The sequence below is a fragment of the Stenotrophomonas sp. Bg11-02 genome (assembly GCF_002836635.1).
Classification (GTDB): domain Bacteria; phylum Pseudomonadota; class Gammaproteobacteria; order Xanthomonadales; family Xanthomonadaceae; genus Stenotrophomonas; species Stenotrophomonas lacuserhaii.
The window spans coordinates 1-56684 of sequence record NZ_PJAY01000061.1; the positions used below are offsets into that span (position 1 = coordinate 1).

General features: G+C 67.3%; 48 protein-coding genes, 1 pseudogene and 1 riboswitch. Of the genes and pseudogenes, 25 read left to right on the forward strand and 24 right to left on the reverse strand.

The features are described 5' to 3' along the window. Positions 1 to 196 precede the first annotated feature (196 nt). Positions 197 to 2314 (reverse strand): M13 family metallopeptidase, encoded by a 2118-nt coding sequence (locus tag CXG43_RS11860; protein WP_101100135.1) that lies wholly within the window; start codon positions 2312 to 2314, stop codon positions 197 to 199. A gap of 305 nt (positions 2315 to 2619) precedes the next feature. On the opposite strand from CXG43_RS11860, the gene CXG43_RS11865 reads away from it, so the two are divergent. From CXG43_RS11865 to CXG43_RS11875, 3 genes are all read left to right on the forward strand, one after another. After that, a complete protein-coding gene (locus tag CXG43_RS11865; protein WP_101100136.1) occupies positions 2620 to 5577 on the forward strand; it encodes an EAL domain-containing protein in 2958 nt (985 codons plus the stop codon). A 191-nt stretch (positions 5578 to 5768) separates the two neighbouring features. Beyond that, on the forward strand, positions 5769 to 6578 hold the full coding sequence (locus CXG43_RS11870) for a class III extradiol ring-cleavage dioxygenase (protein WP_101100266.1): 810 nt from the start codon (positions 5769 to 5771) through the stop codon (positions 6576 to 6578). Positions 6579 to 6693: 115 nt separating this feature from the next. Then, positions 6694 to 8340: a Na+/H+ antiporter gene (locus tag CXG43_RS11875; RefSeq protein ID WP_101100137.1), complete on the forward strand. Its 1647-nt coding sequence runs from the start codon at positions 6694 to 6696 to the stop codon at positions 8338 to 8340. A 108-nt stretch (positions 8341 to 8448) separates the two neighbouring features. Here the strand turns inward: CXG43_RS11875 and CXG43_RS11880 are convergent, their stop codons facing one another. After that, complete coding sequence (locus CXG43_RS11880; protein ID WP_042612769.1) at positions 8449 to 8700, reverse strand: DUF3297 family protein; 252 nt, start codon at positions 8698 to 8700, stop codon at positions 8449 to 8451. 147 nt (positions 8701 to 8847) lie between these two features. Between CXG43_RS11880 and CXG43_RS11885 the strand changes: the two genes are divergently transcribed. After that, positions 8848 to 9390: a hypothetical protein gene (locus tag CXG43_RS11885; RefSeq protein ID WP_042612770.1), complete on the forward strand. Its 543-nt coding sequence runs from the start codon at positions 8848 to 8850 to the stop codon at positions 9388 to 9390. A gap of 21 nt (positions 9391 to 9411) precedes the next feature. Here the strand turns inward: CXG43_RS11885 and CXG43_RS11890 are convergent, their stop codons facing one another. The 7 genes from CXG43_RS11890 to CXG43_RS11920 all read right to left on the reverse strand — a co-directional run bounded on the left by CXG43_RS11890 (position 9412) and on the right by CXG43_RS11920 (position 14335). Then, complete coding sequence (locus CXG43_RS11890) at positions 9412 to 9690, reverse strand: DUF4031 domain-containing protein (protein ID WP_042612771.1); 279 nt, start codon at positions 9688 to 9690, stop codon at positions 9412 to 9414. Between the two features lie 17 nt (positions 9691 to 9707). Then, entirely contained in the window at positions 9708 to 10226 is a 519-nt protein-coding gene (locus CXG43_RS11895; RefSeq protein ID WP_101100138.1) for a hypothetical protein, read from the reverse strand. A gap of 63 nt (positions 10227 to 10289) precedes the next feature. Then, positions 10290 to 11252, reverse strand: a complete 963-nt coding sequence (gene motB / locus CXG43_RS11900; protein WP_101100139.1) for a flagellar motor protein MotB — start codon at positions 11250 to 11252, stop codon at positions 10290 to 10292. Positions 11253 to 11255: 3 nt separating this feature from the next. After that, positions 11256 to 12110, reverse strand: a complete 855-nt coding sequence (gene motA, locus CXG43_RS11905) for a flagellar motor stator protein MotA (RefSeq protein WP_101100140.1) — start codon at positions 12108 to 12110, stop codon at positions 11256 to 11258. 100 nt (positions 12111 to 12210) lie between these two features. Further along, entirely contained in the window at positions 12211 to 12678 is a 468-nt protein-coding gene (gene msrB / locus CXG43_RS11910) for a peptide-methionine (R)-S-oxide reductase MsrB (RefSeq protein ID WP_042612775.1), read from the reverse strand. A 160-nt stretch (positions 12679 to 12838) separates the two neighbouring features. Then, positions 12839 to 13210: a hypothetical protein gene (locus CXG43_RS19595; protein WP_157825044.1), complete on the reverse strand. Its 372-nt coding sequence runs from the start codon at positions 13208 to 13210 to the stop codon at positions 12839 to 12841. Positions 13211 to 13855: 645 nt separating this feature from the next. Next, complete coding sequence (locus CXG43_RS11920; RefSeq protein ID WP_042614952.1) at positions 13856 to 14335, reverse strand: winged helix-turn-helix transcriptional regulator; 480 nt, start codon at positions 14333 to 14335, stop codon at positions 13856 to 13858. Between the two features lie 149 nt (positions 14336 to 14484). Between CXG43_RS11920 and CXG43_RS11925 the strand changes: the two genes are divergently transcribed. Both CXG43_RS11925 and alr read left to right on the forward strand, forming a co-directional pair. After that, positions 14485 to 15771: a D-amino acid dehydrogenase gene (locus CXG43_RS11925; protein WP_101100141.1), complete on the forward strand. Its 1287-nt coding sequence runs from the start codon at positions 14485 to 14487 to the stop codon at positions 15769 to 15771. After that, entirely contained in the window at positions 15771 to 16847 is a 1077-nt protein-coding gene (alr, locus tag CXG43_RS11930) for an alanine racemase (RefSeq protein WP_101100142.1), read from the forward strand. Before CXG43_RS11925 ends, alr begins: the two co-directional genes overlap by 1 nt. Positions 16848 to 16929: 82 nt before the next feature. Here the strand turns inward: alr and CXG43_RS11935 are convergent, their stop codons facing one another. Next, positions 16930 to 17514 carry a DUF3016 domain-containing protein gene (locus CXG43_RS11935; protein WP_101100143.1) on the reverse strand — a complete coding sequence of 195 codons (585 nt, stop codon included), beginning with the start codon at positions 17512 to 17514 and terminating at the stop codon, positions 16930 to 16932. A 291-nt stretch (positions 17515 to 17805) separates the two neighbouring features. Between CXG43_RS11935 and CXG43_RS11940 the strand changes: the two genes are divergently transcribed. Beyond that, on the forward strand, positions 17806 to 19746 hold the full coding sequence (locus CXG43_RS11940) for an ATP-binding protein (protein WP_101100268.1): 1941 nt from the start codon (positions 17806 to 17808) through the stop codon (positions 19744 to 19746). A 45-nt stretch (positions 19747 to 19791) separates the two neighbouring features. Here the strand turns inward: CXG43_RS11940 and CXG43_RS11945 are convergent, their stop codons facing one another. Continuing rightward, entirely contained in the window at positions 19792 to 20055 is a 264-nt protein-coding gene (locus CXG43_RS11945; protein ID WP_042614947.1) for a hypothetical protein, read from the reverse strand. A 163-nt stretch (positions 20056 to 20218) separates the two neighbouring features. On the opposite strand from CXG43_RS11945, the gene CXG43_RS11950 reads away from it, so the two are divergent. From CXG43_RS11950 to CXG43_RS11960, 3 genes are read left to right on the forward strand one after another with little or no spacing between them, the layout of a single operon-like run. Further along, positions 20219 to 21277 carry a class I SAM-dependent methyltransferase gene (locus CXG43_RS11950; protein WP_101100144.1) on the forward strand — a complete coding sequence of 353 codons (1059 nt, stop codon included), beginning with the start codon at positions 20219 to 20221 and terminating at the stop codon, positions 21275 to 21277. Next, complete coding sequence (locus tag CXG43_RS11955) at positions 21274 to 21975, forward strand: pseudouridine synthase (RefSeq protein WP_042614945.1); 702 nt, start codon at positions 21274 to 21276, stop codon at positions 21973 to 21975. The genes CXG43_RS11950 and CXG43_RS11955 overlap by 4 nt, the downstream gene beginning before the upstream one ends. Beyond that, positions 21972 to 22652, forward strand: coding sequence for an HAD family phosphatase (locus CXG43_RS11960; RefSeq protein ID WP_101100145.1), 681 nt, complete (start codon positions 21972 to 21974; stop codon positions 22650 to 22652). The genes CXG43_RS11955 and CXG43_RS11960 overlap by 4 nt, the downstream gene beginning before the upstream one ends. Positions 22653 to 22749: 97 nt before the next feature. Here the strand turns inward: CXG43_RS11960 and fabB are convergent, their stop codons facing one another. Then, positions 22750 to 23961: a beta-ketoacyl-ACP synthase I gene (gene fabB, locus CXG43_RS11965; protein ID WP_101100146.1), complete on the reverse strand. Its 1212-nt coding sequence runs from the start codon at positions 23959 to 23961 to the stop codon at positions 22750 to 22752. Next, entirely contained in the window at positions 23961 to 24476 is a 516-nt protein-coding gene (gene fabA, locus CXG43_RS11970) for a 3-hydroxyacyl-[acyl-carrier-protein] dehydratase FabA (RefSeq protein WP_042614942.1), read from the reverse strand. The genes fabB and fabA overlap by 1 nt, the downstream gene beginning before the upstream one ends. 193 nt (positions 24477 to 24669) lie before the next feature. Here fabA and dinB point away from each other — a divergent pair, with 193 nt between their 5' ends. Next, entirely contained in the window at positions 24670 to 25755 is a 1086-nt protein-coding gene (gene dinB / locus CXG43_RS11975; RefSeq protein WP_101100269.1) for a DNA polymerase IV, read from the forward strand. A 35-nt stretch (positions 25756 to 25790) separates the two neighbouring features. Here the strand turns inward: dinB and CXG43_RS11980 are convergent, their stop codons facing one another. Beyond that, entirely contained in the window at positions 25791 to 26429 is a 639-nt protein-coding gene (locus tag CXG43_RS11980; protein WP_101100147.1) for an NAD(P)H-binding protein, read from the reverse strand. A gap of 99 nt (positions 26430 to 26528) precedes the next feature. Between CXG43_RS11980 and CXG43_RS11985 the strand changes: the two genes are divergently transcribed. Both CXG43_RS11985 and gph read left to right on the forward strand, forming a co-directional pair. Then, on the forward strand, positions 26529 to 27431 hold the full coding sequence (locus CXG43_RS11985; protein WP_101100270.1) for a LysR family transcriptional regulator: 903 nt from the start codon (positions 26529 to 26531) through the stop codon (positions 27429 to 27431). Positions 27432 to 27503: 72 nt separating this feature from the next. Further along, positions 27504 to 28175, forward strand: coding sequence for a phosphoglycolate phosphatase (gph, locus tag CXG43_RS11990; RefSeq protein WP_101100148.1), 672 nt, complete (start codon positions 27504 to 27506; stop codon positions 28173 to 28175). A gap of 128 nt (positions 28176 to 28303) precedes the next feature. Here the strand turns inward: gph and btuB are convergent, their stop codons facing one another. Next, positions 28304 to 30142, reverse strand: a complete 1839-nt coding sequence (gene btuB, locus CXG43_RS11995) for a TonB-dependent vitamin B12 receptor (protein ID WP_101100149.1) — start codon at positions 30140 to 30142, stop codon at positions 28304 to 28306. A 114-nt stretch (positions 30143 to 30256) separates the two neighbouring features. Continuing rightward, positions 30257 to 30477, reverse strand: a riboswitch (cobalamin riboswitch). A 165-nt stretch (positions 30478 to 30642) separates the two neighbouring features. On the opposite strand from btuB, the gene CXG43_RS12000 reads away from it, so the two are divergent. Next, entirely contained in the window at positions 30643 to 31230 is a 588-nt protein-coding gene (locus CXG43_RS12000; protein ID WP_101100150.1) for a histidine phosphatase family protein, read from the forward strand. A 169-nt stretch (positions 31231 to 31399) separates the two neighbouring features. On the opposite strand, the pseudogene CXG43_RS12005 reads toward CXG43_RS12000, so the two are convergent. From CXG43_RS12005 to msrB (CXG43_RS12030), 6 genes and pseudogenes are all read right to left on the reverse strand, one after another. Beyond that, positions 31400 to 31666: pseudogene (locus CXG43_RS12005) on the reverse strand (TfoX/Sxy family protein); the annotation flags it as partial. Continuing rightward, positions 31663 to 32145 carry a GAF domain-containing protein gene (locus CXG43_RS12010; RefSeq protein ID WP_101100152.1) on the reverse strand — a complete coding sequence of 161 codons (483 nt, stop codon included), beginning with the start codon at positions 32143 to 32145 and terminating at the stop codon, positions 31663 to 31665. The gene CXG43_RS12010 and the pseudogene CXG43_RS12005, both read right to left, overlap by 4 nt. Before the next feature lie 9 nt (positions 32146 to 32154). Next, entirely contained in the window at positions 32155 to 33600 is a 1446-nt protein-coding gene (locus tag CXG43_RS12015) for a PLP-dependent aminotransferase family protein (protein ID WP_101100153.1), read from the reverse strand. A 133-nt stretch (positions 33601 to 33733) separates the two neighbouring features. After that, on the reverse strand, positions 33734 to 34471 hold the full coding sequence (msrA, locus tag CXG43_RS12020) for a peptide-methionine (S)-S-oxide reductase MsrA (RefSeq protein WP_101100154.1): 738 nt from the start codon (positions 34469 to 34471) through the stop codon (positions 33734 to 33736). 9 nt (positions 34472 to 34480) lie between these two features. Then, a complete protein-coding gene (locus CXG43_RS12025; protein ID WP_101100271.1) occupies positions 34481 to 36244 on the reverse strand; it encodes a cytochrome c biogenesis protein DipZ in 1764 nt (587 codons plus the stop codon). Positions 36245 to 36272: 28 nt separating this feature from the next. Beyond that, entirely contained in the window at positions 36273 to 36830 is a 558-nt protein-coding gene (msrB, locus tag CXG43_RS12030; protein ID WP_101100272.1) for a peptide-methionine (R)-S-oxide reductase MsrB, read from the reverse strand. A gap of 140 nt (positions 36831 to 36970) precedes the next feature. On the opposite strand from msrB (CXG43_RS12030), the gene CXG43_RS12035 reads away from it, so the two are divergent. Beyond that, entirely contained in the window at positions 36971 to 37693 is a 723-nt protein-coding gene (locus CXG43_RS12035) for a response regulator transcription factor (protein ID WP_101100155.1), read from the forward strand. Further along, on the forward strand, positions 37690 to 39156 hold the full coding sequence (locus tag CXG43_RS12040) for a HAMP domain-containing sensor histidine kinase (protein ID WP_101100156.1): 1467 nt from the start codon (positions 37690 to 37692) through the stop codon (positions 39154 to 39156). Before CXG43_RS12035 ends, CXG43_RS12040 begins: the two co-directional genes overlap by 4 nt. 214 nt (positions 39157 to 39370) lie before the next feature. On the opposite strand, the gene queD is transcribed toward CXG43_RS12040, so the two are convergent. Next, positions 39371 to 39736 carry a 6-carboxytetrahydropterin synthase QueD gene (gene queD / locus CXG43_RS12045; RefSeq protein WP_101100157.1) on the reverse strand — a complete coding sequence of 122 codons (366 nt, stop codon included), beginning with the start codon at positions 39734 to 39736 and terminating at the stop codon, positions 39371 to 39373. A 179-nt stretch (positions 39737 to 39915) separates the two neighbouring features. Here queD and CXG43_RS12050 point away from each other — a divergent pair, with 179 nt between their 5' ends. From CXG43_RS12050 to CXG43_RS12070, 5 genes are all read left to right on the forward strand, one after another. Next, entirely contained in the window at positions 39916 to 42561 is a 2646-nt protein-coding gene (locus CXG43_RS12050) for a TonB-dependent receptor (RefSeq protein ID WP_101100158.1), read from the forward strand. A 98-nt stretch (positions 42562 to 42659) separates the two neighbouring features. After that, positions 42660 to 45254 carry a M14 family zinc carboxypeptidase gene (locus CXG43_RS12055; RefSeq protein ID WP_101100159.1) on the forward strand — a complete coding sequence of 865 codons (2595 nt, stop codon included), beginning with the start codon at positions 42660 to 42662 and terminating at the stop codon, positions 45252 to 45254. Positions 45255 to 45839: 585 nt separating this feature from the next. After that, positions 45840 to 46634: a DUF4198 domain-containing protein gene (locus CXG43_RS12060; protein ID WP_101100273.1), complete on the forward strand. Its 795-nt coding sequence runs from the start codon at positions 45840 to 45842 to the stop codon at positions 46632 to 46634. A 24-nt stretch (positions 46635 to 46658) separates the two neighbouring features. Beyond that, entirely contained in the window at positions 46659 to 47486 is an 828-nt protein-coding gene (locus tag CXG43_RS12065) for an EF-hand domain-containing protein (RefSeq protein WP_101100160.1), read from the forward strand. A 162-nt stretch (positions 47487 to 47648) separates the two neighbouring features. Further along, positions 47649 to 49958 carry a TonB-dependent hemoglobin/transferrin/lactoferrin family receptor gene (locus CXG43_RS12070; protein ID WP_101100161.1) on the forward strand — a complete coding sequence of 770 codons (2310 nt, stop codon included), beginning with the start codon at positions 47649 to 47651 and terminating at the stop codon, positions 49956 to 49958. Positions 49959 to 50119: 161 nt separating this feature from the next. Here CXG43_RS12070 and CXG43_RS12075 read toward each other — a convergent pair whose 3' ends face one another. Then, positions 50120 to 51526: a DEAD/DEAH box helicase gene (locus CXG43_RS12075; RefSeq protein ID WP_101100162.1), complete on the reverse strand. Its 1407-nt coding sequence runs from the start codon at positions 51524 to 51526 to the stop codon at positions 50120 to 50122. 603 nt (positions 51527 to 52129) lie between these two features. On the opposite strand from CXG43_RS12075, the gene CXG43_RS12080 reads away from it, so the two are divergent. Both CXG43_RS12080 and maiA read left to right on the forward strand, forming a co-directional pair. Beyond that, the gene (locus CXG43_RS12080) at positions 52130 to 53119 is read left to right on the forward strand and encodes a fumarylacetoacetate hydrolase family protein (protein ID WP_101100163.1); all 990 of its coding nucleotides are present in this window, start codon (positions 52130 to 52132) and stop codon (positions 53117 to 53119) included. After that, positions 53116 to 53802: a maleylacetoacetate isomerase gene (gene maiA / locus CXG43_RS12085; protein WP_232767767.1), complete on the forward strand. Its 687-nt coding sequence runs from the start codon at positions 53116 to 53118 to the stop codon at positions 53800 to 53802. Before CXG43_RS12080 ends, maiA begins: the two co-directional genes overlap by 4 nt. A gap of 79 nt (positions 53803 to 53881) precedes the next feature. Here the strand turns inward: maiA and CXG43_RS12090 are convergent, their stop codons facing one another. Beyond that, entirely contained in the window at positions 53882 to 55009 is a 1128-nt protein-coding gene (locus CXG43_RS12090) for a PilT/PilU family type 4a pilus ATPase (RefSeq protein WP_042613770.1), read from the reverse strand. A 125-nt stretch (positions 55010 to 55134) separates the two neighbouring features. Between CXG43_RS12090 and CXG43_RS12095 the strand changes: the two genes are divergently transcribed. Both CXG43_RS12095 and CXG43_RS12100 read left to right on the forward strand, forming a co-directional pair. Further along, positions 55135 to 55503 carry a DUF4398 domain-containing protein gene (locus tag CXG43_RS12095; RefSeq protein ID WP_101100164.1) on the forward strand — a complete coding sequence of 123 codons (369 nt, stop codon included), beginning with the start codon at positions 55135 to 55137 and terminating at the stop codon, positions 55501 to 55503. Then, entirely contained in the window at positions 55503 to 56387 is an 885-nt protein-coding gene (locus CXG43_RS12100) for a hypothetical protein (RefSeq protein ID WP_101100165.1), read from the forward strand. The genes CXG43_RS12095 and CXG43_RS12100 overlap by 1 nt, the downstream gene beginning before the upstream one ends. Positions 56388 to 56684: the final 297 nt, after the last annotated feature.

A 56684-nucleotide genomic window follows, 5' to 3' on the forward strand; every position in this document is an offset into this window, starting at 1 on the left:
ACGACAGAGGGGACGAAGACGCGTAAGAGCGTCGGCAGCGTCGGATGGATATAAGGGACAGGGTGTTGAAGGTGTGGCCTGGGGGAGGGCGTGACGACTGACAGTCGTCACCCACCAGGCCGGATCACCCACCAGCCTGGATCACCCACCAGCCCGGATCACCCACCAGCCCGGATCACCCACGCAGGCCTGCTGCTTACCAGACCTTGACGCGCTTTTCCGGTGCCAGGTACAGCTTCTGGCCTTCCTTGACCTCGAAGGCGGGATACCACGCATCCAGGTTGCGCACGGTCAGCGCACGGAACTGCCCCGGCGCGTGCACGTCGGTCAGCAGGGAATTGCGCAGTGCCTGTTCGCGGCTCTTGCTGCGCCATGCCTGGGCAAAGCCGAGGAAGAAGCGCTGGTCCGGGGTGAAGCCTTCCAGCGTTTCGCCCGGCTTGCCCTGCAGCGACAGCTGGTAGGCATCGTAGGCGGTGCCGAGGCCGGCCACGTCGGCGATGTTCTCGCCCAGCGACAGGCGCCCGTTGACGTGCACGCCGGGGAACGGCTCGTAGCTGCTGAACTGTGCCGCCAGCGCGTCGCCGGCCGCGTTGAACTTCTCCAGGTCCTGCGGCGTCCACCAGTTGTGCAGGCGGCCGGTTTCATCGAACAGTGCGCCGGCGTTGTCGAAGCCGTGGCTGATTTCATGGCCGATCACCGCACCGATGGCGCCGTAGTTCACTGCATCGTCGGCCGCACCGTCGAAGAACGGCGGCTGCAGGATGGCGGCCGGGAACACCAGGCGGTTTTCCAGTGGCACGTTCATCGCATTGATGGTCTGCGGCAGCATCGCCCACTCGCCGTGGTCCGGCGCCTTGCCCAGCTTGGCCAGATTGCGCTGGTATTCGAACTGCTCGGCGCGCTGCGCGTTGCCGAGCGGATCATCGCGCTTGATCTCCAGGCCGCTGTAGTCACGCCAGCTGTCCGGGTAGCCCATGCCGACCTTGAGCCCGGCGACCTTGGCCTTGGCGCTGGCCTTGGTCTGCGGAGACATCCAGTCCAGTGCATCGATACGCTTGCCGAAGGCGGCGATGATGTTCCTCGCCATCTCGTCGGCACGTTCCTTGGTCTTCGCATCGAAGTGCTTTTCCACGTAACGCTTGCCGATGGCCTCGCCGATGGCATGGTTGGCATCGTCCACCGCGCGCTTCCAGCGATCGCTCTGCTGCGGGGTGCCGCTCAGCGCGGTGCCATGGAAGGCGAAGCGCGCATCGGCGAACTTCTTCGGCAGGTAAGGGGCTGCGCGGTCAAGCGCGTGGAAGGTCATGTAGTCCTTCCAGGCCTCCAGCGGCTCGGTGGCGACCAACCGCGACAGGCCGGCCACAGCCTTCGGCTGCCACACGATGAAGTCCTGCTGCTGCGACAGTCCGGACGCTTCGAGGAACGCAGCCCAATCCATGCCGGGTGCCTTGGCGCTGAAGTCTTCGCGGCTCCACGGATTGGCACCCTTGGCCACGTCGTTGGTTTCTTCCTGGGTGGCGTGCGCCTTGGCGATCTTGGTTTCCAGGGCGACGATGCGCTGCGCCTTGGCACCTGCATCGGCAACGCCGGCCAGGGTCAGTACCTGGCCGATGTATTCCTGGTACTGCCGGCGCAGCTCGGCCATGCGGCCATCGCCGAGGTAGAAGTCACGGTCCGGCAGGCCCAGGCCGCCCTGCACCAGGTAGGGCGCGGTGCGTGCCGGCTGCAGCAGGTCCACCGATACCCACAGGCCGAACAGGCGGTCGGTATAGAAATTGGTGGCATTGAGCAGGTCCACGTCGGCGCGCACGTCGGCACCCAGCGCCCGCGCCAGGGCGGCCTTGTCGGCCAGTGCGTCGATCGCCTGCAGCTGCGGCTGCACCGGCGCCAGCCCGCGCTGTTCAATCCCGGCTTCGTCCATGAAGGCGGCGTAGTAATCGCCGATCAGCTTGTCTTCGCCGCTGGCCTGGGCGTTGTTGGCGGCGCCTTCCAGGATGGCGCGGGTGTCGGCCTGGGTCTTCTCGGCGATCACGTTGAAGCTGCCGAAGCGCGAACGGTCGGCCGGGATTTCGGTGTTCTTGACCCAGGTGCCGTTGGCGAAATCAAAGAAGTTGTCGCCGGCGGCGATGCTGCGGTCCATGCCGTCGGCGTCGAAACCGAAGCTGCCCAGCTGCGGCCTGGGCGCCTGCTCGGCCGCTGCCTGCTGTTGCGCAGCGGGCGCGCTGGGCGGGGTGTCGCCGCTGCACGCAGCCAGCGAAAGGGACAGGCTGGCGGTGATCGCCAGCAGCAGGGGAGCGCGACGCAACGTAGGCATGAAGTACTCGGGCGACGGGAAACCGCCAGTCTAATCCCTGCTGGTGGGCCTGGTTGCAACGTCAACCGTACCGAAACCGGGCGCGGCGTGTGCCGGACCTGGCTGAACAGGCGCGGGCACTCTTCCTGTCGTCATCGGCCTGATGCATGCTGCACGACGGGGCCGGGAGGAAGCGCGTTCGACGTGGTACCCCCGGAGAGTGGACAGCACGGTCAAGAAAGCCGATCCGCGGCCGCTTAGGTCTGGATCACAGGAAAACGTTAGCGAATGAGAGCACCAGGCCACCACAGCCGACGTTGCCATCGATGGCCGCACTGAGCCGCATGCTGGTTCGGCCGCAGCGTGCCCTGTTGTGGGGTGGAATGCTGCTCGGCCTGCTGTTCGCCGCCGGACTGGCGACGATGCTGGCCAGTGACTTCCAGCGCAGGCAGGACGTTGCCCAGCGCCAGAGCCGCACCTTGGCCGTGGGCAGCCAGCGCCTGCTGTGGCTGGAAATGCGCAACCTGGAACGGGCGATGCAGGGCGTCGGCGCAGACGCAGCGCAACTGTTCCGCAGCGTGCCCGGACAAGCACCGGAGCTGCTGGACCAGAACATCGCCGGCGTGCTGCACCGGCATGCCGAGCTGGACAGCATCGTGGTGGTGGACCAGCACGGCCGCGCGCTGACCAGCGGCGTCGGCGACCTGCAGCTGCCGCTGTGGGTGGACGGGCAACGGCGTGGCAGTGGTAGTGACCTGTACCTGGGGCCGCCGCAGCGACGCGACGGCTTGAACTGGGTGCTGCCGTTGGCCCTGCAGCTGGAACAGGACCGCTGGCTGCTGGTGCGCCTGCATACCAGTGAGCTGCAGCGGATCATCGGCGGGCTGGATATCGGCACGCGCGGGGTGGTGTCGATCAGCGATGTGGAAGGCCATGTGCTGGCGCGCTCACCGATGGACGGCAACGTGGTGGGGCAGCGCTTCGGGCTGGCCCACCGCGAGGCGCTGGGCAGTGACGCGGTGCGTTCGCTGGGCGTGGAAACCAGCCCGGTCGACGGGGTGGCACGCATATCGGCGATGAGCACGCTGCATCAGTATCCGCTTGCGGTGTATGCCGGGCTGGGCCATCGCGAAGTGCTGGCCGCATGGTGGCCTTATGTGTACGCCTCGGTGGCGATGTTCCTGCTGTACTGCGGGCTGCTGGCCGGCCTGGTGTGGGGCGTCGGCCGCGCAGCGCGGCGCCAGCATGTGCTGGCCGAGGAACTGCGCACCGGCCACGCCGAGCTGCTGCTGGCCCATCAGGTGGGCCATGTCTGCACCTGGCACGTGGATGAAGATGCCTGCCAGCTGCACTGGTCGCCGCTGGCTCGGGAGATCTTCGGCGTTGACGTCGATGCGCTGCCGTTGTCCGAGTTCTTCCAGCGCGTGCACCGCGAAGACGGCGTGCGCATGCAGGCGGCATTCGACCGGGCATTCGCCGGTGATGCGGTGCTGGACGAGGTGTTCCGCATCGTGCTGCCGGGCGGCGACGTGCGCTGGGTGTCCGCACGCGGTCGGCGGGTGATGATCGGCGATCGCCAGCGTCGGATGATCGGTGCGATGACCGACATCAGCGAACGCTACCTGGCACGCGAGCGCGCCGACCAGGCCGAACGCCAGTTCCGCCTGCTATTCGACCGCAATCCGGCGCCGTTCTGGGTGTTCGACCCGGATACGCTGCGCTTCCTGGAGGTCAACCAGGCCGCGGTCAGCCAATACGGCTATGCGCGCGAAGAATTCCTGGCGATGAGCATCCTGGACATCCGGCCGCGCGAAGGCTGGGAAGAGATCCGCAGGGCGATCGCTGAAGCCCGCATCGGCGAGGTGCAGGACGCGAAAATCCGCCTGCACCAGCGCAAGGACGGCACCGTGTTCGAGGTGCGGGCGCATCTTTCGCGGCTGGATTTCGATGGACGCGCGGCCTGTCTGGTGCTGGCTGAAGACGTGAGCGAGCGGCTGGCCTACGAGCGCGAGCTGGCCTACCACGCCAGCCACCATCCGCAGACCGGCCTGCTCAATACGCGGGCGTTGGCCGAAGCGCTGGACGAGTGCGGCGAAGGCTACACGGTGGCCTTCATCCAGTTGCGTGGGCTGCGGCTGATCTCCGATGCGTTGGGCAATGACATCGGTGATGCGGTGCTGCAGGCGATGGCCACGCGGCTGGGCGGACTGGGCGCGCGGTTTGGCTGGTTGGCCTTCCAGCCGGCTGAAGACTTCGTGTTTGCCTTCAGCGATGCCCACGATGCGCAGAACGCGCTGGATGCGCTGGTGCAGATCGTGTCCGAGCCGGTGCGCGGGCAGGACTCGCTGCACCAGTTCGAGCCGAGCATCGGCGTGGCCGTGCACGCGCCGGGTGATGGGCTGCTGGCGGCGCAGGTGGTTGGCATGGCGGCGCAGGCCGCGCACAGCGCGCGCGCCGAAGGCGATGTGCTGGCGCGCTTCGACCCCAGCGTCAATGCACGCCTGGCCGAGCGGCTGCGACTGGCCGGCCGTATCCACAACGCCATCGATGCTGAATTCGAACTCTATTTCCAGCCGATCTGCCACGCCAGCGACGGTACGCCGGCCGCGCTGGAGGCGCTGCTGCGCTGGCCACAGGCCGATGGCAGCTTCATCCCGCCGGGCGATTTCATCCAGCTGTGCGAAGACACCGGGCTGATCCTGGCGCTGGGGCGGTGGGTGATCCGTGCTGCCGCGCAGGCCCAGCGGCAACTGGTGGATGCCGGCTGGGCCGACCTGCCGATCGCGGTGAACGTATCGGCGGTGCAGTTCTTCAATAGCGACCTGGTCGGCGAGTTCGGCCGCGCGATGGAGGAGTTCGGGCTGGCACGCGGTGCGTTGCAGGTCGAGCTCACCGAGAGCAGCCTGATGCGCAAGCCGGCCCAGGCGATGCAGACCATGCAGCGGTTGCACGAACAGGGCATCTGCGTGTCGCTGGATGACTTCGGCACCGGTTTTTCCAGCATGTCCTACCTGCAGCACCTGCCGCTGGACATCCTGAAGATCGACCGCAGCTTTGTCGCCGATGTGGAGATCAATCCGCGCAATGCCTCGATCTGCCGCGCGCTGTTGTCGCTGGGCCACAGCATGGGCCTGACCATCATCGCCGAAGGCGTGGAGACGCCGGGCCAGCTGCAGTGGCTGGCCGCGCACGGCTGTGACCAGGTGCAGGGCTACCTGCTTGGCCGGCCGGCGCCGCTGAAGACGGTGATCGAGCGGCTGGACGCGGTGGAAGTGGTTCTGTAGCGCCGGGCGATGCTCGGCCGAATGCCTGCACCGCGCGGAGCGCTCGCCGAGCATGGCTCGGCGCTACCGTTCGAAGCTGGCCGCAAAGGTGTCCATTGTTTCCGTTCCTGCAACAAACCGGCTCGGTGCAACGTATTTTTCGCGCGGGCCGCTGGCACTAAGCTTGAGCGATGTCCTATCAGGAGTCCGCCGTGCGCCGCCTGCCCAGCCTGTACATCTCGCATGGTTCGCCGATGACCGCGCTGCAGCCCGGACTGGTCGGACAGCGGCTGGCCGAACTGGCGGCCGATCTGCCACGCCCACGCGCCATCGTCATCGCCAGCGCGCACTGGCTGAGTACGCAACCGCTGGTGGGCGCGCATCCGCTGCCGCCGACGATCCATGATTTCGGCGGCTTCCCGGAGGCGCTGTATCGCCTGCAGTACCCGGCGCCGGGTGCGCCGGAGCTGGCGGCCCAGGTGCAGCAGCTGCTGCTGGATGCCGGCCTGCCGGCGCGCCTGGATCCCAGCCGCGGGCTGGATCACGGCGCCTGGGTGCCGTTGCGTTTCCTGTTCCCGGACGCTTCCATCCCGGTGGTGCCGCTGTCGCTGCAGCCGCAGCTGGGTCCGGCCCATCAGCTGGCGCTGGGCAGGGCGCTGGCACCGCTGCGCGAACAGGGCGTGCTGCTGGTGGGCTCGGGCAGCATCACCCACAACCTGCACGATTTCCGCCGTTACCAGGACGGCAAGGAAGCGCCCTACGTGCGGCCGTTCATCGGCTGGGTGGAGCAGCGCCTGGCCGCTGACGACGTGGATGCCCTGCTCGATTACCGGGCCCAGGCGCCGGGTGCCGTGCAGGCACATCCCAGCGATGAACATCTGCAGCCGCTGCACTTCGCCATCGGCGCGGCAGGGGAGGGCGGACTGGGGGCACGGCGCATCGATGCGGGCATCGATGCAGGCATGCTGGCGATGGATCTCTACCGCTTCGACGGGGCCGGCGGTTTGCTGTCGCCCCGCTGAGTCCGCTCGATGCAGGCGTGGGCCTGATCGCCGTGGTGTGCTAGTTTTTTCCGGTCACTGGCGCCTTGGCCGCATGGCCATCCTTCCCCCGTTGGCGCCGTCATCTGGATGATGCATGCACACCATTGAAGTGGTCCTGGCGATGCTGGTCGCCGTCGTGGCCAGCGGTTACCTGGTCCGCGTACTGCCGTTTTCGTTGCCGTTGCCGCTGGTGCAGATCGCGCTGGGCGCGGTGATCGCCGGTGTATTCAACCGCGGGCACGCGCTCGACCCGGACATGTTCTTCCTGCTGTTCCTGCCGCCGCTGCTGTTCCTGGACGGTTGGCGCATCCCCAAGCAGGGGCTGTTCCGCGACAAGGGCGCCATCCTGGAACTGGCCTTCGGGCTGGTGGTTTTCACCGTGATCGGCGCCGGCCTGCTGATCCACTGGATGATCCCGGTGATGCCGCTGGCGGTGTGCTTCGCGCTGGCGGCGATCATTTCACCGACCGATCCGGTGGCGGTGGGCGCGATCGCGTCGAAGGCGCCGATCCCCAAGCGGCTGATGCACATCCTGGAAGGCGAATCGCTGCTCAACGATGCCTCCGGCCTGGTCTGCTTCCGCTTCGCGGTGGCTGCGGTGATGACCGGTTCGTTCTCGCTGGCCACCGCCTCGATGACCTTCCTGTGGGTGGCTGCGGCCGGGCTGGCGGTCGGCGTGGCGGTGACCCTGGGGGTGTCGACCTTCCAGCGTTGGCTGTGGCGCCGCTTCGGCGAGGAGCCGGGCGCGGCGATGCTGGTCAACCTGCTGATTCCCTTCGCGGCCTATCTGCTGGCTGAAGAGGTCAACGCATCGGGCATTCTCGCGGCAGTGGCGGCGGGCATCACGATGAGCTATGTGGAGCTGACCGGCCGCGTGTCCGGCAGCATGCGCGTGCAGCGTTCGGCGGTGTGGAACATGCTGCAGTTCAGCTTCAACGGCATCATGTTCGTGTTGCTGGGTGAACAGCTGCCGGGCATCGTGGAGCGTGCCGTGGCCACGATGAGCGAGAGCGGCCACCAGAGTCCGTGGTGGCTGGCGGTGTACGTGATCGTGATCAACCTGGCGCTGATCCTGCTGCGCCTGCTGTGGGTATGGCTGTCGCTGCGCTGGAACCTGCTGCGCGCGCGGCGTCGCGGCGACGAGCAGCGCCAGGCGCCCAACTGGCGCATCGTGGTGGCGACCTCGGTAGCCGGCGTGCGCGGGGCGATTACCCTGGCCGGCGTGCTGACCCTGCCGTTGTTCCTGCCCAGCGGCGATCCATTCCCGGCGCGTGACCTGGTGATCTTCCTGGCCGCGGCGGTGATCCTGTTCTCGCTGGTGGGCGCCAGCGTGGCCTTGCCGCAGTTGTTGAAAGGCCTGCAGTTGCCGGCCGATTCGGGCGAGCGCAAGGAAGAGGACGTAGCGCGCAAGCTGGCATCCAAGGCGGCGCTGGCCGGGGTGGAGCGGATGCGCCAGCAGCTGGTGCAGAACCAGACCACCGACAACGTGCAGCTGTACAACGATGCGGCATCACGGGTGAGCCTGCTGTACCAGCGCAACCTGGAAAAAGAGCATGGCCCGGATGCGGATCCGGAAAAGGTCAGGCGGATGGAACGCGGCTACCGCCAGCTGCGCGGCGCCGGGCTGAACGCCGAACGCGAGGAGCTGTTCCGGCTGACCCGTCGCGGACTGATCTCCGATGAGATATCACGCAAGCTGATCCGCAACCTGGACCTGCTGGAATCGCGGCAGAGGGAGTGAGGGGCATGCTGGCGGTAGCGCCGAGCCATGCTCGGCGGCTCTTGCCGCGGTGCCTGACACAGCCCGCCGAGCATGGCTCGGCGCTACCGCAGGCCCGTCCAGCAGGCCTCAGGCCTGCGGCTTCAGGTCGAGGTAGCGCACTTCGACACTGCCCTTGATCTTCAGCGTCATCGGGTTGCCGCGACGGTCGCGCGCCTTGCCCGCCTGCACGCGGATCCAGCCTTCGCTGACCGAATATTCTTCGACATCGGTGCGCTCGACATCATTGAAGCGCACGCCGACGCCGCGCTCCAGCGCCTGCGCATCGTGGTGGGGGCTGGCCGGGTTGATGGCCAGGTGGTCGGGAGGCGTATCGCTCATTTCAGCTTCACTGTGACGGCCACCAAGGCCGGCTTCATGGGGTGAAGGATACCTGTACGCGGCGCGCGACCCAACGCCGATGCTTCCGGCGGCGGCCGCAAGGCCTCAGAATGCGTGCCACAGCACCGTACCCGCAGGACCACGACCATGCCCGACAACAGCGATTATTTCGACTTCGAAGAAGACGCCCACGACTACGACGAGGACGATTTCGAGGCGCGTGCATGGAACCTGCTGGTGCTGATCAATCCCGGCGACGAAGAGCTGGCGCTGGCCCAGTTCAACCGCTGGCGCGAGCTGCTGGCCGAACAGGGCGAGCCGTTGGAGCCGGACAGCGACTGGATCCCGCCGTTGTTCACCGCGATCGGCTGGCAGAGCGGCTTCGAGGTGGAACGCGATGACCTGGAATCGCTGATGTCGGCGGTCAACGAGCTGTCGGCGCGCTTCAACCTGCAGGTGGACTGGGGCGGCGACCTGGACGACGAAGACTTCAGCATCGGGCTGGATGGCGTGCAGCTGATGTCCACCGCCTTCGACCGCCTGCGCGAGAACAATTACACGCTGTGGAGCGTGGATGCCGGCAGCGACGGCTTCACCGGCTGGATGGCGCTGACCCGCGACGACGACGCGATGCTGGCGCTGTGTTCGCTGCTGAACGTTGAAGTGCGGCTGGGCAGCGATCCGTTCTGACCGGGCCGGATCCTGTGCTCGCTACTCGGGCTGGTACTGCGCGCGGGCGTTGGCGATCACCGCCTTGACCCGTTCGCGATCGGTATGCCGGGAAATCGGCTGCGCGCCGAGCGCGATCGCCTGTTCGCGAAGGGCCACGGTGACGTCGTAGTGCGCGCCGCTGGACTTGTTCTGGAACGCGCGACGCGGGATGCCGAGCTGCGCCGCCATGGCATGCAGCTCGGCCAGGGTGTCGGCCATCAGGTGGGCCCAGCGCTGTCCGCGCCAGGCCTGTACTGCGTCGTCGACGTAGACCGTCACCGGGGTCCGGAGGCCCTTCAGGCCTTCGGCTTGTCGTCAGCGTCGGCGTCGGCTTCGGCTGTGGTTTCCGCTTCTGCGTCTGCCGGGGCCTCGGTGGCTGCCTCGGCGTCGGTGACGTCCTGTGCAGCCTCGCCTTCGGCGGCGTCTTCGGCATCGATGTTGTCGAACTCGGCGGCCAGCTGGTCCAGGTACGCATCGGCGTCCAGTTCCTTTTCGGCAGCCATGACCTTGATCAGCTCGCCCAGGCCTTCGGAGTACTGCAGGTCGACCTTGCGGCCTTCCTTGCCCTGCACGTTGGCCAGGTGCTTGAGCATGGCCAGCATCGGCATCGGATCATCCGCGTTGCCCATGGTCTGGCCGCCGATCGACAGCAGCCACTGGCGGCCCTGCAGGCCGATGGCCGCGACCACCTGGCCTTCTTCGTTGGTCAGCACGGCGTGGTTCTGCACCTGCTGCTGGTCGCTCAGGCGGGCGAAGGCGCGCTTGGGCTGCTGCTTCTTGCGCTTGTCGCGCTTGGCTTTGGAGAGCTTGGACATGGTGGGAGCCTGCAAAAAGGGAAGACCGCCATTGTAATGGCCCAGCGCAGGGCGCGCTTGGCGCTACGGCGCGGCGTCACCCACCACGGCCGGCACCTGCGCGGCCTGCACGTCCGGATCGGCCACTGCGGGCGACAACGCGACCGGGGAGCCGGCGCCTGCCAGCGCAGAAGCTTCGGCATCCCGGGTCATCACCACGATGCTGATGCGGCGGTTGATCGGGTTGGCCGGGTTGGTCTTGTCGAACAGCACCGAAGAGGCCAGCCCGACCACGCGGGTGACCTTGGCCTCATCCAGTCCGCCGTCCACCAGCGCGCGGCGGGCCGCGTTCGCGCGGTCGGCGCTGAGTTCCCAGTTGCCGTAGCCGTGCTGGGTGCTGTACGCGGCGGTGTCGGTGTGGCCGGTCAGGCTGATCCGGTTCGGCACGTGGTTCAGGTAGTTCGCCAGTTCGCGCAGGATCGTCTGCGTATACGGCTTCAGTGCCGCCCCGCCGAGGTCGAACATCGGCCGGTTCTGCTTGTCCACGATCTGCACGCGCAGCCCTTCCGGGGTCAGGTCGAGCAGCAGCTGGTCCTTGAACGGTTCCAGCGCCTGGCTCTTGCTGATGGCCTCGGTGAGTTCCTGCATCAGCGCTTCCAGCTGTTTCTTTTCCTGCTGGCGCGAGTCGGGGTCGACGGCCTTGGGAATGCTTTCCTGCTGGTTCTGGAAGGGATCGTTGCTGGTGCCACGGCTGACATCGGCCGCCCCGCCCAGCTTGATCATCGAGGTGCTGGCGCCACCCGGCCCGGCCATGCCCGGTGCCGGCGTACTGCTGGTGCCCGACAAGGGGCTGGGATTGCGGAAGTATTCTGAAATGGCGCCGCGCTCGGGCTTGCTGGTGGACGCCACCAGCCACAGCACCAGGAAGAAGGCCATCATCGCGGTGACGAAGTCGGCGTAGGCCACCTTCCACGAGCCGCCGTGGTGGGCGGCGTGGCCCTTCTTCTTGACCCGGCGGACGATGACGGTGGGCTTGGTCTCGCTCATGGCTTACTTGACCGTCTTGAGGTGCTGCTCGAATTCGGAGAACGCCGGGCGCACGTCGGACGGCAGCGTCTTGCGGGCGAATTCCAGCGCGATCTTCGGGTTGTAGCCGCGCAGGCAGGCCAGCAGAGCGGTCTTCACCGATTCGTAGATGCGGCTGTCCTGCTCGGCGCGCGCTTCCATTGCCGCGGCCATCGGGCCGACGAAGCCGTAGCCCAGCAGGATGCCGAGGAAGGTGCCGACCAGCGCGCCGGCCACGTGCGCGCCGACTTCTTCGATCGGGCCACCGATCGAACCCATGGTGATCACGATGCCCAGCACCGCCGCCACGATGCCGAAGCCAGGCAGGCCGTCGGCCACCTTGGTGATGACCTGCGACGGCGCCAGCGCTTCGGCATGGTGCTTGTCCAGCTCCAGCTCCAGCAGCGGTTCCAGTTCGTGCGGTTCGATGTTGCTGCCGATCATCAGGCGCAGGCAGTCGGTGATGAAGTCGACCAGGTGGTGGTCGGCCTGGACCTTGGGGTAGTTGGCGAAAATGGGACTTTCGCCGGGCTTCTCCACGTGGTCTTCCAACGACATGAAGCCTTCGCGGCGGGCCTTGTTGAGCAGCTCGTACACCAGGCTGAGGACGTCGATGTAGTCCTGCTGCTTGTAGCGCGGGCCCTTGAACACGGCCACGCTGGCCTTCAGGGTCTGCTTGACGGTCTTTGCCGGGGTGCCGACCAGGAACGCACCCACGGCGGCGCCACCAATGATCACCAGCTCGTAGGGCTGCCAGAGCGCGCCCAGTCGTCCGTGGGCGCCGAGATAACCACCGAGCACGCTGGCGATGACGACGAGGAAGCCGATGAGGATGAGCATGGACGCGACGCAGGGAGAGGGGGTATCTCCCTAACGGCGCGTTCACGCGGTTTCTGAAGAGGCAATATGTGAAATCCGTCGGCGGGCCTGCCGCCGCGGATCAGCCGGCGGGTTCGGCTTCGGCACCGCCCCGCTGCAGTGGATCGTCATAGGACGCGCCGTTCTCCGTGAACGAAAGTGAGACGGAGTTCAGGCAGTGGCGCTCGAAGGTGGGCGGCGGGCCGTCCGGGAAGACGTGGCCGAGGTGGCTGCCACAGCGGGCGCAGGTGATCTCGGTGCGGATCATGCCGTGGCTGATGTCGCGGATCTCGCGCACGTGTTCGGGGGCGAACGGGGCGAAGAAGCTGGGCCAGCCGGTGCCGGAATCGAACTTGGTGCTGGAGCGGAACAGTGGCAGGGCACACAGCCGGCAGCAGTAGACGCCATCGCGTTTGTTGTCGAGGAACACGCCGCAGAACGGCGCTTCGGTGCCGTGCTGGAGCAGCACGCGGGCTTCGTCGGGGCTGAGCGAGGATTCCAGTGCCTGGCGCTGCGCGTCGGTCGGGGGCGTGAGGTCGAAGGCGCTCATGCGGTATCTCCTGGGGGATGCCTGCGGAGATGGGGGCGTGGGGCCGGGCATGCAAGCGGGGTGGACAGCGCACGGAGTGCCTGCTGGCGGGGCGCGGCCGGTTGGCGGGGGCTTTGTTCATGGCAGGCACACGGGAGGCGGCGCACGCTGCGCTGAACTACTACCGGGGGGCTGCCATGAAGCGTTCATTGATCCTGCTGTCTGCGTTGCTGGTGCCGGCGCTGGCGTCGGCGCAGTTGGCGTCGCCGTCCAGCCCGACGGCGACCCGCAGTGCGACCACGGTGCGGCCGCCGCCACCGCCGCCGGCTCCACAGCCGCCGCGCGTGGTGCAGCCTTCGCCGCCGTCGCCGGTGCAGGCCCCACGACCGATTGCCAGCCCGCCGCCAGCGGCGGGGCCGATCCGCAGCACCGGGCCGGCGAAGGTGGTGGCGCCGCCGGCGAGCACGGCCCCGGCGAAGGTGTATGACCGCGACGGGCGGATCATTCCGGGGGTGAAGCCGGCGGGGCCGAACCGGGTGTTCGATTCGCGCACGGGGCGGTATCACGACAGCGTGCCGCAGGGTGCTGACGCCAGGATCAAGCCGTAGGGTTGGGTTTGTTTGTTTGTTTGTTTGCCGGGCTGCGCCCGGCATTTGCCTTTCAAGCCAGAGCCAACGTCAACGTCAAGAGCTGCAGGGCTGCTGCGTTGGCGGGGCGGGGTGGGTTCGTGGGAATCGCCGCAAGTACGTCCCTGTAGGCTCGCCATCCGCATCCATGCGGATGAGCGTTCCCACGAACCCACCCCGCCCCACCTTCGACAGGTCCATGGCGGCCATGGAACCTTCGGTAGCGCCGACCCATGGTCGGCGGCTTTGGGGGGAGGGATTTGATGGTTTCCGCCGACCATGGGTCGGCGCTACCAGAGCGCCCGTGTGGTGTCGGGTGGAGGGAGCCCCTGAGTCAGGGGCGGCCGCGAAGCGGCGGGGTGTGGGTGTCGGTGAGACGGGGCCCACGGTTTGCACAGCAAAGCGTGGGAGCGGCAGCGCGAATGCGATGACGTGTACCCGCGCCATGGATGGCGCGAAACGAGGCCCGCATGGATGCAGCTTCTGCCGTCCCCCGCACAGCCCCACCGCCCGGCCCAACCCAGCTGCGGCAACAAACAACACCCGCGAGGGGGCCTCACCCGTTCGACCGCTCAGTCCGGGATCGGCAGGCTCCAGGTCTCCTTGACCTCTTCCATCACGATGTAACTCTTGGATTCGCGCACGTGCGGCAGGGTCAGCAGGGTGCTGCCCAGCAGCTTGCGGTACGAAGCCATCTCACTGATGCGCGCCTTCAACAGATAGTCGAAATCGCCGGAGACCAGGTGACATTCCAGCACGTTGGGCAGCTTCAGCGCGGCGCGTCGGAACTCTTCGAAGATGTCGCCGGATTTGTAGGCCAGGCTGATTTCAACGAACACCAGCAGGCTCGCTTTCAGTGCGCTCGGATCCAGGTGGGCGTGGTAGCCGGTGACCACGCCTTCACGTTCCAGGCGGCGTACGCGCTCGGTGCATGGCGTGGTGGACAGGCCGACGCGTTCGCCCAGCTCGGTGAAGGAGATCCGGCCTTCGGCCTGCAGGATCCTCAGGATTTTCCTGTCAATTTTGTCCAGTTCGCGGGTGCGGGTGGCCACGGTGTCGCCCTGTGCAGATGGTTTTCAGTGAAATATGCTGCCCCGCTTTCATAAAACGCGCAAATTCGCTGGATCAGGCTGACTATACTTGTCTGATTATGGTCCCGGCGTGCTCCTGCGCAGGGAATTGATCGGGTTGGAGAGGTCTCATGCGCGTTCTCATCCTCGGCAGCGGCGTCATCGGCACCACCAGTGCCTGGTACCTGCGCCAGGCCGGTTTCGAAGTCACCGTGCTCGATCGCCAGCCGGGACCGGCACTGGAGACCAGTTTCGCCAATGCCGGGCAGCTGTCGTTCGGCTACACCTCGCCGTGGGCGGCGCCGGGCGTGCCGAAGAAGGCGATCGGCTGGCTGTTTGAAAAGCACCCGCCGCTGGCGATCCGTCCGGGCATGGACCTGGCCCAGTACCGCTGGCTGTGGCAGATGCTGCGCAACTGCACGCAGGAACGCTATGCGATCAACAAGGCGCGCATGGTGCGCATGTCCGAGTACAGCCGCGACTGCCTGAACCAGCTGCGTGCCGAGACCGGCATCGACTATGAAGGGCGTGACCTGGGCACCACCCAGTTGTTCCGTACCCAGCAGCAGCTGGACGCTTCGGCGCAGGACATCGAGGTACTGGCGCAGTATGGCGTGCCGTACGAAGTGCTGGACCGTGCCGGCATCATCGCCGCCGAACCCGCGCTGGCCCACGTTGACGGGCTGGTCGGCGCGCTGCGCCTGCCGCGCGACCAGACCGGTGACTGCCAGTTGTTCACCCGCCGGCTGGCCGCGATGGCGGCCGAGGCCGGCGTGGAGTTCCGCTACGACGTGGATATCGCCGGGATAGAGCACGAAGGTGACCGCATCACCGGCGTGCGCGTGGACGGCAAGCTGGAAACCGCGGATCACTACGTGGTGGCACTCGGCAGCTATTCGCCGGCGCTGGTGGCCCCGCTGGGACTGGACCTGCCGGTGTATCCGCTGAAGGGCTACTCACTGACCCTGCCGATCACCGACCCGGCGATGGCGCCCACCTCGACCATCCTGGACGAAAGCTACAAGGTGGCGGTCACCCGCTTCGACAACCGCATCCGGGTCGGTGGCATGGCCGAAGTGGCCGGCTTCGACCTGTCCCTGTCGCCGCGTCGCCGGCAGACGCTGGAGCTGGTGGTGCGTGACCTGTACCCGAAGGGCGGCGACCTGTCGCGAGCCGAGTTCTGGACCGGACTGCGCCCGGCAACCCCGGACGGCACGCCGGTGATCGGCGCCACGCCGTTGCGCAACCTGTTCCTCAACACCGGACACGGCACCCTGGGCTGGACCATGGCGTGCGGGTCCGGCCGTTACCTGGCCGATCTGATGAGCGCGCGCCAGCCGCAGATCAGCACCGAGGGCCTGGATATCTTCCGCTATGGCGGCAAGCGCGCTGCGGACGCGCACGCGGGGCGCCGCTGATGCGCCCTGCACGTGCGTTGATCGACCTGGATGCGCTGCGTAGCAACTACCGCCTCGCGCGCGAGCTGGGCGGTGGCAAGGCGTTGGCGGTGGTCAAGGCCGATGCCTACGGCCACGGTGCGGTGCGCTGCGCGCAGGCGCTGCAAAGCGAAGCCGATGGCTTCGCGGTGGCGACCATCGAAGAAGCGCTGGAACTGCGTGCGGCCGGTATTTCCGCCCCGATCCTGCTGCTGGAAGGCTTCTTTGAAGCCAGCGAGCTGCCGTTGATCGCCGAACACCGGTTGTGGACCGCCGTGGGTTCGCCGTGGCAGGTCGAGGCGCTTGCCGCCTTCGACAGTCCGCTGGCCCTGACGGTATGGCTGAAGCTGGACAGCGGGATGCATCGGCTCGGGCTGGACGTGGATGCCTTCCGTGCCGCACATGCACGCCTTTCCGCGCTGCCGCAGGTCGGTCGCATCGTCATGATGACCCACCTGGCGCGTGCCGATGAGCTGGACAGCGGACGCACCCACGAACAGGCGGCGGTGTTTGCAACGGCCACGGCCGGGCTGGCCGGCGAGACCAGCATCTGCAATTCGCCTGCGTTGCTGGGCTGGCCGGATGTGCGCAGTAATTGGGTGCGTCCGGGCCTGATGCTGTACGGCGCCAACCCGTTGGCGGTTGATTCCACGGTGACCGCGCGCCTGCGCCCGGTGATGAACATGCGTTCGAAGGTGATCGCCGAGCGCTGGATCGAAGCAGGCGAGCCGGTCGGCTACGGCGCACGCTTCGTGGCCAGCCAGCGAACCCGGGTGGGCGTGGTAGCGATGGGTTATGCCGACGGCTATCCGCAGTTCGCGCCGAACGGCACGCCGGTGGTGATCGACGACCAGCCGGGTGTGCTGATCGGCCGGGTGTCGATGGACATGCTGACCGTGGATCTCACCGCACTCCCGCAGGCGGGCGTGGGCAGCGAGGTGCAGCTGTGGGGTGGGCAGGCGCTGAGCCTGGCCGAGCTGGCGCCGCGTTGTGGGGTCAGCGCTTACCAGCTGCCGTGCGCGGTGAAGCGCGTGCGCCGGGAGTATGTTGAGGGGTGAGGGGAAGGGGAGAGCGTAACGACCAACGGTCGTCACCCTCATCACCCACCAGGCCTCGGCCGTCACCCACCCGCCTGGATCGTCATCCAGCGGATGGGGTGGCGGCGATCCGCTTGGCCAGGTCGCGGCGCACCCAGTCGTCGATCAGCTTCTTCTCGTAACGCAGTGGGTCACTGCTGCTCTGCATGCCGGTGCTGCCGTGCAGGAAGCCGGAATCGCGCAGCGCGGCTTCGCCCTGGTCCAGCACCCGGCCGCCCGCGTCCTTCAGTGCGTACTGCAGGGTGATACGCGGCGGGTAGATGTCGCGCATGATCCGGATATCGCTGGCACGCGGACCGTGCCACGGTTCGAAATCGCCTGCGCGCTTGATGTCGACGAAGGTGATGTCCAGCGTCTGGCCGGGCTGCAGGGTCTTCTCTGCGGTTTTGCGCGCGTACTCGGCCAATTGATGAACCCAGTTGCCGCGCTCGGCCTCGAAGCGGTTGGTGCTGTTGCGCAGCTCGGTGAAGGTTTTGGGGTCGTTCCACTGCACGCTGACCGGGCCGGACGCTTCAAGCGCGCGCGGCGCCTGCGGATCGGTCACGGTGCGCGGGGCGGCCAGTGCGGCACCGGCGGAAGTGGCGAGCAGGACTGCCAGCAGCAGGCTGCGTAGTGAAAGGCGGCTCATGGCAGGCTCCTGCGCCGTGTGGCAGCGCTGTAAGTGTGGCCCCCAGTGTGGTCCTGCCTGGCGCGCCGGACAAGCTGCACTCCAGCACGCCCGGGCATGCGCTTACGGGAAGTTCATCACGCCGGACATGACGCCCGGCGCTTGACGCTGCGAATACGCAGTCTGGACCATGCTGTATGTATTGCTACCCAGTGGCCCAAGCCCTTGTCCCCTGTGAATTCGACCCTGGAAGCCCTGCCCGCACACGCCGCCGCAGGTGGCGCAAGCCTGTACCAGCACGCGCTGGAGCGCATGCACGCGGGCTTCTGCGTGATCAAAGTCCTCTTCGACGAGCAGGACCATCCCGTTGACTATGTGTTCCTGGAAGTCAATCCGGCGTTCGAACGCCATACCGGGCTGGTGGATCCGATCGGGCGGCGGATGAGCGAGCTTGAACCCAACCACGAGAAGGACTGGTTCACCATCTACGGGCACGTAGCGCGTACCGGTGAGGCGACGCAGTTCGAACTGGAGGCCAAGGCGCTGGGCCGCGCCTATTCGGTCGATGCCGTGCGGGTGGGTGCCGAGGGCGATGACACGGTCGCGGTGCTGTTTTTCGATGTGAGCGCACGCAAACGGATGGAAGGCGAGCTGGGCGAAAGCGAGGCGCGCTTCAGTGCCCTGGCAGACGGCCTGCCGATGCCGGTCTGGGTGCTGGATGAGCAGGGTCACTCGCGTTTCGTCAACAGCGCCTTTACCGAGTTCTTCGGCGGTGATGAAAACCGCGTGCCGGAAGATGTCTGGCGCGGGCTGGTGCATCCCGATGATGCTTCGGTGTTCGAGCACGAACTGCGCGGCGCGTTGAGTGCGCAGCGCTCGATGAATGCCCTGGTGCGTGCCCGGCGCGCCGACGGCGAGTGGCGCTGGCTGGAAATGAACGCCCGGCCGCGTTTTTCGCGCAATGGGCACTTCGTCGGTTTGGCCGGCAGCAGCCCGGACGTGACCGAACGACGCGATATTGAATTGGCACGCGAAGAGCTGCTGCAGTCCGAGCGCACCGCGCGCGCCGCAGCGGAAAACACCGCGCGGCTGAAGGACGAATTCCTGGCCACCCTGTCCCACGAGCTGCGCACGCCGCTGACCACCATCCTGGGCTGGAGCGAGCTGCTGCTGCAGCGGGTGGAACCGGACAGTCCACTGCGCAAGGGCCTGGGCGTGATCGCCAGCAGCGCCAATGCGCAGAAGCGGCTGATATCGGACATGCTGGACCTGAGCAGCATGCTGCTGGGCAAGGTACAGCTGGAAGTGGAAGTGCTGGACCTTGCCGAGCAGCTGCGCCAGGCAATGGGCGCACAGGAGCTGGTCGCCGAGGGCAAGGCGCTGGACGTGACCGTGGACGTGCCGGACCGTCCGTGCCTGGTGCTGGGCGATGCCACCCGGATGCAGCAGGTGCTGTGGAACCTGCTGTCCAATGCGATCAAGTTCACCCCGGCCGAAGGCTCGATCATGCTGCGGCTGGAGGACCTGCCGGAGGGCTGGCAGGTGACGGTGCAGGACAGTGGCGATGGCATCGCACCGGAGTTCCTCAATCACCTGTTCGGCCGCTTCCGCCAGGCCGATGGCACCACCACCCGCCGCCATGGCGGGCTGGGGCTGGGCCTGGCCATCGTGCAGCAGCTGGTGGAACTGCACGGCGGCACCGTGGCGGCGGCCAGCGAAGGCCATGGCTGCGGCGCGACCTTCACCGTGCGCCTGCCGCGCTACTCGCCCGACCAGGGCTCACGACCACTGCGAGAAGTGATCAGCGGCGGCCCGATCATCGAGCGCATCGTCGAACCGTACCCGCTGCGCGGCCTGCATCTGCTGGCGGTGGAAGACCAGGTGGAAGTCCTTGAGTACCTGCGTCGCATGCTGGAAGAGCAGGGTGCAGCGGTCACCTCGGCATCGTCTGCCGGCGAAGCGCTGGCGCTGCTGGACGAGAACCGGCACCAACGCTTCGACGTGCTGCTGACCGATATCGGCATGCCCGGAATGGACGGTTATGGACTCATCCGCACGCTGCGCGAGGACATGGGCGTGGACGCCGATGCGCTGCCCGCGGTGGCGGTAACCGCGCTTGCCCGCGCTGATGACCGGCGTCGCGCACTGGCATCGGGTTTCCAGGAGCATGTGGCCAAGCCGTATTCGGTGGCCCAGCTGGTGGCGGCGGTACGCCACGTGCAGGCCAGCGGCGAACGCACCGCCCTGCATTGACCTGGCTGAAGCAGTGAGCCGGGGACCGCCCGGCCCACGCATGAATCAGTGTTCGAACAAGGAAGCCTCGGCCTCGAAACGGCGCTCGTAGGCACGTTCATCGGCGACCCGGCTGACTTCCTCGTCCGTGATGTCCGGAGCCCCGTAGACCGCATAGGCCACGGTCCCATCGCGGGTCTTGCCGACCTGGTGCAGCCGGTAGCGGGAGTGGCCGCCACCGGTGTCCTCCGGGTAGTGCACCGGGGGCTGGCTGCCCTCCAGGTCCATTTCGCTGTTGTCGACCACGCCACCGACGAACAAGGCACGCATTCGATATCTCCAGAGCTGGGATGGGTCCTCTTACCCTGACCGCTGGGACGTTCGGGCGGCATCAAGGGGATGTTCGGTTTTCGCAAAGCGGTCCGGCACGGGGGCGGTGGCGCCGAGCCGGTACAATGGACGCCCCCTGAAGATCCCAAGGCTTACGTGCCCGATGGCCGCCCGCGACGACGCTCCCCTGCAGACCCTGTTCCTGCCGCTCTCCCAAGGCCTGCTGCGCTGGCCGGAAGGCCCGGTCGCCTTCCTGCGGGCGCGTGACGGCTGGCCGCTGCGCGAACAGGCGCAGGGCCGCGAAGTGGTCTGCGAGCAGAGCTTCGCCCCGTTCGCCAAGGCGCTGGAATCGGCCGGGCTGGAGGTGTCCGCCGAGCTGGGCGCTGACCAGGCGGGCCGTTTCGGGCTGGTGCTGGTGCTGCCGCCGCGCCAGCGCGACGAAGCCCGCGCACTGTTCGCCCGCGCCCTGCAGCTGGTGGCGCCGGGTGGCACCATCGTCGCCTGCCAGCACAACGACGAGGGCGCGCGCTCCGGCGAGGGCGACTTCAAGCAGCTCACCGGCCTGGGCGGCAGCCTGACCAAGAACCACTGCCGGGTGTACTGGAGCGCGCCGGCGCAGGGCCAGCACGATGTCGAACTGGCCAGCCGCTGGGCGAGCCTGGACGCCCCGCGCAGGATCCTCGGCGGACGCTTCACCAGCCGTCCGGGCGTGTTCGCGTGGGACCGCACCGACCCGGCATCGGTGCTGCTGGCGGAAAACCTGCCAGCCGACCTGGCCGGGCGTGCCGCCGACCTCGGCGCCGGTTACGGCTACCTGTCGCGTGAGCTGCTGGAGCGCTGCCCGAAGATCACCGCACTGGACCTGTACGAGGCCGAAGGCCGCGCGCTGGACCTGGCACGGGTCAACCTGGCCGAGCCGCCGCGTGCGCTGCCGCTGCAGTTCCTGTGGCAGGACGTGACCGCCGGGATCGAGCCCGGCTACGACGTGATCATCAGCAATCCGCCGTTCCATACCCCTTCGCGCGAGAACCGCCCGGACATCGGCCAGCGCTTCATCGCGGTGGCGGCGCAGGCGCTCAAGCGCGGCGGGCGCCTGTTCGTGGTGGCCAACCGCCACCTGCCGTACGAGAACGTGCTCAACGACAGCTTCGGCACGGTGCGGGTGCTGGCCGAACGCGATGGCTTCAAGCTGCTCGAGGCGGTGCGCGGAGGCAGCCGGTGAAGCTGGTCAAGCTGATCGCCAACCTGGGGTACGGCAGCCGCAAGCAGGTGCAGTGGATGTTCCGCGAAGGACGCATCACCGATGCCGATGGCGAGGTGCTGTATGCCGACGACCAGGTGGCCCATGAAGCGATCCGCGTCGATGGCGAGCCGCTGGATCCGCCGGTCGGGCTGACCATCGCGCTGTACAAGCCGCGCGGAGTGACCTGTTCGATCAAGGACAAGGGGCGGCTGGTCTACGACCTGCTGCCCTCGCGTTTCCGCGACCGCGACCCGGTGCTGTCCACGGTGGGCCGTCTGGACCGCGATACCAGCGGGCTGCTGCTGATGACCGATGACGGTGGCCTGCTGCACCGGATCATCTCGCCGAAGTCCAAGCTGCCCAAGGTGTACGAGGTGGAGCTGGCCGAGGACCTGCGCGGTGACGAGGTGGCGCTGTTCGCCAGTGGCACGCTGATGCTGGAATCGGAGAAGACGCCGCTCATGCCGGCCGAGCTGGACGTGCAGGGGCCGCGCAACGCGCGCCTGGTGCTGCATGAAGGCCGCTACCACCAGGTGCGGCGCATGTTCGCCGCGACCGGCAACCACGTCCAGGCCCTGCATCGCAGCGGCGTGGGTGGGCTGGGCCTGGAAGGACTGGAAGAAGGCCAGTGGCGCCAGTTGGCGGCTGCCGACCTGGAGACCCTGTTCGCACCGTGAGCACGATCCCTGCCTTGCCGTTCCGCCCGGATGCGGTGATCTTCGACATGGACGGGCTGATGATCGACAGCGAACGGGTGTCGATCGCGTGCTGGAGCGAGGCGGCGCTGACGCTGGAGATCGCGTTGCCGGAAGGCTTCTTCCTTCACATGGTTGGGCTGGGCGAGCGGGATTGCCTGCAGCTGCTGCAGCGTCACATCGACGACGGCGCGCGCATCGATGCGCTGCTGGCGCACTGCCACGCGCTGTACGACGCGCGCACGCATGACGGCCTGCCACTGCGTCCGGGCATCCTGGAACTGCTGGAACTGCTGAAGGAGCACCGTGTACCCCGCGCGGTGGCTACGTCGACGCGGCAGCCGCGCGCCAGCCGCAAGCTGGCGGCCAGCGGCCTGCTGCACTACTTCGACACGGTGGTGACCAGCAGCGACGTGCAGCATCCCAAGCCGGCGCCGGACATCTACCTGCTGGCCGCACAGCGGCTGGGCAAGGAGCCCACGCACTGCCTGGCACTGGAGGATTCACCGACCGGGACGCGTGCTGCCTTGGCCGCGGGCATGACCACCATCCAGATTCCCGACCTGGTGCATCCGGATGCGGCGGTGCGCGCGCTGGGGCATCGCATCGTGGAGTCGCTGCATGATGTGCGCGCGCTGCTGCTGCCGCTGTTGAGGTAGCGCCGAGTTCTGCTCGGCGAGCGCAGCGGCGAGGCTGACGGCCAGCGGCCGTCACCTACCGGGGCAAGAGCAACAGCATGACGGCCAGCAGCCGTCACTACATCATCCGGCCGAACACCAGCGCGGCGTTGGTGCCGCCGAAACCGAAGCTGTTGGACATCACCGTGTCCAGCTTCTGCTCGCGGCTTTCGCGCACGATCGGGAAGCCTTCCACCTTCGGATCCAGTTCGGTGATGTTGGCCGAACCGGCGATGAAGCCATCGCGCATCATCAGCAGGCAGTAGATCGCCTCATGCACGCTGGCAGCGCCCAGTGAATGGCCCGACAGCGCCTTGGTCGAGGACAGCGGCGGGATCGATTCGCCGAACACTTCGCGGATCGCGCCCAGTTCGGTGACATCGCCCAGCGGCGTGGAGGTGCCATGGGTGTTGAGGTAGTCCAGCGGACGGTCGACCTTTTCCATCGCCATCTTCATGCAGCGCACCGCGCCCTCGCCGGACGGGGCGACCATGTCGGCACCGTCGGAGGTCACGCCGTAGCCGATCAGCTCGGCGTGGATGGTGGCACCGCGCGCGATGGCGTGGTCGTAGTCTTCCAGTACCAGCATGCCGCCACCACCGGCGATGACGAAGCCGTCGCGGTCCTTGTCGTACGGACGCGAGGCGGTGGCCGGAGTCTCGTTGAAACTGGTCGACAGCGCGCCCATCGCATCGAACATCACGCTCATCGACCAGTGCAGGTCTTCACCGCCGCCGGCCAGCATGATGTCCTGTGCGCCGTGGCGGATCAGGTCGGCCGCCGCACCGATGCAATGCGCGGAGGTGGCGCAGGCCGCCGACAGCGAATAGCTCAGGCCCTTGATCTGGTAAGCGGTGGCCAGGCAGGCCGAGACCGTGCTGCACATCGTGCGCGGCACCATGTACGGGCCGACCTTGCGCACGCCACGGCTGCGCAGGATGTCAGCCGCTTCCACCTGCCATTCGCTGGAGCCACCGCCGGAACCGGCGATCAGGCCGGTACGCGGGTTGCTCACCTGTTCCGGGGTCAGCCCGGCATCGGCGATGGCATCGCGTGCGGCGATGTAGGCGAAGGCCGAAGCATCGCTCATGAAACGCTTCAGCTTGCGGTCGATCTGCGCATCCAGGTCCAGGTCGACGCGGCCGCCGACCTGGCTGCGCAGCCCGGCTTCGGCGTGGTCTGCCAGGTAGGTGATGCCGGCCTTGCCGGCGCGCAGGTTGGCCGACACCGTGTCCAGGTCGTTGCCCAGGCACGAGGTGATGCCCATTCCGGTAATGACGACGCGACGCATCAGAAGTTCTCGGTGGAGGTGAAAAGACCCACGCGCAGATCCTTGGCGACGTAGATTTCGCGGCCATCCACCAGCATGCGGGCGTCGGCCTGGGCCATCACCAGCTTGCGGTTGATGACGCGGGTGATGTCGATTTCATAGCTGACCAGCTTGGCGTCCGGCAACACCTGGCCGGTGAACTTCACATCGCCACAGCCCAGCGCACGGCCGCGGCCGGGTGCGCCCAGCCAGGTCAGGAAGAAGCCGGTGAGCTGCCACATCGCATCCAGGCCCAGGCAACCGGGCATCACCGGATCGCCGATGAAATGGCAGTTGAAGAACCACAGGTCCGGACGGATATCCAGTTCGGCGCGTACCATGCCCTTGCCATGCGGACCGGCGTCGTCGCGGATGTCGGTGATGCGGTCGAACATCAGCATCGGGTCGTTGGGCAGGCGCCCGGCGCTTGCGCCGAACAGTTCACCGCGGGCGCTGGCCAGCAGCTGGTCGCGGTCGAACGCGTGGAGACGAGTCATGGAAAGCACGATCCTGGAAGCGAAGAACGGAAGATCAAGCGCCCGAGGATGCATGACAGCACAGGTCGCGATCAAACTTTTCCACCGTACGCCCGCGTAGTGTCTGCCGCTGAAAACGCGCATCCTGTTGATGTGCAACGACCATACTTCGGCGTGTGGCCCACCCGGGCCGAATGCCTTCTTACCACCCATGATGAGGACTATGCGCAAGATCATCCACGTTGACATGGACGCCTTCTACGCGTCGGTGGAGCAACGCGACGATCCGTCCCTGCGCGGCCGGCCGGTGGTGGTGGCATGGCGTGGCGCGCGTTCGGTGGTGTGTGCGGCGTCCTACGAGGCGCGGGTGTTCGGCGTGCGTTCGGCGATGCCGGCGTTGCGTGCCGAGCGGCTGTGTCCGGATGCGGTGTTCGTGCCGCCGGACTTCGCACGCTACAAGGCCGTTTCCCGGCAGGTGCGCGAGATTTTCCTGCGCCATACCGACCTGGTGGAACCGTTGTCGCTGGACGAAGCGTACCTGGATGTCACCGTGCCGAAATCCGGGATCGCGCTGGCGACCGACATCGCGCGCGAAATCCGCGCGCAGATCCGCGATGAAACCGCGCTGACCGCCTCGGCGGGCATCGCGCCGAACAAGTTCCTGGCCAAGATCGCATCGGACTGGCGCAAGCCTGATGGCCAGTTCGTGGTGACCCCGCAGCGCGTGGATGCGTTCCTGCTGCCGCTGCCGGTGAAGAAGGTGCCGGGCGTGGGCAAGGTGATGGAAGGCAAGTTGGCGGCGCGTGGCATCGTGACCTGTGGTGACCTGCGCAGCTGGTCGCTGGCTGCGCTGGAAGAGGCCTTCGGCAGCTTCGGTCGCAGTCTGTACAACCGTGCCCGTGGTATCGACGAACGGCCGGTGGAGCCGGACCAGCAGGTGCAGTCGATTTCCTCCGAAGACACCTTCGCCGAGGATGTTCCACTGGACGCACTGGCGCCGGCGATCGCCCAGCTGGCGGAGAAAACCTGGAACGCCACGCGCAGGACCGACCGCACCGGGCACACGGTGGTGCTGAAACTGAAGACCTCGCAGTTCCGCATCCTCACCCGCAGCTACACGCCGGAACGCGCACCGGAATCGATGGAGGAACTGCGCGACATCGCCCTGGCGCTGCGCGAGCGCGTGGAGCTGCCGCCGGACACGCTGTACCGCTTGGTGGGCGTCGGCCTGGGCGGCTTCCGCGAGCGCGAACCGGTGCTGCAGGGCGACCTGTTCCAAAAAGGGGACGGAGGGAATTAAGCGAACTTAATTCCCTCCGTCCCCTTTTTTGGGTTTCAGTACGCGGCGGTGATGATCTGGCGCGGGTGGGCGTGGGTTTCCAGTTCTTCCACGAACGCGGCGGCGTAGTCGGCGTAGCTGATGCGGCTGTGGCCTTCGGCGTCAGCGAGGAAGGTGCGGGCCTGCACGCGATACTGCGCGCGCTCTTCGCCCGGGCCGATTTCCGCGGCCGGCGAGAAGAACGTCCAGTCGATGTCCTGCACGGCCTGGAGCTTCTTCAGCGCCTCGCGTGCGGCCAGTGCAAACGGCTTGTAAGCGGCCGGGAAATCCGGGGTATCCACCAGCTGCACCCCCGGTGCGACTTCCAGGCTGCCTGCACCGCCCACCACCACCAGGCGCGGCACGCCGGCCTGGCGCGCGGCTTGGAGCAGCTGCCCGGCAACCACCGCGATCTGGCCGATGTCATCGCCCGGGCGCGGACCGTAGGCACTGGCCAGCACATCGTGGCCGGCAATCACGGCCGCCAGCGCGGCACCGTCATCCAGCGGGGCGATGGCCAGCGCGGCGCCGTCCAGTTCGGCGGGCAGCTGTTTCTCACTGCGTACGATGGCGGTGACCTGATGGCCGTTGGCCAGCGCATGGCGGGCGATCTGGCGGCCGATGTTGCCGGTGGCACCGACAAGGGCGATCTTCATGGGGGGGCGTTCCGTAGCGGGGTGAGCGGTCACTGTAGGCGCCCGTACATGATCGAAAAACAGCGTATAACGATCATGTTTGTTGCATGGATCGAGCAGATGGACCGACTGACCGCCATCGATGTGTTCATTGAAGTCGCCGAGCGCGGCAGCCTGACCGCAGCTGCGGAGGCGCTGGACATGTCGCGGCCGATGGTCACCCGCTACCTTGCCGCGCTGGAGCAGTGGCTGGGTGCGCGCCTGCTGCACCGGACCACCCGCCGGGTCGGGCTGACCGGGCCGGGCGAGATCGCGCTGACGCGGTTCCAGCAGATGCGTGGCGTGCGCCAGGAGCTGGAAGACGAGCTGGCCAGCCAGGATCCCGAACCCCATGGCGTGCTGCGGGTGACGGCCAGCGTGTCGTTCGGCCAGCTGCACCTGGCCCCGGCCGTAGCCGACTACGTGAAGCGCTACAAGCAAGCGCGTATCGAACTGTTGATGGTGGACCGCATCGTCAACCTGGTGGAGGAGCGGATCGACCTGGCGGTTCGCATATCGCGGCAGATCGACCCGGCATTGATCGCGCGTCGGCTGGCCGATTGCCGTTCGGTGCTGTGCGCCGCGCCGGCCTACCTGCAGCGGCAGGGCACGCCGAGCAGCGCCGAACAGCTGGCCACGCACAACTGCCTGACCCACCATTACGTTGGAAAGGGCGTATGGCGCCTGCAGCGGGATGGACGCGAGGTGGCGGTCAGCGTGAGCGGCAACATCAGTGCCAACGATTCGTCGCTGCTGCTGGAGGCGGTGCGCAGTGGCACCGGCATCGCGATGCTGCCGGCCTACCAGGTGAATCCGCTGTTGGCCAGCGGTGAGCTGGTCGCATTGCTCGCCGATCATTCGCTGGAAGAAATGGGACTGCATGCGGTGTATGCCTCGCGTCGGCAGCAGTCCACCCTGCTGCGCAGCTTCGTCGATTTCCTGGTGGAACGGTTCTCCAGCCCGGCGTTTGCCGCGTACTGCTAGCCAGCCCCGGTCAATGAAGTGGCCGTGGGCGGCCGTTACACTGCAGGCTCCCCCGCATGACATGGCAGGCCTGTGAGCGACGTAGCGACGTACCCGTATCCGCTGGTGGTGTTCGACCTGGACGGCACGCTGGTGGACAGTGCCGGCGACATCGCCGAAGCATTGAACCGCACGCTGGAAGACTGGCAGCTGCCGCGGGTGGCCGAAGCCACCGTACTGACCTGGATCGGTGACGGCGTGCGTCGGCTGGTGGAGCAGGCGTTCACCGCGGCAGGCAGCACGATCGACCTGGATCGGGTGATGCCGGGCTTCATGGTGCACTACCGCGAGTGCCTGCTGCGCAGCCCGCGGCTGTTCGATGGCGTCGCCGAGGCACTGCAGCAGCTGCAGGAACGTGGTGTGCCGATGGCGATCTGCACCAACAAGCCGAGTGCGCTGGTACAACCGCTGCTGGATCACCTGGGCATCGGTGATCGGTTCGCGCTGGTACTGGGCGGCGATTCGTTGCCGCAGCGCAAGCCCAGTGGCGAGCCGCTGCGGCATATCGCCGGCCACTTCGGTGCTGCGCCCGGCGAGTGCCTGATGGTGGGGGATTCGTTGACCGACTACCGCGCCGCGCTTGATGCCGGCATGCCGGTGGCGCTGGTTCGTTACGGCTATCCCCGCGGGCTGGACCTGCAGCACAACGCGGCGGTGGCGGTGGTCGACGACCTGCGCCAGTTGCCGGGCTTGCGCGCGGGCTGAGGGCCCGCTGCGCTCGCCGACCATGGGTACGCCGGTCGTCCTGACCGGCACCCCACGGGCCGTCGCAAGCGACGTTGGCAGCGGCTCCTGCCGCTGCCTTCGGCGCGACCGATGACGGGCCGTGCGCGTTACTTCGGCTGGTAACGCACGCTCAGCTGGTATTCGCGGCCTGGCTGGTTGTACCAGGCGACCGTTTCGTAGCGGCGGTCGAACAAGTTGGCGGCCCTTGCGAGCACCGACCAGTCATCGCTGAGCGCGTACTCCAACCGCAGGTCCAGGGTGCCATAGCCCGCGAGCTTCACCGTGTTGGCGGCATCGTCGTAGCGCTTGCCGGCGCCGAAGCCGGTCAGGCCGACGCGCAGGTCGCCGAAGCGGCGGTCCAGGTCGATGCGAGCGGTCTGCTGCGCACGTCGCGCCAGCCAGTTGTCGTACTGCGCACCGACGGTACGGTTGCGCGGTGCGGTGTAGCTCAGCTGTGCGTTGAGGTCGAAGCCGGCCAAGGTGGTGGCGCCGGTCAGCTCGGCGCCGCGGATGCGGGCCTTTTCCACCTGGGTCATGCCGAAGGTGGCCGCGTCGTAGGTGATCAGGTCATCCACGCGCGTCTCATACACATCCAGGCCCCAGCGCCAGCCCTGGCCCTGCTGCGCGATGCCGATGTTGCTGCTGCGTGCCTTTTCCGGATCCAGCGTGGCCACCCCGCTCCACGGGTCGTACAGATCGCTGAAGGTCGGCGCCTTGAACGCGGTGCCGTGGCTGGCGGTGAGCTTCCAGCCCGCGCCCAGTTCCAGACCCCAGGCCAGTGAACCGGTGGTGTGGTTGCCGAACTGCTGGTTGTCATCGTTGCGCACGCTGGCCTGCAGCTGGTGCCGGCCGAAGCGACCCTGGTACTGCACGAACACGCCGGTGTTGTCACGGCTGTCGACCAGGTAGCCGGCGCTGCTGCCATCCAGGCTGTCATCACTCCAGTCCACGCCGCCGCTCAGCAGCTGGTTGTCGGCCAGGCTGGCGTCGACCTGCAGCGAGGCGCTGTCGCGATGGGTCTGCGCGCTGCCAAACGCATCGAACGGTCCGCTGTTGTCCGATTCGTTGTCGCTGCGGCCGATACTGGCAGTCACCGCCAGGCGCTCGGACGGGGTGTAGCGGAGCTTGCCGCCGAGCACCTGCTGCAGCGTTTCAGAGTAGTTGTAGTAGCCGTCGTAGTGGTTCTCGCCTTCGGCGCGCAGGGCGCTGCCTTCCACGCTCCACTGTGGGTTGAAGGTGTAGCCACCACGCGCGCTCTTGGAAAGATTGCGGTAGCCATCGCGATCCGGCTCGTCCGCGCCACAGCCCTGGAAGGTCGCCGCCGAACCGCGGCACGCATCGATGCCATCGCTGTGCTGGTAGGCGATGTCCAGGCCGAACCAGCCACGCTCGGTACCGCCGCCGATGCCGCCACTGGCCTGGTGCAGGCCGTTGCTGCCGCCGCCCAGTTCCAGGTGCGGTGCGAAGCCGCCGCTGCCACGCCGGGTGAAGATCTGCACCACCCCGCCGATCGCATCGGCGCCGTACAGGCTGGACTGCGGGCCGCGCACGATCTCCACGCGTTCGATCTGCGCCAGTGGCAGGTCCTGCAGCATGGCCAGGCCGAAGTCACCGGTGTTGATGCGCACCCCATCGACCAGCACCACGGTGTGCGAGGAATTGGTGCCGCGCAGGAACAGCGACGTCTGCTTGCCGAGTCCGCCGGTGTTGGCCAGGTTGATGCCGGCGCGGCCGCGCAGCAGGTCCTGCAGCGAGGTGGCCTGGCTGGCCTGGATGGCGCTGCGGTCGATCACCTGCGCCGGGTTGAGGCTGTCGGCAAGCGCGATCGGGGTACGCGTGGCGGTGACCAGCACCTGGTCCAGCGCGGTGGCCGCGTCCTGTGCGCCAGCCATGCCAGGCAGTGCGGCCAGCACGGCCAGGGAGAGGATTCGGGACTGCAATGTCATGGGGTAACTCCAACTGCCGCGCACGCCCGCGCGGACAAAAAGGGAGCTGCAACGCGGGGACAGGGCGATGCGCACCGCGCAGGACGCGGTGGCCGTCGCCGATGCCCACCGCATCGCAACCTGGTGCTTCCGGGCCGGTCTCCGGGCTTGCCGTCGGTGGAGGTCCACCGGGCGGACGCCTTCCCATGCCCGGGGGCACAGTGGCGTGAGGTCCGCTTGTGACGTGCTTACCGTTGCGGGGGCAGCGCCGGAGTGGCATCACCTGGATGCGTCACCGGCTTCCCGTTTCAACCTGCCAGCCGACGCCGCAGGTCACCTTGAAGTGCGCGCAGTCTAAGCCATCGCGTGCGGTGATGCAGGCCGCGTGCGTCGGTGCACTAGAATGGCCCCTGTTTCGTTCCAGATCTGCCCATGACGTCCATGCCGTACTGCGTTGCCCCCTTGTCCCAAGGCCCGGGTGCCTGCCCGCTGATCCCGGACCGGTGCAGCGGGGCCAAGCGATGATCCTGGACCTGGTCCGCCACGCCAGCACCGGCCGCGACACCCACTTGGACGGTCGCACCGATCCGCCGCTGCTGCCCGGGGCGCACGATGCGCTGTGCGCGGCTTACCAAGGCCATGAGTGGGAACGGGTGATCAGCTCGCCACGCCTGCGCGCGCTGCATACCGCGGTCGCGCTGGCGGTGCCGCGCGGGCTGGACGTGCAGCCGGATGCAGAGTGGGAAGAACTCGATTTCGGCGACTGGGACGGCCTGGCGATCGAGGCCCTGCCGGAACAGGAACTGCTTGGTTTCCATCGCGATCCGCATGCGTTCGCCCCGCCGAATGGCGAAAGCTGGGGTTGCTTCGAGCGCCGCATCGCGCGCGCGCTGGACCGATTGTTCGATGAGGAAGAAGAGCAGGACGCGGCACCGACGCTGATCGTCAGCCATGGAGGGCCGCTGCGGATGGTGCTGTCGCAGGTGTGTGGCCTGCCGGTGGCACTGTGCTGGGCGCTGCGCATCGACCACGGCACGCGCCTGCGGCTGCGGGTGGAGCGCGGGGACGCGGGGCTGTGGGGCGAACTGCTGGAACTGCAGCAGCCCTGATGGGGGGCGCCGGCGCCGAAAGCGTGACGACCAACGGTCGTCACCCACCACGGCCAGCGGTCGTCACCCACCACGGCGAGCGGTCGTCACCCACCAGGATCAAAAGCCGTCAGTCGTTGTTGTCGTCGAAGCGATGTTCGCGTACCGGGCCGGAGGCAGGCCCCGGCGCTTTCAGCGGCTGCAGGGCGATGCGCGCTTCGTAATCCTGCACCAGCGCGCTGCGCTGGGCTTCGGTCAGGTCCTGCCAGTGGCAGTCCAGCAAGGCGCCTTCCAGCGAATACAGCAGGTTGAGGCTGGGCTTGAAGCCGGCCCTTCGCACCTTGACGAAGGCCCCCACCGAGCCGATGGCGAGCAGTTCTTCGCGGCTGCGCAGGCCGACCTGGCGCAGCCATGCCGCGCTTTTCGGGCCGATGTTGCGCAGCTGCAGGGTGCTCATCGCAGTGCGTCGATGAACACGGCGGCGATGGCTTCCAGGCCGGCCTGGTCGTCGGCATCGAAACGCGCCAGCAGCGGGCTGTCGAGGTCGAGCACGCCGATCAGGGCGCCATCCTTGACCAGCGGCACCACCAGTTCCGAACGCGAGGCCGAATCGCAGGCGATGTGGCCCGGGAAGGCGTCGACGTCGTCGATGCGCTGGGTCACGCGTTCGGTGGCGGCCGCACCGCACACGCCCTTGTGCAGGGGAATGCGCACGCAGGCGGGCAGGCCCTGGAACGGGCCGACCACCAGCTCGGTGCCGTCGAACAGGTAGAAGCCGGCCCAGTTGAGGTGGGGCACGGCATGGTAGATCAGCGCCGAGAGGTTGGCCGCGTTGGCGATGCGGTCGCTCTCGCCATGCACCAGGCCACGGGCCTGGTCCAGCAGCTGGGCGTATTGTTCCGGCTTGCTGCCGGTCAGCGAAGAAGTGGCGAACATGCCGCCAGTCTAGCAAGGCACGGCGGTGCTGGCGGCCAGTGCCGTGGCCAGCGCCCCGATCCTCGCAATGCCCGCCATGTAACGCGCATCCAGCTCCTGGCAGCAGGACAAGCGCAGGCAGTGGCGGTAGCGCGCGCCGCGCGAATAGATCTGGCCGGGCATGAACACGATGTCCTCGGCCAGTGCCTGTTCGAACAGCTCGCCGGTGTCCACGCCGGGAATCTCCAGCCACAGCAGGAAGCCACCGGTGGGTTCGGTCGCCCGCGTGCCGGGCGGGAAATGCTGGGCAACCAGCTGCCGCACCTTGCTGGTCTGCTCGCGGTACAGGCGGCGCATGCGGCGCAGGTGGTGCTCGTAGTTGCCGCCTTCCAGGAAGGCGGCGACCGCATCGCCGAGCAGCCTTGATTCGGCGCCGCTGGAATGGAACTTGAGCAGCGCGATGCGCTCGATGAAACGCCCGCCTTCCAGCCAGCCGACGCGGTAGTCCGGTGCCAAAGTCTTGGAAAAACCCGCGCACACCATTACCCAGCCATCGCGGTCGAAGGCCTTCAGCAGCGGCTCCAGCGGTTCACTGTGCTGCAGTTCGGCGTACACGATGTCTTCGATCACCGGCAGGCGGCGTGCATTGGCCAGTTCGGCCAGGCGCTGCTTGGCCGCCACCGGCATGGTGCAGCCCAGCGGGTTGTGCACCGTGGGCATCACCACCAGCGCGGCCAGTGCGGTAGTGTCAAGCAGCGCATCGAGTGCTTCCACGTCCAGGCCCCGCTGCGGGTGGGTGGGCAGTTCGATCGCCTGCAGGCTAAGGCTGGCCAACAGGGGGTAGAGGTTGAAATACGACGGCGCTTCGATGCCCACCGCATCGCCCGGTTCAGTCACCGCGCGCAGCGCCAGTTGCAGGGCCTCCATTGCCCCATGGGTGAGCGTGATCCGGCCGGGCACGGTGTGCAGGCCCATCCGCGGGCCGCGCTGCACGATCTGCCGGATCAGGGCCTGTGAACCGTCCGGGCGCGCATATGTTTCCACCGTGGCCAGGCTGCGGCGCAGCACCTGCGCGGTGGCCCGCTGCAGCTGCACGCCGGGATAGAAGGCGCGCCCGCGCGGGCCGGCGAAGGCCAGGTCCAGCACTTGTGGCCGCTGCTGGGCGGCAAGCACCCGCGCCAGCATCGCCGGCTGGCTCGGCGCAGTGGGCTCGGAGGGTGCATCACGCAGCGATCGAAGGGGAACCTGCAGGCGGGCGGCAACTTCGAAGCCGGACCGCGGCAGCGGCACCACCAGCCCGGCATCTTCGAGTTGCCGGTAGGCGCCGATCACGGTGTTCAGGCTGACCTTGCGCTGCTGCGCCATCTGCCGCAGCGAGGGCAGGCGCGCACCGCTGGGCAGGCGACCGGCGTGGATCGCCAAGGACAGCTCATCGGCCAGTTGCTGGTAGCGGGGCGGGACGGCCAGGGTGGCCATCTGTATCCAACCAAACAGGGGGAGCCTGCCACTGTAACCCTGTTTCCCTTCGCTCTACGATGCGCCTTGCTGGCATCAGCTCCGGCATTTCCCCCACGCACGCCCTTGATGGACGTGCGTTTTTTTTGCACGCTTACTTCATCGGCACCAGCACCGGATCGCGGCGGTACAGCTGCGGGAAACGCTGCTGCAGGGCCACCAGCTTGGGTGCGTCGTAGTAGCGGATGTAAGCGGCCTGCGGCTTCCGCTCCAGGTAATTCTGGTGGTACGCCTCAGCCGGGAAGAAGCGCTTGCCGCTGCCCAGCTCGGTCACCACCGGAGACGAGAACGAGGTGCCGATCTGGCCCACGTAGGCACGGTTGGCGGCCTGTTGTCGGGCATCGTCGCTGAAGATGGCGGATCGATACTGGGTGCCGTGGTCCGGCCCCTGGCGATTGAGCTGGGTCGGGTCGTGCGCCACCGAGAAGAACAACTGCAGCAGCTGGCCATAGCTGACCTGGCGCGGATCGTAGTCAACCCGTACCGCTTCAGCATGGCCGGTACGACCGCTGCTGATGGTCTCGTAGCGTGCCGTCGATGCGTCGCCGCCGATATAGCCGGAGACCGCGTTGCCCACGCCCTTGACGTGCTGGAACACGCCCTGCACGCCCCAGAAGCAGCCGCCAGCGAATACCACGCTGGCCTGCGTGCGCTCGTCCTTGAACGCCGCCGCTCCCGCCGGCGCGGGCAGGGCGCGGCTTTCTTCGGCGGCGCGCGCCGGCCCCATGCCGGCGCCGTTGGCCGGTCCTGCATCGACCGCGAACACCACCAGCGCCCCGACCACCAGCGCGGCCACTGCCGCGGCGATACCTTGTTCCAGTGAGAGTTTCATAAGACCTCCTCAGCCAAACGTAAACGCGTAGGCCTGGACACCCGGGTCCAGGAACTCGATCTCGAACAGGTGCTCGCCGATGTCCGTGCGCTGGCGCACCAGTTGGTACAGGCGATGCTCATCGACCACGCCGGTGCCGTCGGGCTGCACATCGCCACCGGCATCGGCGGCCTGCAGCGGCTTGCCATCCAGCAGCACGCGGAAGCGGATCGGCTTGCCGTCTGCCGCAGGCGCCAGCACCAGATGCAGGTCGCGGGCATGGAAGCGGAAGGCGATGCGTCCGCCTGCCGCCGCCAGCGTGGCCGACTCCTGGTCGACCGACCACCGGCCCTGCAGCGCCCACTGGTTCAACGCCCACTGCTGCGGAAGGTCGTAGTCGAACGCCTGATCTTTACGGAAGCCACCGGGTGAGGCGAAGTGCTCCGCACGCGCATGGCCGAGGTAGGTTTCCGGCGAACGCAGATTGCCCATGTCGGCCTGCTCGGCAACGCCTTGCAGGGTGGCGGCGGTGGGGTCGGCCGGTGGTGGCAGGTTGGTCTGGCCCGCTTCCTGCAGCAGCCGGCGGATCACCTGCTCGGAGTGCGCATAGTTGCCCTCGCCGAACTGGTGCGCGCGGATGCGGCCCTGCGCATCGACGAAATAGTGCGCTGGCCAGTAGCGGTTTTCGAACGCGCGCCAGATCGCATAGTCGTTGTCCAGCGCGACCGGATAGGTGACCTTGAGCTGCTCGACCGCACGCATCACGTTGCGTGGATTGCGCTCGAAGGCGAACTCCGGGGTGTGCACGCCGATCACCACCAGGCCGTGGTCGCGATAGCGCTCGGCCCATTCGTGCACGAACGGCATCGCGCGCAGGCAGTTGATGCAGGAGTAGGTCCAGAAGTCGATCAGCACCACCTTCCCGCGCAGTTGTTCGCGGGTCAGCGGCGGACTGTTGAGCCAGCCGGTGGTGCCTTCCAGGGCAGGCAGCTGGCCTTCGACCGGCAGCGGCACATCAGCGGCGGCCGCGCCGGTGCTGGTCATTGCCACACCGCCCGGCTGCGCGCCCGGGACGGCGTCCAGCAGGCCCTGTTCCAGCCGCGCCGTGCTGACCGCGGACAAGCGGGTGAGGACCCCCGTGTCCCAGCCCATTGCGATGGCGACCACCGCCAGCAGCGCCGCCACGCCGAGCACGCGGCGCAGCACGTTGCCCAGCCCCAGGCGTGCCTTCAGCGCATTGAAGACGCGGCCGCCCACCCACACCGCCAGCGCGAGCGCGGTGACCGCGCCCAGGGCATAGGCAAGCAGCAGGCTGCTGGTGCTGGCGCTGGCGCCGTTGAGCGCCGCTCCGGTCAGCACCAGGCCGAGGATCGGTCCGGCGCAGGGGGCCCACAGCAGGCCGGTGGCGATACCCACCAGCAGCGACGTACCGGCGCCACCACGGCCGGCATCGTCGGCGGCATCGGCACGCGCGCTGAGGCGGGCGCCGACGCGCTGGAACGGCGCCAGCAGGCGGTCGGCAAAGGCCGGCCACAGCAGCGCCAGGGCGAACACCGCCATGACCACCAGGGCGACCCAGCGGCCGATCTGGTTGGCCTGTGCCACCCACGCACTGCCTACGGCAGCCAGGCTGGCCACCACGGTGAAGGTGATCGCCATGCCCAGCAGCAGCGGCAGGGTACTGCGCAGGAACGAGCCGCCGGCACGCGCGAACACGAACGGCAGCACCGGCAGGATGCACGGACTGAGCAGGGTCAGCAGACCCCCCAGGTAAGCCAGCAGCAACAGCATCAGCGACGCTCCATCAACAAGGGAAAGGACATCAGACCGGAACCCGCCAGGCGCTGCCGGCATCGTTGGCATCGGTGCTGGCGGCAGGCTCGAAGGTCAGCGCGGCACCGTTCATGCAGTAGCGCAGTCCGGTCGGACGCGGGCCATCATTGAAGACATGACCCAGGTGCCCGCCACAGCGGCGGCAGTGGATTTCCACGCGGACCATGCCGAACAGGGTGTCGCGCTGTTCGCCGACGGCATCGTGCAGCGGCGCCCAGAAACTTGGCCATCCGGTGCCGCTGTCGAACTTGGTCGAGGAGGAAAACAATGGCAGCGCGCAGCCGGCGCAGTGGAAGGTGCCGCGGCGCTTCTCGCGGTCCAGTGGGCTGCTGCCCGCACGTTCGGTCGCCTGCTGGCGCAGCACGGCATACTGCGCCGGGGTCAGCTGCTGCTTCCATTGGGCGTCGCTGCGCATGATCTCGTAACGGCGGGCAGGCGCGGCTTCGGCGGCGGCCGGCGCGGCACGGCTGCAGGCGCCGATGCCCAGCACGCTGGCGGCAGCGGCCATGCCCCCCAGGCCAAGCAGGTGACGTCGGGACAGTGACATGGCCATCTCCAGCAGGGACGATGGGGCCATGCTGCGCCCCTGCGGATCAACGAATCCTCACAGAGAGTTCAATTTTCCGTGATACATCGGGGTCGGCCTGCGCTGACAATGCCCCCACGCTTCCTGATTGCGCTACCTCCATGACTGACGCCCAGCGTGTCCTGATCGTCGAAGACGACGTCCATATCGCCGACCTTCTGCGCCTGCACCTGGCCGACGAGGGCTATACGGTGGTGCATGCCGCCAGCGGCGATGACGGCATGCGGCTGCTGGAACAGGACGGTCCGTGGGATGCGCTGGTGCTGGACGTGATGCTGCCGGGCGTGGATGGCCTGCAGATCTGTCGCCGTGCGCGGGCGATGGCGCGCTACGTGCCGATCATCATCATCAGTGCGCGCGGCAGCGAGACCCAGCGCATCGTCGGGCTGGAACTGGGCGCCGATGACTACCTGGCCAAACCCTTCTCCATGCCCGAACTGGTGGCGCGCGTGCGCGCGTTGCTGCGGCGTGCCGAGGCGATGGCGCAGAGCGCGCGGCTGGACGCCGGGGTGATCGAGCTGGGCAGCCTGCGGCTGGATCCGCTGGCGCGCGTGGCGCTGCACGCCGGCAGGGAACTGGAGCTCACCCCGCGTGAGTTCGACCTGCTGTTGTTCTTCGCCCGCCACCCGGGGCAGGTGTTCGCACGCGCGGAGCTGCTGGACCAGGTGTGGGGCTATGGCCACGATGGCTACGAGCACACGGTCAACACCCACATCAACCGGCTGCGCAACAAGATCGAAGCAGACCCGGCCAACCCGAAGCAGATCCTCACGGTGTGGGGCCGCGGCTACAAGCTGGTCGGTGCCGCCGGAGGTGGTGCATGAGGTTGCGCCTGCGCCTGTGGCAGAAACTGGCGGCGGTGTTCGCCGCGCTGCTGGTGCTGTGCAGCCTGGCGCTGCTGGGCATGCAGATGCGGATGGCGCTGCGGCACGAGCAGGAAGTGGCGCAGCGGCTGTCGCTGGGGCTGGCCGGGCATATCGCCCAGCGCAGCGAGCTGATGGACCAGGCCGGGATGCGCGAGCCGGAAGTGCGCGCGCTGTTCGGCCAGTTGATGGCGGTCAACCCCAGCGTGGAGGTGTACCTGCTGGATGACCAGGGCCGCGTGCTCGGCCACGATGCGCCCAGTGGCCACCTGCATCGCGACCGGGTGGACGTGGCGCCGCTGCAGGCGCTGCTGGCCGGCGCGCCGCTGCCGATCCTTGGCGATGATCCGCGCAGCAGACACGGGCGCAAGGTGTTCAGCGTGGCGCCGCTGGTGGTGCAGGGCAGGTCGGCGGGTTATGTGTACGTGGTGCTGGTGGGCGAGCAGCGCCAGATGCTCGCCGACGACCTGGCCGCGAGCAGCCAGTGGCGGACCATGCTGTGGTCGGTGGCGCTGGTTGCGGTGCTGGGCATGCTGGCCGGCCTGGTGGCGTTCTACTGGGTGACCCGTCCGCTGCGGGAGCTGACCCGGCGCATCCAGTCCTTCGACATCGATGCGCCCACCGACCTGCCTTCGCTGCCCGCCCTGCGCGGGGATGAGCGCGACGAACTGCTGATCCTGGAGCATGCCCACGCACAGATGGCCCACCGGCTGGGCGAGCAGTGGCAGCAGCTGCGGCAGCAGGACCTGCAGCGTCGCGAGATGGTGGCAAATATTTCGCACGACCTGCGCACGCCGCTGGCATCGCTGCATGGGTACCTGGAAACACTGGCGATGAAGGAGGCGACATTGAGCGTGGAAGAGCGCCGCCGCTATCTTTCAATCGCGCTTTCGCAGAGTGCCAAGGTCGGCGGACTGGCACGCGCGCTGTTCGAGCTGGCGCGTCTGGAACACGGACAGGTGCAGCTGCAGTGGGAAGTGTTCGCCCTGCCGGAGTTGCTGCAGGACGTGCTGCAGAAATTCGAGTTGTCCGCCCAGGCAAAAGGCCAGCAGCTGGATGCCGGGTTCCCGCAGGGACTGCCGCTGGTGCGTGCCGATGTCGGGCTGGTGGAGCGGGTGCTGACCAACCTGATCGACAACGCGCTGCGGCACACGCCGCAGGGGGGACACGTGCACGTTGCGTTGGCGGCCGATGCGGACAACGTATGGGTCACGGTCAGTGATGATGGCCCGGGCGTCGATGCGGGGGTGCGCGGCACCTTGTTCCAGGCGCCTGCAGCGCTCGGGCCGCGGCGTGGCGAGAACGGTGGGCTCGGCCTGCTGATCGTGCAGCGCATCGTGCAGTTGCACGGCCGCCAGATCGCCCTGCTGGAGACCGCGCAGGGTGCGGCGTTCCGGTTCGCCCTGCCACGGGCACGGCCATAGGCAAAAAAAAAAGGACCCGACAGAGGGAGGGATCTGTCGGGTCCTGCGACTGCACGGGGGGAGGGACCCATGCAGTGTCCTGGCGGTCTGCGGCTCCGGAATCCGGTGATTCGCGACCTGTTGCAGTGCAGCATACGCCTTTCGTGCTGCATTGCAACAGGGGCTGGGGAATTTTCAGCCGCGATGAAAATCGCGTTCAGGATCAATCGCTTGCTCAGCGGCTGGCGGGGCCCCGATAGCGGCAGCCGGAGGTGCAGGTCTCGTGCACCGTGATTTCGCTCAGTTCCGGCAGCACCGGCTTCAGCTCCTGCCAGATCCACGTGGCGAGGTTCTCGCTGGTCGGATTTTCCAGGCCCGGGATGTCGTTGAGGTAGTGATGGTCCAGGCGGTCGTAGATCGGCTGGAACGCGGCTTTGACGTCGCCGAAATCCATGATCCAGCCGGTTTCCGCGCCGGGCTCGCCTTCCACCTTCAGCTCCACCCGGAACGAATGCCCGTGCAGGCGCGAGCACTTGTGGCCCGGGGGCACGTTCGGCAGCCGGTGGGCTGCCTCGATCATGAAGACTTTGAAGATTTCCATGCCGCGATTGTAGCGGCCCGGGGACGACAAAGCCGTTTCATGGGAAACAACTTACTTTCCATCGCGATGAAGCGATGTTAGCTTCTCTTATATCCGTATGAAGAGATGTTATTGGCTGTACCGCAGCCATTCATGTGCTACTGCGGAACTGTTACCACCACCCACCCCACGATTTCGACATGCCCCAGCACACCTTGCTCGTGGCGGCCCTTGCCGCCGCCCTGGCCGCGCCTTTGCCTGCCGCCGCCGAAACGTCCGCCGACACCGCTGCCAGTGGCGATGCCAGCACCCTGGCCGCCGTGCGTGTCACCGGCTCCAACATCAAACGCACCGACACCGAAACCGCCAATCCAGTGCAGGTGATCGGTCGCCAACAGCTTGAAGCGACCGGCAAGGCGTCGGTCGCCGACGTGCTGCGTTCGATCTCCGCCAATACCGGCAACGCCGCCAACGAGACCTCCAACAGCGGCTGGGCCTCCGGTTCGGCTGGCATCGGACTGCGCGGGTTATCGCAGAAGAACACGCTGGTGCTGCTCAACGGCCGTCGCCTGGCGAATTACGGCTTCCCGGCCAATGGGCTGTCGGATACCTTCGTCAACCTCAATGCGCTGCCGCTGGTCGCGGTGGAACGCATCGAAGTGCTGAAGGACGGCGCGTCAGCAGTCTACGGTTCGGATGCGGTGGCCGGCGTGGTCAACATCATCACCCGACAGAACTACCAGGGCGCGGAGATCGGTGGCAGCGTCGGCACCGCCGACCAGGGCGGGCTGGACGAGACCAAGCTGAAGTTCGTCGGTGGCCTGGGCGACCTGGAGACCGATGGCTACAACATCCTGGTCAGCCTGGAAGCCTACAACCGGGATCGCCTGGACCAGGACGAGCGTGACCTGACCCGGTCCGGCATCTACAGCGACCAGCCCGGCGGCCGCTGGAACGGCTGGTCGGCCAAGGGCGCACGTTACCTGGTCAACGGCGTGTCGGTGCCGATGCTGGACGCCAACGGGCAGTGCCCGGACGGCACCACCCGCGTGGCCAGTGCGCCGATCGACGGGCTGGCCGGCGACACCTGTGGTTTCAACCAGGCGCCGTATACCACCCTGATACCGTCGACCAAGCGCTGGCAGGCCTACGCCAACGGCACCTTCCGCCTCAGCGACAACGTGGAAGCGTTCGGCGAAGTGCTGTACAGCGAGGTCAAGGGCGTGTCCTGGTTCGGCAGCAGCCCGTTTTTCACCCTGGAAAGCGGGCGCTTCGCGCTGAACTCCGATACCGGGCTGGCCGAGCCGGTGTCATCCAACCTGCCCGCAGGCAACCCGTACAACCCGTATGGCCGCGCGATCCCCATCGAATACACCTTCTTCAACCTCGGCGGCACGATCAAGACCAACCGCTCGCAGTCCTACCGTGGCCTGGTCGGGCTGCGTGGCAGCAGCGAGCGCTGGGACTGGGAAGTAGGCGCCTTCGGTGCACGCAGCAGCGAGCGCGAGACGGTGTCCGGTGGCTTCGCCAACCGCTGGGCGCTGGCCGATGCGCTGGCCACCGGCAGCTACAACCTGTTGGATCCGTCGGCGACCCCGCAGTCGGTGCTCGATGGCATCAACATCGCCACCCTGCGCCCGGCCGAGTCCAAGCTGCAGGGTATAGATGCGAAGATTTCCGGCACGCTCGGCCATACCTGGGCCGGTGACATCGGCTTCGCCTCCGGCGTGGAATGGCGCCGCGAGAAGCTGGATTCCAACAATCCGTGGCAGATCGATGCCGGCCTGCAGGTGCGCCCGGCGATCGCCGAAGTGCACGGTGAGCGCACGGTCAGCGCCGCCTACGCCGAGGCCATCGTGCCGCTGGCCTCGAAGCTGGAACTGTCGGTGGCCGCGCGCGCGGATCATTACGATGACTTCGGCGACGCGTTCTCGCCCAAGCTGGGCCTGCGCTGGCAGCCGCTGGACTTCCTGCTGGTGCGTGCTGCCGCATCGAAGGGCTTCCGTGCGCCGTCGCTTTCCGAGAACTCGGACAGCACCAGCATTTCCTACGGCAGCGTGGTCGACCCGCGTGACCCGGACCTGCCCGGCTCGCGGCAGAACCCGACCTTCTTCACCGTCGGCAACACCGAGCTGAAGCCGGAACGCACGCGCAGCTACAACTTCGGCGTGGTGCTGTCGCCGTGGGCGAACACCAACCTCAGTGTCGATTACTACAGGATCGAACTGGAGAACCTGGTCGGCACCAACAACACCCAGACCCTGGTGACCAACGACGTGCCGGGCGCGGTGCAGCGCGATGAGCGCGGCAAGATCCAGGCCGTGTACAACCGCTACCAGAACCTGAGCGACCTGAAGACCTCCGGCATCGACGTGGAGCTGCGCCAGCGTATTCCTACCGAGCGCCTGGGCACCTTCAACCTGAGTTCGGCCTATACCCATGTGCGTGACTATCGCCGCCCGACCGTGATCGGCGGTCCGCTGGTGGATTACGCCGGCAGCAACCTGGGTGCCACGCTGCCGAAGAACAAGGCCACCACCACGCTGGACTGGAGCCATGGCGACGTGCGGACCGCGCTGACCTGGTACTACACCAGCGGCTACGACCAGAAGGCCAGCGCCACCGCGCAGGCGGTGCAGGACCGCGTGGATTCCTACAGCCAGTTCGATCTGTACGTGGGGTACACCGGCTTCGAACAGCTGACCCTGTACGCGAAGATCCAGAACCTGGGCGATGAGGACCCGCCGTACGACGCCTCGTTCCCGGGCATCCGCGCACCGTATGACTTCAGCCAGTACGACCTGCGCGGCCGCTACTTCACGGTGGGCTTGGACTACCGCTTCTGAGCCGCCACGCGCGCGTCATCGGTCATGCCGGCCGGCCACTCCGCGTGGCCGGTCGGGCTGTACTGGCGCTGCAGCGCCATCATCCATGGGGAATCGTCGTGTCCTTCCATCGCAGTGTGTTGTTGTCCCTGTTCGTTGCCGCTTCGGCGGTCGTGCTGCCGGCCGCGCCGGTGCAGGCGCAGAGCGCCTACTTCTTCCCGCAGGCCACGCAGGCCACGGATTTCGATCCGGCCATCCCCACCCCGCAGCAGTTTCTGGGCTATGAGATTGGCAGCCGCTACACCCGGCATGACCAGCTGGTGGCCTACTTCAACGAGCTGGCCCGGCTTTCGGACAAGATCACGGTGCGGGAGATCGGCCGCAGCTACGAAGGCCGCCCGCTGCTGATCGCCACGCTGACCGGTGCGCAGAACCACGCGCGGCTGGAGTCGATCCGCCAGCAGCACGGCACCCTGGTGGATCCGGCGCAGCCGCGCAGCGCGGCCGGTGACAGCCCGGTGGTGGTGTGGCTGGGTTACAGCGTGCATGGCAACGAAACGTCCAGCGGCGAGGCGGCGATGCTGACGGCCTACTACCTGGTGGCCAACCGCAGCGCGGAAACCCAGCAGTGGCTGCAGAACGCGGTGGTGCTGTTCGACCCGGCACAGAACCCGGATGGCCGCGACCGTGCGGCGAACTGGCACAACGCGTATGCCTCCAGCCCCGCCTCGCCTGATCCGGCCGACAAGGAGCACGTGGAGCCGTTCCCGCAGGGCCGCACCAACCACTACTTCACCGACCTCAACCGCGACTGGCTGGCGCTGACCCAGCAGGACAGCCGACCGAAGATCGAGGTGTTCCACCAGTGGTATCCGAATGTCCAGATCGATTTCCACGAGATGGGCAAGGACAGCACGTACTACTTCGAGCCGTCGCCGAAGAGCATGCACAGCCCGCTACTGCCGGCGTCTTCGTACGAGTTCAACAAGATCTTGGCCAAGTACCACGCCGCCTCGCTGGATGCGCTGGGCTCGCTGTACTACACCGGTGAAAACTATGACAACTTCTCCCCGGTGTATGGCTCCACCTACCCGGATTTCCATGGCGCGGTCGGGGTGACCGTCGAACAGGCGAGCTCGCGCGGACGCGTGCAGGAGTCGGCCAACGGTCCGTTGACCTTCCCGTTCACCATCCGCAACCAGGTGGCCACCGGGCTGGGCACGGTGCGCGGGGCGGTCGCCGAGCGCGAAGGCCTGCTGTCGCTGCAGAAATCCTTCTTCCAGTCGGCGCTGAAGCAGGCCGGGCAGCAGCCGTTGAAGAGCTTCGTGTTCGGCGACGCGCATGATCCGGCGCTGACCCGCAAGCTGCTGGAACTGCTGCTGCTGCATCGGATCGAGGTGCATGCGCTGGCATCGGCGGTGACCGTGGATGGACGCCGTTTCGAACCGGGCAGTGCCTATGTGGTGCCGGCGGCGCAGCCGCAGTTCCGGCTGGTGCATTCGATCTTCGCCGACACGCCGCAGATCAAGGGCGATGTGTTCTATGGCAGCACGTCGTATGCGATCGCACCGGCCTACGGCGTGGCCTTCGCGGCCAGCAGGAGCCGCATCGGCGAGGGCGCACGGGTGACTGCGGTGGCCGACGCCCATGGTGGCGTGCAGGGCGGCCAGGCCGGCTATGCGTACGTGATCGACTGGCGCGATTACAACGCCGGCCGCGCGCTGTATGCACTGCAGGCCAAGGGACTGTCCACGCGGGCGGCCTTCCAGGCGTTCACTGCCGGTACCTCGGCCGGCGAGGTGGCCTTCGCCCCGGGCAGCATCGTGGTGCCGATCGCCGGCCAGCCGTTGCAGGGCGCCGCGCTGCTGGAGGCGGTGCAGGCGGCGGCCAAGGACAGCGGCGTGCCGGCCTACGCGCTGGCCAGCGGCCAGAGCCGCGGTGGCATCGACCTGGGCAGCGACAGCGTCAAGGCGCTGCGCAGACCGGCCGTGGCGCTGGTGATGGGCGAGGGTGTCAACGCGACCGAGATCGGCTCGGGGTGGTTCCTGCTGGACCAGCAGCTGCAGCTGCCGGCGAGCAAGATCGATCCTTCGCAACTGGGCAAGGTGCCGCTGGACCGCTACACCTCCATCGTGTTGTCCGGTGGCAAGTACGAGGGCGTGGATGAAGCGGCGGTCGGCGCGCTGAAGCGCTGGATCCAGGCCGGCGGATCGTTGGTGACCTACGGCACCGCATCGCGTTGGGCGATCGAGAAGAAGCTGGCTGATGGCGAGAAACTGGGCGCGGACGAAGAGGCCGCCGATGCCTCGCGCAAAGCGTTCGGCGACCAGCGCGACATCGCGGCCATCGAGCGGGTAAGTGGCAACATCCTGAGCGCGGACATCGATACCAGCCATCCGCTGGGCTTCGGCACGCCGCGCCGGCAACTGGCGGTTAACAAGGAGAACGCGGTGGTGCTGCAGCCCAGCGCCAATCCGTTCTCCACGGTGGTGCGGGTGGACGAGCAGGTGCGTGTGAATGGCTATCTGTCCGAGCGTAATCGAGCGCGGGTGAGTGGTTCGGCGTGGTTGCTGGTGTCGCCGCAGGGGCAGGGCAACGTGGTGCTGTTTGCCGATGATCCAGCGCACCGCAAGTACTGGCACGGGACGGACCGGTTGCTGGTCAATGCGCTGTTCTTCGGCAATCTGCTGAATCCTGCGAAGCCGCGGGGGTAAGGGGTGGGTTTTCCGGGCTTGCAGCCCGGCGGCCCGCTTTGAAGCAAAGGCAAAAGCCTGTAGGGCTATGTGTTGCTGGGGCGGGGTGGCTGTGCAGGACACGCCGCAAGTACGTCCTTGTAGGCTCGCTTTTCGCATCCATGCGACAAGACGGTCCTGCACAGCCACCCCGCCCCACCTTCGGCAGGTCCATGGCGGCCATGGAACCTGCGGTAGTGCCGACCCATGGTCGGCGGATGGTGTCAGGTGAACTGATAAAGAGCCGCCGACCATGGGTCGGCGCTACCGCTTTTCATTTTTTTTATACGCGGCCGGTGGCCACCGGAACCTGTCAGGGCGCCGGGTGGGTGGGCCATGCAGGACCGTCTGTTCGCATGGATGCGAACAGCGAGCCTCCATGGACGGATTCACGGCGTGTCCTGCATGGCCCACCCACCCGGCGCCAACCCAGCAATCCGCTCCTGACCCAACCGGCGCGAGGGGCCCAGCCGCTCGCAGCCTTAACAATCGTATTGCGAATCATTCGCAATAGGCATACAGTGTGCGCCGCCGGACTGGGGCCGGTGCCTTCCACTCGAGATGCCGATGAAAACCTGCCTGCTGGCCGGCCTGTTACTGGCCGCCGCCGTGATACCTGCCCATGCGCACACGCCGTACCTGGCGCCTGCGACCTTCCAGATCCAGCCCACCAGCCTGGTGACCCTGGATGCCAGCTTCGCCGAAACCTTTTTCGTGCCCGAAGTGGTGTTCGACAACAGCACCTTCGTGGTGACCGATCCGGATGGCATGCAGCATGCGCCGGACACCGTGCACCTGCTCAAGACCCGCGCGGTGGTGGAACAGCGCCTGCCGGGCAAGAAGGGTACTTACCGCTTCAGCACCGGCAACCGCCTGGGTGCGGTGTTCCGCACCTTCGAGGTCAACGGCAAGGTTGAAAGCAGCCGCGATCCGTCCAAGCCGCTGCCGGCGGGCGCGAAGATCGTCTCGCATTACCAGAGCCTGTCGCGTTCGGAGGTGTATCTGACCGCCGGCGCGCCGACCACCGAAGCGCTCGCACCGTATGGCAAGGGTCTGGAGTTGGTGCCGGTAACCCACCCGAGCGATCTGTATGCCGGCGAACACTTCCAGTTCGAAGTGCGCTACGACGGCAAGCCGCTGCCGGCGCAGAAGGTCGAGGTCTACCGCGCGCTCGGTGATGGACAGGCGCAGCCGGCACCGATCGAGCTGACCACCGATGCCGCCGGCAAGGCCAGCCTGCCGCTGCAGCATGCCGGCGCCTACCTCGCGCTGATCCGCTACCGCGGCGCGGCACCCGAAGGCGCGGCCGCACCGCAGTACGGCAACAACTACACGCTCAGCTTCCGCGTGTTGGAACCCTGAACCCTCCTTCCAAGGCCCACCCGAATGAACAAGAGCGTGATCTTCATGGCCCTGCTGGCCACGACCACCGGCGCTGCCGCACAGGCGCCCCAGACCGGCGTGAAGGTACCATCCTCCGCCGCCGCCGACTTCCTTGAGCAGTTTGATCCGCAGGACACCGGCGCGGTCAGCTGGGCGCAGTTCGAGACCTTCCGCCGCGCCCGCTATGACGCCACCGACACCAACCGCGACGGCAGCGTCGACAAACAGGAATACATCGACGAATACCTGCAGCGCTTCGACCAGCGCCTCGCCCAGGCCCGCGAAGGCCACCTGCGGCAGACCGACACGCGCTTCAAGGCGCTGGACCGCGACAACGACGGCCGCATCAGCCGCGACGAGTTCGACGCGGCCGGAGAACGCACCTGGGCCGGTTACCAGAAGAGCCAGGAAGCGACCCGTGAAAGCGCGGCGGCGACCAACCGCGATCCGCTGAAGATGCCGACTTCGCACACCGCCAACGGCATGCTGGAACTGTATGACCGCAGCGGTGACGGGGTAGTCGACCGGGCCGAGTTCGATGCCGCGCGCGCCGCGACCTTCGCCGCCACCGACGCCGACGGCGATGGCCAGCTGGATCTGGCCGAGTACACCGCTGAGTTCGCCGGCCGCCTGGACGCGCAGCGCGCCTCGGTGCGCCAGGCTGGTGCCCGCCAGGCGGGCGTGCGTTTCGGTGCGCTGGACACCGACAAAGACGATCGGATGACCTTCGCCGAGTACCAGGTGTCGGGCAAGCGCCTGTTCGAGCGCGCCGACACCAACGGTGACCGCATTGTCGACGCGCGCGACCCGGAACCGGTGGCCACACCCTGATCCACGCCGGTGCCGGCAAGCCGTCGGCACCACGGCGCCGCGACCACGCGTCGCGCGCCCGGAACCCGAACTTCCACGACCTCCCAGCCCGCACCGGCGCCACGCGCGTCGACAGCCAGGAACGGCCTACGTCCAGCCCTTTCTCCCTGCGGAGCTTTCCCGATGAACCTGTCCCTTTCCCTGCTCTCGCTGGCAGTGCTCGCCAGCCTGTCCGCGATGCCCGCCGCGCATGCCGATGCGCCGGCAGACGCCGGTACCCTCGATACCGTGCGCGTGGAAGCCGAGCGCGCGAAGAAAAGCACCTCGCGCAACCAGAACGTCACCGTCCTCAGCGCTGCCGACCTGGACGCGGAAATGGCCAACAACATGGAAGAGGCGATCCGCTACATTCCCGGGGTCAGCGTGGTCGACATGGGCCGCTTCGGTGACAACGGCTTCAACATCCGTGGCCTGGAAAGCGATCGCGTGGCGATCACCGTCGACGGGCTGAGCCTGGGCGAATCGGTGGAGACCGCGCGTTCCTACGAGTTCTTCCGCGGCGGTCGCGGCGACGTGGACATCGACACGCTGAAAAGCCTGCAGGTGACCAAGGGCGCCGACTCCATCACCGCCGGCAGCGGGGCGCTGGGCGGCGCGGTGGTGTTCACCACCAAGGACCCGGCCGACTACCTGAAGGCGGCGGGCAATGACACGCACGTCGGCATGAAATTCGGCTACAGCGGTTCCAACGATGAAACGATGGGCACGCTGACCTTCGCCAACCGCACCGGCATCGCCGAATCGATGCTGGTCTACACCCGCCGCGAAGGCCATGAGTCGGAGAGCTGGTACGACACCACGGTGGACCGCACCGGCGTCGGCCGGCGGACGCCGGACCCGGTGGACAGCACCCGAGACAACCTGCTGGGCAAGCTGGACCTGCAGTTGGACCAGCGCAACACGCTGGGTTTCATGATCGAGCGCGGCCGCGCCCGCAATGAAGTGGACAACCTGTCGCGGGTCTATTCGCCAGGCTACCTGGAGCGCCGTGGTGACGACCGCAACGACCGTGACCGCTATGGCGTGCGCTGGCAGTACCGTCCGCAGAATGCGCTGTTCGACAGCATGGAGGCGCAGCTGGACCACCAGGTCACCGAAAGCCGCGGGCTGACCACCATCCTCGCCGGCAGTGGCTGCCCGGGCCGCGCCGTGCCCTGCCTGCGCAGCGAGAACCGCTCCACCGAACAGACCCTGGACCGTGCAGCGCTGGATTTCAGCAAGGTGCTGGACAACGCCGGCGCGCGCCATGACATCGTCTACGGTCTGGCCTGGCAGACCCGCGACGTCGACTTCACCGCCGTGGATACGCGCTGGAACGCGGCCGGCGACATCGCCACCGTGGAGCAGGATCCACGCCAAGTGCCGAAGACCGATGCGCGCAACTGGAACCTGTACCTGCGTGACAGCATCACCCTGATGGAGGAGCGTCTGGTGCTCAGTGGCGGCGCACGCTATGACCGCTATGACTACTCGCCGACAGTAGACGCGACCTTCGTCGATCCGACCGGCAGCGTGCGCGACCTGCGGTTCTCCGCGCCCAGTTGGCAGCTCGGTGCCGAGTTCCGCTTCCTGCCCGATCATGCCGTGTGGGCCCAGGTCGGCCGGGGTTTCCGCGCGCCGAGCGTGGCCGATCTGTACTCACCGACCGGCAGCACGCTTGCCTTCGATGCCATCACCGGTGCCCAGGTGCAGTTCGATACGTCCTCGTCCAACCCGGACCTGGACGCGGAAAAAAGCCTCAACGTGGAACTGGGCTACCGCTGGAGCACCGACCGTGGTCAGCTGGGTTTCTCGCTGTTCCGCGACCGCTACAGCAACTTCATCGAGACGGTGACCACCGCACAGGCGTACCCCAACGGCTACCGCACCACTGCGACCGCGCCGATCCAGTACAGCTACAACGCCACCATGCCGATGAATGCCGGCAAGGTCACGGTGAAGGGCGCCGAGCTGGAAGGGCGCTGGCAGTTCAGCCACGCGTGGTCCTCCCGCATTGCCGCCGCTTACAGCGAAGGCGAGAAGGCCAACGGGGACCCGCTGGAAAGCATCGTGCCGGCCAGTGCGGTGGTCGGCCTGCGCTACGCGCCGTCACCGGTGTGGAATGTCACCGCCAACCTGACCCATGCGTGGGGCAAGAATGCCGATGATGCCTACACCACGCTGGCCAACGCAACGCGCGAGACGCCCGACTGGGTCGGCAAGGCCGATGGTTACACCGTGCTGGACCTGGTGGGTAGCTGGAACGTCACCGAACAGCTGCGGGTCAGTGCCGGCGTGTACAACCTGACCGATCGTGAGTACTACCTGTGGCAGCGCGTGCGCGGTATCTACGAGGGCACCAATACGCTGTATGGCTACGTCAACGAGCAGGGCATCGGGCGGTACAGCGAACCGGGTCGCAACGCGCGCGTGACCGTGGCCTACAACTTCTGACACAGGCCGTTGATGGCGCCGAGCGCTGCTCGGCGTACGCGGAGAATCGGTAGCGCCGAGCCATGCTCGGCGGACGCAAACGAAAAAGGGACGAAGCTCGCGCTCCGTCCCTCTTTCAATCAGGCAAGACGACCGAAATCGTCACCTGTGCATGGCGCGGATCAGACCGCGCGGCTGCTGCTACCCTGGCTGCGGCCACCGCCACCGCCACCACGGCGCTGGCCCTGGCCCTGCGCAGCACGCGCCTGGCCGGCACCACCGCCGCCTTCGCGACGACCACCGCCGGCCTTCTTCGGGCCTGCATGGGCGTGACGCGGGGCATCGCTGTGCGGACGACGGGCATGCGAGGTCTTGCGCACGCCACGGTCACCCATATCGCTGTCGGCCTTGCCCGGGGCGCTGTTGCCCCAGCGGATCGGCACCTGCAGCTCGAAGCCAGGCACGTCGCGGATGTCCATGTCGCGGCCGAGCAGGCGCACGATCTGGCGCAGCAGCTTCACTTCATCCTGGGCAACCAGCGAAATCGCTTCGCCGGTGGCACCGTTGCGGCCGGTACGGCCGATGCGGTGCACGTAGTCTTCGGCGACCATCGGCAGGTCGAAGTTGATCACCTTCGGCAGCTCGTTGATGTCGATGCCGCGCGCGGCGATATCGGTGGCCACCAGCACGGTCACGCGGCCGGCCTTGAAGTCAGCCAGTGCACGCAGGCGCTGGCCCTGGCTCTTGTTGCCGTGGATTGCAGCGGTCTTGATGCCGGACTTGTCCAGGAACGCGGCCAGCTTGTCGCTGCCGTGCTTGGTGCGGGCGAAGACCAGGGTCTGCTCGCGGCTGTCCTGGGCGAGCAGGTGCAGCAGCAGGTCGCGCTTGCGACCGCCATCGACCGGGTGCACGCGGTGGGTGATCAGTTCGGCGACGGTGTTCTTCGGCGTGACCTGGATCTGCTCCGGGTTGCGCATGAACTCCATCGCCAGCTGCTTGATGCTCTCTTCGAAGGTCGCCGAGAACAGCAGGGTCTGGCGGTTCTGCTTGGGCAGCTTGGCCAGGATGCGCTTGATCGACGGCAGGAAGCCCATGTCGAGCATGCGATCGGCCTCGTCCAGCACCAGCACTTCAATGCCGGACAGGTCGATGCTGCGACGCTCGATATGATCGATCAGGCGGCCCGGGCAGGCCACCAGCAGGTCCACGCCACGGCGCAGGATGTCCAGCTGGTTACCCATGCCGACGCCGCCGTAGATGCAGGCACTCGGGATGCGCAGGTACTTGCTGTAGCCGCGCAGGCTGTCGTGCACCTGGGTGGCCAGTTCGCGGGTGGGGGTCAGGATCAGGGCGCGCGGCTTGCGCGGGCCGCCGTTGGACACTTCCTGCGAATTGGTGGCCAGGTGCTGCAGCAGCGGCAGGCCGAAGGCGGCGGTCTTGCCGGTGCCGGTCTGCGCGCCGGCCAGCAGGTCACGGCCGGCCAGGGCGAGCGGGATGGCCTGCTCCTGGATGGCGGTGGGGGTTTCATAGCCCTGCTCGGAAAGCGCACGCAGCAGGAAGGGCGCAAGGCCCAGGGATTCAAAAGACATTCGAGAAAGCTCCAAAAACAGAGAACGCCTGGCCGAATGGCCAAGCGGGGGCAGATCGATGAGATCGGCTGACTCGGAGCGTTCCCGTGAACCGCGCTGCGAGAATTGGGTGCAGCCGGCGCGGAGAGCGCAGGCTGGAATGCGTGACGAACGGCGCCGGAGTGGGGGCGGGCGAGGGGTCGGGTGACCTGGCTCGCCGGCGATCCCGGAGGGAAACGGACGGCCGCTGCAGACCGGCGAAGTCTAACCGAAGAATGAGATCCGGCGCAAAGGTGCGTGTTCAGGAAAAGCCGGATCCGGGTGGGGGCCGGGCGGGGAGGGTTTGCAGGACACGCCGCAAGTACGTCCTTGTAGGCTGCGTCGCCGCATCCATGCGGCTCAGCGTCCTGCCAACCCTCCCCGCCCGGCCCCGCTGACAGGTTCCGTGGCGTCTGGAGAGCGGGTGGCGCCGAGCCGTGCTCGGCGGAGGGTAGGGCGCGAGCGGGGTCTCCGATCATCGGCATGCGCGGCATACACTCCTTGCCATGCGGCGGCGCAGCTTTCCGGCGTCGCGGGGGTTTGATTACACTTGAAACTTGTTTGCCACCTCAGCCGGATGTGCCCATGAAGCTTGGTTCTTTGAAGGAAGGCGGCCGCGACGGCACCTTGATCGTCGTTTCGCGTGACCTGCAGCGCGGGGTGCGCGCCACGGGCATCGCCGCGACGTTGCAGGCGGCGCTGGAAGACTGGGCGCGCAGCGCGCCGCGGTTGCAGGCGTTGTCCGATTCGCTGAATGCCGGCGACGCCGATGGGGTGTTCGACATCGATATGCAGGCGTTGGCCTCGCCGCTGCCGCGTGCGTATGAATTCCTGGATGGCAGTGCCTACCTGCCGCACGTGGCACGGGTACGCCGGGCGCGTGGCGCGGAGGTGCCCGACAGCTTCTATACCGATCCGCTGATGTACCAGGCGACCAGCGCCGGTTTTTATGGTCCGCGCGATGCGGTGAAGGTGGTCAGCGAAGACCATGGCATCGACCTGGAAGCGGAGATCGTCGTGATCACCGATGACGTGCCGATGGCCGTCAGCCCGGAACAGGCGGCCACGCACATCCAGCTGATCGGGCTGGTCAACGACGTATCACTGCGCAACCTGATCCCGGGCGAGCTGGCCAAGGGCTTCGGTTTCCTGCAGTCCAAGCCGCGCTCGGCGCTGTCGCCGGTGTTCGTCACTCCCGATGAGCTCGGTGATGCATGGCAGGACAGCAAGCTGCATCTTCCGCTGGTGACCCACGTCAACGGCGCCTGGTTCGGTGCGCCGGAAGCGGGCGTGGACATGCAGTTCAACTTCGGCCAGCTGGTGGCGCACGCCGCGAAGACCCGTCCACTGGGCGCGGGCACCCTCGTCGGTTCGGGCACCATCGCCAACGAGGACACCGGCAAGGGGGCGTCGTGTTTCGCCGAGCTGCGCACGGTGGAAACGCTGCGCGACGGCAAGCCGAGCACGCCGTTCATGTCGTTCGGCGACGTGGTGCGCATCGAGATGCTGGACGCCAACGGGGCCAGTATTTTCGGTGCCATCGAACAGCGCATCGAGCAGGCCGCCACGCCGTGAGCGGCGCATCGGCGCCTGCGCCGGGCGGGCAGGGCGAGATCGTCCTGCACACCTATTGGCGTTCGAGCGCGGCCTACCGCGTGCGTATCGGGCTGAACCTGAAAGGCCTGGCCTGGCAGGGCCAGGCGGTGCACCTGGTGCGCGGCGGCGGTGAGCAGCATCGGGACAGCTTTCACCGGTTGAATCCTCAGGAGCTGGTGCCGACGCTGCAGCATCGTGGGCAGGTGCTGACCCAGTCGATGGCGATCCTGGAGTATCTGGACGAGGTGTTCGCCGACCACGCGCTGTTGCCGGCCGATCCGGCCGGTCGTGCACGGGTGCGTGCCCTGGCCCAGCTGGTGGCCTGCGATATCCACCCGCTCAACAACCTGCGGGTGATGCAGTACCTGGAGGGGCCGTTGCAGCTGGCCGCGGATGCGCGCACGCAGTGGACCCTGCACTGGATGGCCGAAGGGCTGTCGGCCATGGAGAAGATGCTGGCCGCCAGCCCGGACACCGGCACGTTCTGCCACGGTGACCGGCCCGGCCTGGCCGATGCGTGCCTGGTGCCCCAGCTGTACAACGCGCATCGCTTCGGACTGGACCTGGCCGGCTATCCAATCCTGCGCCGTATCGAAGCGGCCTGCCTGGCGCTGCCCGCCTTCGATGCCGCCCGCCCCGAGAACCAGCCCGACGCCGCCTGACGAAAAAGGGGACGGAGGGGATTAAGTCGTTTTCGACCGGTCGGGTCGAAAACGACTTAATCCCCTCCGTCCCCTTTTTTCAGAAGCCGTGCGAGATGGTCGGCTGGCCGGCGGAGAAGTCCGCGTAGGGATCGTGCTCGCCGCTGCTGCCTTCGGACAGGCGGAACTTCAGCGCCAGGCCGTCGCGTGAATCGGCTGCGCGCAGCGCCTCTTCGATGTCGACGATGCCGTCCTTGACCATCCGGAACAGGCACTGGTCGAAGCTTTCCATGCCTTCTTCCAGCGAGGCTTCCATCGCCGCCTTGATCTCGTGCACTTGGCCGCGGCGCAGCAGGTCGCGGATCATCGGGGTGTTGATCAGCACTTCGGTCGCCGGCAGGCGGCGGCCGTCGTGGCCCTTCACCAGGCGCTGGCTGATGACCCCGCGCAGGTTCAACGACAGGTTCATCAGCACGTTGCGATGCGCGCTTTCCGGGAAGAAGTTGAGTATGCGTTCGATCGTCTGGTCGGCGTTGTTGGAGTGCAGGGTGGCCAGGCACAGGTGCCCGGTTTCGGCGAAGGCGATGGCCGCCTCCATCGTTTCCGCATCCAGGATTTCGCCGATCAGGATCACGTCCGGCGCTTCACGCATCGCGTTCTTCAGTGCGTTGTGGAAGGCGTGGGTGTCCAGGCCGACCTCGCGCTGGTTGACGATCGACATCTTGTGCTTGTGCAGGTATTCGATCGGGTCCTCGATGGTGAGGATGTGCCCGGTCGTGGTGCTGTTGCGGTGGTCGATCATCGACGCCAGCGAGGTCGATTTGCCCGAGCCGGTGGACCCCACCACCAGCACCAGGCCACGCGGGGTCATGATGACGTCCTTCAGCACCTGCGGCAGGTTCAGCTCTTCGATGCTGGGGATCCGGCTGCGGATGGCGCGGATCACCATGCCGACTTCGCCGCGCTGCTTGAACACGTTCACGCGGAAGCGCCCGGTGTCGGCCAGGGCGATCGCCATGTTGAGCTCCAGGTCGCGTTCGAACTGGGGCACCTGGCCTTCGTCCATCAGCGAATAGGCGATTTTCTTGACCATCCCCGGCGGCAGGCCGGTGTTGCCCAGCGGGTAGAGCTTGCCTTCAATCTTGATGTACACCGGCGCGCCGGTCGTCAAAAACATGTCCGAAGCGTTCTTTTCGGTCATCAGCTTCAGGAAGTAGCCGATATCCATCGCGTTTTTCCCCAAAAACGAGTCGCCGACGGCTCAAGTTGCAAGCATGGCGTCGGCATGACGACAATGGCCGTGCACAACAACCGGCACGGCCTCCCCAAATGAATCGACGTAGCTTCGCACAAATGCGCCATGGCCTGTATGTGATGGCGTTGGCATTCGCACTCTCCGCCCCCGCCACGGCTTTCGCCCAGGACGGTGCGCTTGAGTTGTCCCAGGCCCGCCAGGCGGTGGACCGGGCCACCCAGGCAGACGCCGACCAGTACGCGCCGGACCTGATCGGCATGGCCCGGCAAGGGCTGCAGCAGGCCCAGCGCGCCGCCGACGACCGCCGCGAGCGCAAGAACGCGCCAGCCATGGCCCTGCGCGCTGCCGCCGACGCCGACCTGGCCCGCGCACGCAGCGAGGAAGCCACCGCGACCTCGCAGCTGCAGCTGCGCCGCAATGAAGTCAACCAGCTGCAGCGCCAGCTCGAAACCGGGGAAAACCGCTGATGCGTGCACGTTCGATCTATCTCGCCGCCGGTCTTCTGGCCCTGCCGCTGCTGGCCGTCGCCGCCGATGACCCGCTGGTGATGCAGCTCAACCAACGCCTCATGGCGATCTCGGCCAACCCGGACACGGCCAACCTGGGCGCCTTTGAACGGATGCACGCACAGCAGGCGATCAGCACCTTCAGCAACGCCAAGCGCCGCGACCAGGAGCTGACCCGCTACCTGGCCGAGCGCCGGGTGGAGATCGCCGAGACCGCCGTGCGTGCCGCCCTGGCCCAGCGTGAAGTGGACCAGCTGGAGCGCACCCGCAGCGATCTGCTGATCGAGGCCAGCCGTCGCGAGGCGGCGCGCGCGCGCCAGGAGGCCGAGCGCCTTCGCGTGCAGGCACAGATCCAGGCTGAAGAGTCCGAGCGCCTGCGCATGGCTGCCGAAAGCGAAGCGCTGGCCCGCCAGGACGCGGAGAACGCGCTGACCAGCGTAGCCGGCAAGCAGCAGCAGCGTCTCAGCGCAGCCCAGCAGAATGCCGCCAAGCTGGCCCGCGAGGAGGCCGAACTGGTCTCCGGGCAGAAGCTGCCGGGCAGCCGGTTCGACAGCCGTGGGGAAGTGTTCACCCTCGGTGGCGATGCCTACGCCAATGGCCAGGCCGCCCTGTCCAACGCGGCAAAGAACCAGGCCAAGGCACTCGGCGAGTACCTGAACATCGGTCGCAAGGGGCGAGTGAGGATCGAGGCCTATGACAGCGCCAACGGTGTGGGCCAGCGACGTGCCGAGGCGCTGCGCGACGCACTGGTCGCGGCCGGGGTTGCCAGCAACCGGATCCAGGTCGCCGGCAAGAAGGCGGCGTCCACGCGCGCCCGTTCGGCAGAGGTGATCGTTTCACCTTAAAGTATTGTTTTCGTTAATAAATGGGCGTCCGGTCTCACTTGCCTGAACCACTCGTCGCCGCAAGAGGTTTTTTTGTCGCATGGGGCTTGTAGCCCCCCTCGGGCAAGCGTAGGGTCAATCGTCCGGGACGCATCGTGCGGACCGGACGACGGGAGGGCCGGGCCGATGCAATCTGGGCACGAACCGAAGCAGGCAATCATCCACGGGCCAGTGTGGAATGCCGGACGGAACGCCGCCCTGTGCGCCGACCGCGCCCTTCTTCTCCCGACAGACGCCCCGTGCCGCCAGGCCGGGGCG

What these genes read in the sequence shown, in the direction of transcription:
- CXG43_RS11860 (WP_101100135.1), bottom strand. Translation starts at nt 2,314, where the DNA reads ATGCCTACGTTGCGTCGCGCTCCCCTGCTGCTGGCGATCACCGCCAGC.
- CXG43_RS11865 (WP_101100136.1), top strand. Translation starts at nt 2,620, where the DNA reads ATGGCCGCACTGAGCCGCATGCTGGTTCGGCCGCAGCGTGCCCTGTTG.
- CXG43_RS11875 (WP_101100137.1), top strand. Translation starts at nt 6,694, where the DNA reads ATGCACACCATTGAAGTGGTCCTGGCGATGCTGGTCGCCGTCGTGGCC.
- CXG43_RS11880 (WP_042612769.1), bottom strand. Translation starts at nt 8,700, where the DNA reads ATGAGCGATACGCCTCCCGACCACCTGGCCATCAACCCGGCCAGCCCC.
- CXG43_RS11885 (WP_042612770.1), top strand. Translation starts at nt 8,848, where the DNA reads ATGCCCGACAACAGCGATTATTTCGACTTCGAAGAAGACGCCCACGAC.
- CXG43_RS11895 (WP_101100138.1), bottom strand. Translation starts at nt 10,226, where the DNA reads ATGTCCAAGCTCTCCAAAGCCAAGCGCGACAAGCGCAAGAAGCAGCAG.
- motB (WP_101100139.1), bottom strand. Translation starts at nt 11,252, where the DNA reads ATGAGCGAGACCAAGCCCACCGTCATCGTCCGCCGGGTCAAGAAGAAG.
- motA (WP_101100140.1), bottom strand. Translation starts at nt 12,110, where the DNA reads ATGCTCATCCTCATCGGCTTCCTCGTCGTCATCGCCAGCGTGCTCGGT.
- msrB (WP_042612775.1), bottom strand. Translation starts at nt 12,678, where the DNA reads ATGAGCGCCTTCGACCTCACGCCCCCGACCGACGCGCAGCGCCAGGCA.
- CXG43_RS11925 (WP_101100141.1), top strand. Translation starts at nt 14,485, where the DNA reads ATGCGCGTTCTCATCCTCGGCAGCGGCGTCATCGGCACCACCAGTGCC.
- alr (WP_101100142.1), top strand. Translation starts at nt 15,771, where the DNA reads ATGCGCCCTGCACGTGCGTTGATCGACCTGGATGCGCTGCGTAGCAAC.
- CXG43_RS11935 (WP_101100143.1), bottom strand. Translation starts at nt 17,514, where the DNA reads ATGAGCCGCCTTTCACTACGCAGCCTGCTGCTGGCAGTCCTGCTCGCC.
- CXG43_RS11940 (WP_101100268.1), top strand. Translation starts at nt 17,806, where the DNA reads ATGCACGCGGGCTTCTGCGTGATCAAAGTCCTCTTCGACGAGCAGGAC.
- CXG43_RS11945 (WP_042614947.1), bottom strand. Translation starts at nt 20,055, where the DNA reads ATGCGTGCCTTGTTCGTCGGTGGCGTGGTCGACAACAGCGAAATGGAC.
- CXG43_RS11950 (WP_101100144.1), top strand. Translation starts at nt 20,219, where the DNA reads ATGGCCGCCCGCGACGACGCTCCCCTGCAGACCCTGTTCCTGCCGCTC.
- fabB (WP_101100146.1), bottom strand. Translation starts at nt 23,961, where the DNA reads ATGCGTCGCGTCGTCATTACCGGAATGGGCATCACCTCGTGCCTGGGC.
- fabA (WP_042614942.1), bottom strand. Translation starts at nt 24,476, where the DNA reads ATGACTCGTCTCCACGCGTTCGACCGCGACCAGCTGCTGGCCAGCGCC.
- dinB (WP_101100269.1), top strand. Translation starts at nt 24,670, where the DNA reads ATGAGGACTATGCGCAAGATCATCCACGTTGACATGGACGCCTTCTAC.
- CXG43_RS11980 (WP_101100147.1), bottom strand. Translation starts at nt 26,429, where the DNA reads ATGAAGATCGCCCTTGTCGGTGCCACCGGCAACATCGGCCGCCAGATC.
- CXG43_RS11985 (WP_101100270.1), top strand. Translation starts at nt 26,529, where the DNA reads ATGGACCGACTGACCGCCATCGATGTGTTCATTGAAGTCGCCGAGCGC.
- btuB (WP_101100149.1), bottom strand. Translation starts at nt 30,142, where the DNA reads ATGACATTGCAGTCCCGAATCCTCTCCCTGGCCGTGCTGGCCGCACTG.
- CXG43_RS12000 (WP_101100150.1), top strand. Translation starts at nt 30,643, where the DNA reads ATGATCCTGGACCTGGTCCGCCACGCCAGCACCGGCCGCGACACCCAC.
- CXG43_RS12010 (WP_101100152.1), bottom strand. Translation starts at nt 32,145, where the DNA reads ATGTTCGCCACTTCTTCGCTGACCGGCAGCAAGCCGGAACAATACGCC.
- CXG43_RS12015 (WP_101100153.1), bottom strand. Translation starts at nt 33,600, where the DNA reads ATGGCCACCCTGGCCGTCCCGCCCCGCTACCAGCAACTGGCCGATGAG.
- msrA (WP_101100154.1), bottom strand. Translation starts at nt 34,471, where the DNA reads ATGAAACTCTCACTGGAACAAGGTATCGCCGCGGCAGTGGCCGCGCTG.
- msrB (WP_101100272.1), bottom strand. Translation starts at nt 36,830, where the DNA reads ATGTCACTGTCCCGACGTCACCTGCTTGGCCTGGGGGGCATGGCCGCT.
- CXG43_RS12035 (WP_101100155.1), top strand. Translation starts at nt 36,971, where the DNA reads ATGACTGACGCCCAGCGTGTCCTGATCGTCGAAGACGACGTCCATATC.
- CXG43_RS12040 (WP_101100156.1), top strand. Translation starts at nt 37,690, where the DNA reads ATGAGGTTGCGCCTGCGCCTGTGGCAGAAACTGGCGGCGGTGTTCGCC.
- queD (WP_101100157.1), bottom strand. Translation starts at nt 39,736, where the DNA reads ATGGAAATCTTCAAAGTCTTCATGATCGAGGCAGCCCACCGGCTGCCG.
- CXG43_RS12050 (WP_101100158.1), top strand. Translation starts at nt 39,916, where the DNA reads ATGCCCCAGCACACCTTGCTCGTGGCGGCCCTTGCCGCCGCCCTGGCC.
- CXG43_RS12060 (WP_101100273.1), top strand. Translation starts at nt 45,840, where the DNA reads ATGAAAACCTGCCTGCTGGCCGGCCTGTTACTGGCCGCCGCCGTGATA.
- CXG43_RS12065 (WP_101100160.1), top strand. Translation starts at nt 46,659, where the DNA reads ATGAACAAGAGCGTGATCTTCATGGCCCTGCTGGCCACGACCACCGGC.
- CXG43_RS12070 (WP_101100161.1), top strand. Translation starts at nt 47,649, where the DNA reads ATGAACCTGTCCCTTTCCCTGCTCTCGCTGGCAGTGCTCGCCAGCCTG.
- CXG43_RS12075 (WP_101100162.1), bottom strand. Translation starts at nt 51,526, where the DNA reads ATGTCTTTTGAATCCCTGGGCCTTGCGCCCTTCCTGCTGCGTGCGCTT.
- CXG43_RS12080 (WP_101100163.1), top strand. Translation starts at nt 52,130, where the DNA reads ATGAAGCTTGGTTCTTTGAAGGAAGGCGGCCGCGACGGCACCTTGATC.
- CXG43_RS12090 (WP_042613770.1), bottom strand. Translation starts at nt 55,009, where the DNA reads ATGGATATCGGCTACTTCCTGAAGCTGATGACCGAAAAGAACGCTTCG.
- CXG43_RS12095 (WP_101100164.1), top strand. Translation starts at nt 55,135, where the DNA reads ATGCGCCATGGCCTGTATGTGATGGCGTTGGCATTCGCACTCTCCGCC.
- CXG43_RS12100 (WP_101100165.1), top strand. Translation starts at nt 55,503, where the DNA reads ATGCGTGCACGTTCGATCTATCTCGCCGCCGGTCTTCTGGCCCTGCCG.